The sequence below is a fragment of the Streptococcus sp. NLN64 genome, assembly GCF_015831295.1.
Classification (GTDB): domain Bacteria; phylum Bacillota; class Bacilli; order Lactobacillales; family Streptococcaceae; genus Streptococcus.
Genome location: NZ_JADXDQ010000001.1, coordinates 1 through 52,525, shown reverse-complemented (window position 1 = coordinate 52,525; position 52,525 = coordinate 1). Strand labels below are relative to the sequence as shown.

76 protein-coding genes, 3 tRNA genes, 1 other RNA gene and 1 pseudogene (1 of these 81 cut by a window edge) are annotated in these 52,525 nt (G+C 41.7%); 13 read left to right on the top strand and 68 right to left on the bottom strand.

The window, feature by feature from the left end; genetic code table 11:
- Nucleotides 1–92, top strand: the 3' portion of a protein-coding gene (locus tag I2503_RS00380; RefSeq protein WP_196966650.1) for an integrase. The gene continues 40 nt to the left of window position 1, outside the view; only the last 92 of its 132 coding nucleotides appear in the window; its start codon lies beyond the left edge, outside the window; it ends in the stop codon at nucleotides 90–92.
- Between the two features lie 285 nt (nucleotides 93–377).
- Here I2503_RS00380 and I2503_RS09835 read toward each other — a convergent pair whose 3' ends face one another.
- From I2503_RS09835 to I2503_RS09735, 27 genes are all read right to left on the bottom strand, one after another.
- On the bottom strand, nucleotides 378–557 hold the full coding sequence (locus tag I2503_RS09835) for a hypothetical protein (protein ID WP_348769616.1): 180 nt from the start codon (nucleotides 555–557) through the stop codon (nucleotides 378–380).
- A gap of 152 nt (nucleotides 558–709) precedes the next feature.
- On the bottom strand, nucleotides 710–841 hold the full coding sequence (locus I2503_RS09740) for a hypothetical protein (protein WP_282097714.1): 132 nt from the start codon (nucleotides 839–841) through the stop codon (nucleotides 710–712).
- A 109-nt stretch (nucleotides 842–950) separates the two neighbouring features.
- Nucleotides 951–1,421: a hypothetical protein gene (locus tag I2503_RS00375; protein WP_196966649.1), complete on the bottom strand. Its 471-nt coding sequence runs from the start codon at nucleotides 1,419–1,421 to the stop codon at nucleotides 951–953.
- Between the two features lies 1 nt (nucleotide 1,422).
- The gene (locus I2503_RS00370; RefSeq protein ID WP_196966648.1) at nucleotides 1,423–1,674 is read right to left on the bottom strand and encodes a hypothetical protein; all 252 of its coding nucleotides are present in this window, start codon (nucleotides 1,672–1,674) and stop codon (nucleotides 1,423–1,425) included.
- 216 nt (nucleotides 1,675–1,890) lie between these two features.
- Nucleotides 1,891–2,394, bottom strand: coding sequence for a hypothetical protein (locus I2503_RS00365; protein ID WP_196966647.1), 504 nt, complete (start codon nucleotides 2,392–2,394; stop codon nucleotides 1,891–1,893).
- A gap of 3 nt (nucleotides 2,395–2,397) precedes the next feature.
- Nucleotides 2,398–2,724 (bottom strand): hypothetical protein, encoded by a 327-nt coding sequence (locus I2503_RS00360; RefSeq protein WP_196966646.1) that lies wholly within the window; start codon nucleotides 2,722–2,724, stop codon nucleotides 2,398–2,400.
- A gap of 4 nt (nucleotides 2,725–2,728) precedes the next feature.
- Entirely contained in the window at nucleotides 2,729–3,166 is a 438-nt protein-coding gene (locus I2503_RS00355) for a hypothetical protein (RefSeq protein WP_196966645.1), read from the bottom strand.
- A 43-nt stretch (nucleotides 3,167–3,209) separates the two neighbouring features.
- The gene (locus I2503_RS00350; RefSeq protein ID WP_196966644.1) at nucleotides 3,210–3,947 is read right to left on the bottom strand and encodes a CHAP domain-containing protein; all 738 of its coding nucleotides are present in this window, start codon (nucleotides 3,945–3,947) and stop codon (nucleotides 3,210–3,212) included.
- Nucleotides 3,931–4,392, bottom strand: a complete 462-nt coding sequence (locus tag I2503_RS00345; protein WP_247644651.1) for a phage holin family protein — start codon at nucleotides 4,390–4,392, stop codon at nucleotides 3,931–3,933. The genes I2503_RS00350 and I2503_RS00345 overlap by 17 nt, the downstream gene beginning before the upstream one ends.
- Nucleotide 4,393: 1 nt before the next feature.
- Nucleotides 4,394–4,540, bottom strand: coding sequence for a CD1375 family protein (locus I2503_RS00340; protein WP_247644650.1), 147 nt, complete (start codon nucleotides 4,538–4,540; stop codon nucleotides 4,394–4,396).
- Nucleotides 4,541–4,559: 19 nt separating this feature from the next.
- On the bottom strand, nucleotides 4,560–4,928 hold the full coding sequence (locus tag I2503_RS00335; protein ID WP_196966642.1) for a DUF1366 domain-containing protein: 369 nt from the start codon (nucleotides 4,926–4,928) through the stop codon (nucleotides 4,560–4,562).
- Between the two features lie 13 nt (nucleotides 4,929–4,941).
- Complete coding sequence (locus I2503_RS00330) at nucleotides 4,942–6,948, bottom strand: DUF859 family phage minor structural protein (protein ID WP_196966641.1); 2,007 nt, start codon at nucleotides 6,946–6,948, stop codon at nucleotides 4,942–4,944.
- Nucleotide 6,949: 1 nt separating this feature from the next.
- Entirely contained in the window at nucleotides 6,950–12,448 is a 5,499-nt protein-coding gene (locus I2503_RS00325; RefSeq protein ID WP_196966640.1) for a peptidoglycan amidohydrolase family protein, read from the bottom strand.
- A gap of 165 nt (nucleotides 12,449–12,613) precedes the next feature.
- A complete protein-coding gene (locus I2503_RS00320; RefSeq protein WP_196966639.1) occupies nucleotides 12,614–14,632 on the bottom strand; it encodes a distal tail protein Dit in 2,019 nt (672 codons plus the stop codon).
- Nucleotides 14,629–18,294, bottom strand: a complete 3,666-nt coding sequence (locus I2503_RS00315) for a tape measure protein (protein ID WP_196966638.1) — start codon at nucleotides 18,292–18,294, stop codon at nucleotides 14,629–14,631. Before I2503_RS00315 ends, I2503_RS00320 begins: the two co-directional genes overlap by 4 nt.
- Entirely contained in the window at nucleotides 18,295–18,624 is a 330-nt protein-coding gene (locus I2503_RS00310; protein ID WP_196966636.1) for a hypothetical protein, read from the bottom strand.
- A 50-nt stretch (nucleotides 18,625–18,674) separates the two neighbouring features.
- A complete protein-coding gene (locus tag I2503_RS00305) occupies nucleotides 18,675–19,025 on the bottom strand; it encodes a tail assembly chaperone (RefSeq protein ID WP_196966635.1) in 351 nt (116 codons plus the stop codon).
- A 48-nt stretch (nucleotides 19,026–19,073) separates the two neighbouring features.
- Complete coding sequence (locus I2503_RS00300) at nucleotides 19,074–19,559, bottom strand: phage major tail protein, TP901-1 family (protein ID WP_196966633.1); 486 nt, start codon at nucleotides 19,557–19,559, stop codon at nucleotides 19,074–19,076.
- A 13-nt stretch (nucleotides 19,560–19,572) separates the two neighbouring features.
- Nucleotides 19,573–19,962: a hypothetical protein gene (locus I2503_RS00295; RefSeq protein WP_196966631.1), complete on the bottom strand. Its 390-nt coding sequence runs from the start codon at nucleotides 19,960–19,962 to the stop codon at nucleotides 19,573–19,575.
- Complete coding sequence (locus I2503_RS00290; protein WP_196966629.1) at nucleotides 19,952–20,326, bottom strand: HK97-gp10 family putative phage morphogenesis protein; 375 nt, start codon at nucleotides 20,324–20,326, stop codon at nucleotides 19,952–19,954. Before I2503_RS00290 ends, I2503_RS00295 begins: the two co-directional genes overlap by 11 nt.
- Before the next feature lie 297 nt (nucleotides 20,327–20,623).
- Complete coding sequence (locus I2503_RS00285; protein ID WP_196966627.1) at nucleotides 20,624–20,977, bottom strand: phage head-tail connector protein; 354 nt, start codon at nucleotides 20,975–20,977, stop codon at nucleotides 20,624–20,626.
- 9 nt (nucleotides 20,978–20,986) lie between these two features.
- Nucleotides 20,987–21,223: a hypothetical protein gene (locus I2503_RS00280; protein WP_196966626.1), complete on the bottom strand. Its 237-nt coding sequence runs from the start codon at nucleotides 21,221–21,223 to the stop codon at nucleotides 20,987–20,989.
- Nucleotides 21,224–21,234: 11 nt separating this feature from the next.
- Nucleotides 21,235–22,284, bottom strand: coding sequence for a major capsid protein (locus I2503_RS00275; protein WP_196966624.1), 1,050 nt, complete (start codon nucleotides 22,282–22,284; stop codon nucleotides 21,235–21,237).
- A gap of 3 nt (nucleotides 22,285–22,287) precedes the next feature.
- Nucleotides 22,288–22,653, bottom strand: a complete 366-nt coding sequence (locus tag I2503_RS00270; protein ID WP_196966622.1) for a hypothetical protein — start codon at nucleotides 22,651–22,653, stop codon at nucleotides 22,288–22,290.
- Nucleotides 22,654–22,663: 10 nt separating this feature from the next.
- Nucleotides 22,664–23,224, bottom strand: coding sequence for a DUF4355 domain-containing protein (locus I2503_RS00265; RefSeq protein ID WP_247644649.1), 561 nt, complete (start codon nucleotides 23,222–23,224; stop codon nucleotides 22,664–22,666).
- Between the two features lie 107 nt (nucleotides 23,225–23,331).
- Entirely contained in the window at nucleotides 23,332–23,541 is a 210-nt protein-coding gene (locus I2503_RS00260; protein WP_196966618.1) for a hypothetical protein, read from the bottom strand.
- A 2-nt stretch (nucleotides 23,542–23,543) separates the two neighbouring features.
- The gene (locus I2503_RS09735) at nucleotides 23,544–23,672 is read right to left on the bottom strand and encodes a hypothetical protein (protein WP_282097713.1); all 129 of its coding nucleotides are present in this window, start codon (nucleotides 23,670–23,672) and stop codon (nucleotides 23,544–23,546) included.
- A gap of 65 nt (nucleotides 23,673–23,737) precedes the next feature.
- Here I2503_RS09735 and I2503_RS00255 point away from each other — a divergent pair, with 65 nt between their 5' ends.
- Nucleotides 23,738–23,929, top strand: a complete 192-nt coding sequence (locus I2503_RS00255; RefSeq protein WP_196966617.1) for a hypothetical protein — start codon at nucleotides 23,738–23,740, stop codon at nucleotides 23,927–23,929.
- Here the strand turns inward: I2503_RS00255 and I2503_RS09730 are convergent.
- Genes I2503_RS09730 through I2503_RS00230 form a run of 6 tightly spaced genes read right to left on the bottom strand, consistent with a single transcriptional unit; the run spans nucleotide 23,898 to nucleotide 28,914 of the window.
- Nucleotides 23,898–24,032: a hypothetical protein gene (locus tag I2503_RS09730; protein WP_282097712.1), complete on the bottom strand. Its 135-nt coding sequence runs from the start codon at nucleotides 24,030–24,032 to the stop codon at nucleotides 23,898–23,900. The genes I2503_RS00255 and I2503_RS09730 overlap by 32 nt on opposite strands.
- Nucleotides 24,033–24,081: 49 nt before the next feature.
- A complete protein-coding gene (locus I2503_RS00250) occupies nucleotides 24,082–24,300 on the bottom strand; it encodes a hypothetical protein (RefSeq protein WP_196966615.1) in 219 nt (72 codons plus the stop codon).
- Nucleotides 24,290–25,681 carry a minor capsid protein gene (locus I2503_RS00245; RefSeq protein WP_196966613.1) on the bottom strand — a complete coding sequence of 464 codons (1,392 nt, stop codon included), beginning with the start codon at nucleotides 25,679–25,681 and terminating at the stop codon, nucleotides 24,290–24,292. Before I2503_RS00245 ends, I2503_RS00250 begins: the two co-directional genes overlap by 11 nt.
- Nucleotides 25,671–27,164: a phage portal protein gene (locus I2503_RS00240; protein ID WP_196966612.1), complete on the bottom strand. Its 1,494-nt coding sequence runs from the start codon at nucleotides 27,162–27,164 to the stop codon at nucleotides 25,671–25,673. Before I2503_RS00240 ends, I2503_RS00245 begins: the two co-directional genes overlap by 11 nt.
- A gap of 12 nt (nucleotides 27,165–27,176) precedes the next feature.
- Nucleotides 27,177–28,472, bottom strand: a complete 1,296-nt coding sequence (locus I2503_RS00235; protein ID WP_196966610.1) for a PBSX family phage terminase large subunit — start codon at nucleotides 28,470–28,472, stop codon at nucleotides 27,177–27,179.
- Nucleotides 28,456–28,914, bottom strand: coding sequence for a terminase small subunit (locus I2503_RS00230; RefSeq protein WP_247644648.1), 459 nt, complete (start codon nucleotides 28,912–28,914; stop codon nucleotides 28,456–28,458). Before I2503_RS00230 ends, I2503_RS00235 begins: the two co-directional genes overlap by 17 nt.
- Before the next feature lie 99 nt (nucleotides 28,915–29,013).
- On the opposite strand from I2503_RS00230, the gene I2503_RS00225 reads away from it, so the two are divergent.
- Nucleotides 29,014–29,202, top strand: coding sequence for a type II toxin-antitoxin system HicA family toxin (locus I2503_RS00225; RefSeq protein WP_196966608.1), 189 nt, complete (start codon nucleotides 29,014–29,016; stop codon nucleotides 29,200–29,202).
- Nucleotides 29,203–29,247: 45 nt separating this feature from the next.
- Complete coding sequence (locus tag I2503_RS00220; RefSeq protein WP_196966607.1) at nucleotides 29,248–29,631, top strand: type II toxin-antitoxin system HicB family antitoxin; 384 nt, start codon at nucleotides 29,248–29,250, stop codon at nucleotides 29,629–29,631.
- 39 nt (nucleotides 29,632–29,670) lie between these two features.
- On the opposite strand, the gene I2503_RS00215 is transcribed toward I2503_RS00220, so the two are convergent.
- From I2503_RS00215 to I2503_RS00085, 28 genes and pseudogenes are all read right to left on the bottom strand, one after another.
- The gene (locus tag I2503_RS00215) at nucleotides 29,671–30,771 is read right to left on the bottom strand and encodes an N-6 DNA methylase (RefSeq protein ID WP_196966605.1); all 1,101 of its coding nucleotides are present in this window, start codon (nucleotides 30,769–30,771) and stop codon (nucleotides 29,671–29,673) included.
- 124 nt (nucleotides 30,772–30,895) lie between these two features.
- Nucleotides 30,896–30,968 (bottom strand) — tRNA-Met (locus tag I2503_RS00210).
- Nucleotide 30,969: 1 nt separating this feature from the next.
- Nucleotides 30,970–31,040 (bottom strand) — tRNA-OTHER (locus I2503_RS00205).
- Between the two features lie 162 nt (nucleotides 31,041–31,202).
- The gene (locus I2503_RS00200; RefSeq protein ID WP_196966603.1) at nucleotides 31,203–31,628 is read right to left on the bottom strand and encodes an ArpU family phage packaging/lysis transcriptional regulator; all 426 of its coding nucleotides are present in this window, start codon (nucleotides 31,626–31,628) and stop codon (nucleotides 31,203–31,205) included.
- Nucleotides 31,629–31,696: 68 nt separating this feature from the next.
- Nucleotides 31,697–31,993, bottom strand: a complete 297-nt coding sequence (locus I2503_RS00195; protein ID WP_196966602.1) for a hypothetical protein — start codon at nucleotides 31,991–31,993, stop codon at nucleotides 31,697–31,699.
- Nucleotides 31,980–32,123, bottom strand: coding sequence for a hypothetical protein (locus tag I2503_RS00190; protein WP_196966600.1), 144 nt, complete (start codon nucleotides 32,121–32,123; stop codon nucleotides 31,980–31,982). The genes I2503_RS00195 and I2503_RS00190 overlap by 14 nt, the downstream gene beginning before the upstream one ends.
- Nucleotides 32,120–32,668 carry a DUF1642 domain-containing protein gene (locus I2503_RS00185; protein ID WP_196966598.1) on the bottom strand — a complete coding sequence of 183 codons (549 nt, stop codon included), beginning with the start codon at nucleotides 32,666–32,668 and terminating at the stop codon, nucleotides 32,120–32,122. Before I2503_RS00185 ends, I2503_RS00190 begins: the two co-directional genes overlap by 4 nt.
- A gap of 168 nt (nucleotides 32,669–32,836) precedes the next feature.
- The gene (locus I2503_RS00180) at nucleotides 32,837–33,334 is read right to left on the bottom strand and encodes a hypothetical protein (protein WP_196966596.1); all 498 of its coding nucleotides are present in this window, start codon (nucleotides 33,332–33,334) and stop codon (nucleotides 32,837–32,839) included.
- A complete protein-coding gene (locus I2503_RS00175; RefSeq protein WP_196966595.1) occupies nucleotides 33,313–33,522 on the bottom strand; it encodes a hypothetical protein in 210 nt (69 codons plus the stop codon). The genes I2503_RS00180 and I2503_RS00175 overlap by 22 nt, the downstream gene beginning before the upstream one ends.
- Before the next feature lie 129 nt (nucleotides 33,523–33,651).
- Nucleotides 33,652–33,999, bottom strand: coding sequence for a DUF1372 family protein (locus tag I2503_RS00170; RefSeq protein WP_196966593.1), 348 nt, complete (start codon nucleotides 33,997–33,999; stop codon nucleotides 33,652–33,654).
- 167 nt (nucleotides 34,000–34,166) lie between these two features.
- Nucleotides 34,167–34,351 (bottom strand): annotated as a pseudogene (locus I2503_RS09530) (helix-turn-helix transcriptional regulator); the annotation flags it as partial.
- Entirely contained in the window at nucleotides 34,344–34,847 is a 504-nt protein-coding gene (locus tag I2503_RS00160; protein WP_196966590.1) for a hypothetical protein, read from the bottom strand. The gene I2503_RS00160 and the pseudogene I2503_RS09530, both read right to left, overlap by 8 nt.
- Complete coding sequence (locus tag I2503_RS00155) at nucleotides 34,835–34,990, bottom strand: hypothetical protein (protein ID WP_196966588.1); 156 nt, start codon at nucleotides 34,988–34,990, stop codon at nucleotides 34,835–34,837. Before I2503_RS00155 ends, I2503_RS00160 begins: the two co-directional genes overlap by 13 nt.
- Nucleotides 34,980–35,378, bottom strand: a complete 399-nt coding sequence (locus tag I2503_RS00150) for a hypothetical protein (RefSeq protein ID WP_196966586.1) — start codon at nucleotides 35,376–35,378, stop codon at nucleotides 34,980–34,982. The genes I2503_RS00155 and I2503_RS00150 overlap by 11 nt, the downstream gene beginning before the upstream one ends.
- A complete protein-coding gene (locus I2503_RS00145; RefSeq protein WP_196966585.1) occupies nucleotides 35,368–35,544 on the bottom strand; it encodes a hypothetical protein in 177 nt (58 codons plus the stop codon). Before I2503_RS00145 ends, I2503_RS00150 begins: the two co-directional genes overlap by 11 nt.
- A 138-nt stretch (nucleotides 35,545–35,682) precedes the next feature.
- The gene (locus tag I2503_RS00140; protein ID WP_196966583.1) at nucleotides 35,683–35,826 is read right to left on the bottom strand and encodes a hypothetical protein; all 144 of its coding nucleotides are present in this window, start codon (nucleotides 35,824–35,826) and stop codon (nucleotides 35,683–35,685) included.
- Nucleotides 35,827–36,221: 395 nt separating this feature from the next.
- The gene (locus I2503_RS00135) at nucleotides 36,222–36,398 is read right to left on the bottom strand and encodes a hypothetical protein (protein ID WP_196966582.1); all 177 of its coding nucleotides are present in this window, start codon (nucleotides 36,396–36,398) and stop codon (nucleotides 36,222–36,224) included.
- Between the two features lie 2 nt (nucleotides 36,399–36,400).
- Nucleotides 36,401–37,225 (bottom strand): PD-(D/E)XK nuclease-like domain-containing protein, encoded by an 825-nt coding sequence (locus I2503_RS00130; RefSeq protein WP_196966581.1) that lies wholly within the window; start codon nucleotides 37,223–37,225, stop codon nucleotides 36,401–36,403.
- Between the two features lie 3 nt (nucleotides 37,226–37,228).
- Nucleotides 37,229–38,140, bottom strand: a complete 912-nt coding sequence (locus I2503_RS00125; RefSeq protein ID WP_196966580.1) for a recombinase RecT — start codon at nucleotides 38,138–38,140, stop codon at nucleotides 37,229–37,231.
- 142 nt (nucleotides 38,141–38,282) lie between these two features.
- A complete protein-coding gene (locus I2503_RS00120; RefSeq protein ID WP_196966579.1) occupies nucleotides 38,283–38,600 on the bottom strand; it encodes a hypothetical protein in 318 nt (105 codons plus the stop codon).
- 98 nt (nucleotides 38,601–38,698) lie between these two features.
- On the bottom strand, nucleotides 38,699–39,001 hold the full coding sequence (locus tag I2503_RS00115) for a hypothetical protein (protein WP_196966578.1): 303 nt from the start codon (nucleotides 38,999–39,001) through the stop codon (nucleotides 38,699–38,701).
- A complete protein-coding gene (locus tag I2503_RS00110) occupies nucleotides 39,001–39,345 on the bottom strand; it encodes a hypothetical protein (RefSeq protein ID WP_196966577.1) in 345 nt (114 codons plus the stop codon). Before I2503_RS00110 ends, I2503_RS00115 begins: the two co-directional genes overlap by 1 nt.
- Before the next feature lie 18 nt (nucleotides 39,346–39,363).
- Nucleotides 39,364–39,540 (bottom strand): hypothetical protein, encoded by a 177-nt coding sequence (locus I2503_RS00105; RefSeq protein ID WP_196966576.1) that lies wholly within the window; start codon nucleotides 39,538–39,540, stop codon nucleotides 39,364–39,366.
- 9 nt (nucleotides 39,541–39,549) lie between these two features.
- Nucleotides 39,550–40,323, bottom strand: a complete 774-nt coding sequence (locus tag I2503_RS00100) for an ATP-binding protein (protein ID WP_196966574.1) — start codon at nucleotides 40,321–40,323, stop codon at nucleotides 39,550–39,552.
- Nucleotides 40,324–40,332: 9 nt separating this feature from the next.
- A complete protein-coding gene (locus I2503_RS00095) occupies nucleotides 40,333–41,199 on the bottom strand; it encodes a replication initiator protein A (RefSeq protein ID WP_196966572.1) in 867 nt (288 codons plus the stop codon).
- On the bottom strand, nucleotides 41,159–41,281 hold the full coding sequence (locus I2503_RS09725; RefSeq protein ID WP_282097711.1) for a hypothetical protein: 123 nt from the start codon (nucleotides 41,279–41,281) through the stop codon (nucleotides 41,159–41,161). Before I2503_RS09725 ends, I2503_RS00095 begins: the two co-directional genes overlap by 41 nt.
- Before the next feature lie 2 nt (nucleotides 41,282–41,283).
- Nucleotides 41,284–41,574, bottom strand: coding sequence for a hypothetical protein (locus I2503_RS00090; RefSeq protein ID WP_196966570.1), 291 nt, complete (start codon nucleotides 41,572–41,574; stop codon nucleotides 41,284–41,286).
- 88 nt (nucleotides 41,575–41,662) lie between these two features.
- Nucleotides 41,663–41,827 carry a helix-turn-helix transcriptional regulator gene (locus I2503_RS00085; protein WP_348769617.1) on the bottom strand — a complete coding sequence of 55 codons (165 nt, stop codon included), beginning with the start codon at nucleotides 41,825–41,827 and terminating at the stop codon, nucleotides 41,663–41,665.
- Between the two features lie 182 nt (nucleotides 41,828–42,009).
- Between I2503_RS00085 and I2503_RS00080 the strand changes: the two genes are divergently transcribed.
- Nucleotides 42,010–42,213 (top strand): hypothetical protein, encoded by a 204-nt coding sequence (locus I2503_RS00080; RefSeq protein ID WP_196966568.1) that lies wholly within the window; start codon nucleotides 42,010–42,012, stop codon nucleotides 42,211–42,213.
- Nucleotides 42,214–42,342: 129 nt separating this feature from the next.
- Here the strand turns inward: I2503_RS00080 and I2503_RS00075 are convergent, their stop codons facing one another.
- Nucleotides 42,343–42,582 (bottom strand): hypothetical protein, encoded by a 240-nt coding sequence (locus tag I2503_RS00075; RefSeq protein WP_196966673.1) that lies wholly within the window; start codon nucleotides 42,580–42,582, stop codon nucleotides 42,343–42,345.
- Between the two features lie 72 nt (nucleotides 42,583–42,654).
- On the opposite strand from I2503_RS00075, the gene I2503_RS00070 reads away from it, so the two are divergent.
- Complete coding sequence (locus tag I2503_RS00070; protein ID WP_196966567.1) at nucleotides 42,655–42,840, top strand: hypothetical protein; 186 nt, start codon at nucleotides 42,655–42,657, stop codon at nucleotides 42,838–42,840.
- Here I2503_RS00070 and I2503_RS00065 read toward each other — a convergent pair.
- On the bottom strand, nucleotides 42,830–43,030 hold the full coding sequence (locus tag I2503_RS00065) for a hypothetical protein (protein WP_196966565.1): 201 nt from the start codon (nucleotides 43,028–43,030) through the stop codon (nucleotides 42,830–42,832). The two genes, I2503_RS00070 and I2503_RS00065, sit on opposite strands and share 11 nt — an antisense overlap.
- A gap of 39 nt (nucleotides 43,031–43,069) precedes the next feature.
- Complete coding sequence (locus I2503_RS00060) at nucleotides 43,070–43,270, bottom strand: helix-turn-helix transcriptional regulator (protein ID WP_196966564.1); 201 nt, start codon at nucleotides 43,268–43,270, stop codon at nucleotides 43,070–43,072.
- A 134-nt stretch (nucleotides 43,271–43,404) separates the two neighbouring features.
- Between I2503_RS00060 and I2503_RS00055 the strand changes: the two genes are divergently transcribed.
- Nucleotides 43,405–44,127 carry a hypothetical protein gene (locus I2503_RS00055; protein WP_196966562.1) on the top strand — a complete coding sequence of 241 codons (723 nt, stop codon included), beginning with the start codon at nucleotides 43,405–43,407 and terminating at the stop codon, nucleotides 44,125–44,127.
- Here the strand turns inward: I2503_RS00055 and I2503_RS00050 are convergent.
- Complete coding sequence (locus tag I2503_RS00050; protein WP_196966672.1) at nucleotides 44,120–44,353, bottom strand: hypothetical protein; 234 nt, start codon at nucleotides 44,351–44,353, stop codon at nucleotides 44,120–44,122. The two genes, I2503_RS00055 and I2503_RS00050, sit on opposite strands and share 8 nt — an antisense overlap.
- Before the next feature lie 65 nt (nucleotides 44,354–44,418).
- Here I2503_RS00050 and I2503_RS00045 point away from each other — a divergent pair, with 65 nt between their 5' ends.
- From I2503_RS00045 to I2503_RS00025, 5 genes are all read left to right on the top strand, one after another.
- On the top strand, nucleotides 44,419–44,850 hold the full coding sequence (locus I2503_RS00045; RefSeq protein WP_196966560.1) for a hypothetical protein: 432 nt from the start codon (nucleotides 44,419–44,421) through the stop codon (nucleotides 44,848–44,850).
- Between the two features lie 518 nt (nucleotides 44,851–45,368).
- On the top strand, nucleotides 45,369–46,187 hold the full coding sequence (locus tag I2503_RS00040) for an XRE family transcriptional regulator (RefSeq protein ID WP_196966558.1): 819 nt from the start codon (nucleotides 45,369–45,371) through the stop codon (nucleotides 46,185–46,187).
- Nucleotides 46,188–46,198: 11 nt separating this feature from the next.
- Nucleotides 46,199–46,993: a type II toxin-antitoxin system PemK/MazF family toxin gene (locus I2503_RS00035; RefSeq protein ID WP_196966556.1), complete on the top strand. Its 795-nt coding sequence runs from the start codon at nucleotides 46,199–46,201 to the stop codon at nucleotides 46,991–46,993.
- Between the two features lie 199 nt (nucleotides 46,994–47,192).
- Nucleotides 47,193–47,651, top strand: coding sequence for an Ltp family lipoprotein (locus I2503_RS00030; RefSeq protein ID WP_196966554.1), 459 nt, complete (start codon nucleotides 47,193–47,195; stop codon nucleotides 47,649–47,651).
- Between the two features lie 134 nt (nucleotides 47,652–47,785).
- On the top strand, nucleotides 47,786–48,871 hold the full coding sequence (locus I2503_RS00025) for a site-specific integrase (RefSeq protein ID WP_196966552.1): 1,086 nt from the start codon (nucleotides 47,786–47,788) through the stop codon (nucleotides 48,869–48,871).
- Nucleotides 48,872–49,014: 143 nt separating this feature from the next.
- On the opposite strand, the gene ssrA is transcribed toward I2503_RS00025, so the two are convergent.
- Nucleotides 49,015–49,362: a transfer-messenger RNA gene (gene ssrA / locus I2503_RS00020) on the bottom strand.
- A 131-nt stretch (nucleotides 49,363–49,493) separates the two neighbouring features.
- Here ssrA and I2503_RS00015 point away from each other — a divergent pair.
- Nucleotides 49,494–49,581, top strand: a tRNA-Ser gene (locus tag I2503_RS00015).
- Nucleotides 49,582–49,652: 71 nt separating this feature from the next.
- Here I2503_RS00015 and nrdG read toward each other — a convergent pair.
- Together nrdG and nrdD are read right to left on the bottom strand one after the other, a co-directional pair.
- A complete protein-coding gene (gene nrdG, locus I2503_RS00010) occupies nucleotides 49,653–50,210 on the bottom strand; it encodes an anaerobic ribonucleoside-triphosphate reductase activating protein (protein ID WP_196966550.1) in 558 nt (185 codons plus the stop codon).
- 13 nt (nucleotides 50,211–50,223) lie between these two features.
- Nucleotides 50,224–52,389: an anaerobic ribonucleoside-triphosphate reductase gene (nrdD, locus tag I2503_RS00005; RefSeq protein WP_196966548.1), complete on the bottom strand. Its 2,166-nt coding sequence runs from the start codon at nucleotides 52,387–52,389 to the stop codon at nucleotides 50,224–50,226.
- Between the last annotated feature and the right edge of the window lie 136 nt (nucleotides 52,390–52,525).

Genomic DNA, 52,525 nt, shown 5'->3' with positions numbered 1-52,525 from the left:
ATATGAAAACCAATAGCAATCTCTTTACCCATATCAGCATGCAGGCAAAAGATGAAATCGGAGAGATGTTTTCTTCCTACGTAGATTTTTAGTTTTTAGGTCGGAAATTGGGTCGGACTTTTTCAAAAATATACAAGAACAAATAAGAATGTTTTAGAAAAGAAAAATAAAAACCTTGATAAATCAAGATTTCTAGTAATATATAGAAAGTTTTAAAAATTTATAAAAACCTATAATGGAGCCGGTGGGAGTTTCTAAAACAGCGGTATAATCATCTATTTTACAATAAGGGTCTGTTTTGGGGACTGAATCGAAAAACCACCCCTGCTCGGAGTGGCTGGCGTTAGAAAATCAATGGTCCTTTCCATTAATTTTATTCATTGTAACATATTTCTGCGCTCTTGGATAAGTTGAGTGAGTTCGTCCAGGTCTTCAAGGGTGGCCTTGTTCCGGATGAAACTCCGAGCGCTGGAGCGGGAACTGAGGTAGGAACGACGCTCCTTATTGTTCTCTGCCCATTTCTGATTTGCTTTTTGTTGAGATTCTGATACTGGCACTAATTCTTACCTCCAAACTTCTTCTTTAAATATAGTTTATAGCAGTTTCTAACAACAAAAGAAACGATGATAAGTAAAAATAAATAAATCATATTATTGTCAAGTAAATGTGATATACTAAAAATAAGAGGTGGGGCTTCCGCCCCTTTCTCTTACTTCTTATTGAGTTCCCGCTTGTGTTCAAGCACTTGTTTGTGCCATAAGCGAGCTTCTCTGACCAAACCTAGCACGATGATTGGAATTGCGAGTTCTTCATCTGCTAGGTTTTTTAGTAGTTCTAACATTTACTTTTCCTCCTTTCTTTAATTATATTATACTAAACGTAGTAGATACTGTCAAGCGATATTTGGGAAAAATTGCAATAAAAAAGCCCTCCGCGCGGGAGGGGAGAGGTTAGGCTATGCATAACCCTTCGCTTATAACTTTATCGTACTGATTCTTGGAAATTTTTCTAGATTTATCGCTGATTTCAGCAAGACTCTCTTTTGACTTGTTGGATTTAACAATTACACAAGCCATAATATACCAATTAGCCACTCTCGCAGCAGAAACATCTTCTTTGTCAAGTATAGTTTTTAGTTCTGACTTGAGCATTTCTGTTTGAGTTCTGTCTATTGGCTTTGCGTTTTCCATGGTTTCTTTTGAAGTGAAAGATACCTCGGTATCAGCAAATGATAAGGCGACCATTGATAAAACAGGGTATTTATCGGCAATAGCCATCGCTTCCTCTCTTATCAAGTATCTCTCATGACTATGTATATCTATCACCGCTTCAGCCATGACTTCCTTATCTATTTGTGATTCTCTCCTATACATTACAAAAATCAATGCCAAAAAGAAAGCGGTAAAAATAAATGTTACCATATCATTTCCTCCTTGTTTTCTTGGATTCTTGTCCCAATCTCGGATCTAGCATCGACTCCAAACGTTTTATCCGTTTGTCCTTTTCTTGAAATTGCTTTTCTAAGTGACTCATAATATCTTTGAATGCTTCTTTAGCGAGTTTGAAATCCTCTCTTTGTTCTATATGTAACTTTAAAAAAGCTCCTCCTAAACATCCTAGAACTAACAAAACAGCTCCAATTGGGACGGAAATCCCAAAAAAGTCTGTAAACAACTTCAAATATTCTATAAAGCACCACTCCTAATCACTTAATCTATTCGCTAACTCTAGAAAAATTATATCGCTTTGCTAGAATTTTTTCTAGCTTTTTGATAATTTTTTTCTACTTTTTCGATAATTTCTTTCACATAAATGCGGTTTAAACTTACGCAAAAAAACCTCCGGATTTCTCCAGAGGGGTGTTCGTATACTCAAAAACGTTTATTTTAGTTATTTCTTCACCGCACCAAAACTCAAAATATCTTCTTCTGTGAAGATACCGAGTTCATAGTAACAGCGAATCAAAATGTGTTGACTGCGACGAGATGGTCCACTCCCATCTCCAGCATTGTACATGGCTTTAGAGAAATCCCAGCCAGATGCATCCCGAACTGGATTTGTTACCTTAGCCAAATTCCAGAAACGGGCCACGTAACCAGCCTCACGCAAGTCAGCCACAGTCACCGAGCCGTTGGCCACCCGCATAAGAGTCAGAATCACCCGATATTCAGATGTTTTCTTTTCTGTAACCGGCGAACCATCTGGATAGATGTAGGCTCGCTGGTCTACATTCCCAAGAGTCAAGCTAGCACCATTATCAAATCGAAACTGCCATGGATCAACAGAGCGATCCAGGAACCAACCTGTAGGGCCGTATCTCTCAGGCGAAGCGCTGGCTTTCAGTTCTTTGACATCCTGACCAACCGCCTTTATAAAATCAAGTAGATTTTTCATAGTTTAGGCCTTTGCTTGATTGTAGACTGAAACCAAATCTAGCGCTTCGATATCGTCTAGTTTTTGGCCGAGTTCTGCCAATTTAGCGACCACTCCTGCTTCTGTTCCACCGCTCATATTTGTAATAGCGTCTGCGATTTCTTTCAGTGTATCGAATTGTTCTGGAACTCCTTCACCTAGCAATTCGGATTTGACAGCGGTTTTGGCTTGCTCGATAGCTGTGTTTAAGTCTGAAGTGCTGACTTTGTCGCCAAGCATCTGCTTCAATTCTTTGTAATCGACACCGACCGCCTGTGCGAATGCGGTTAGTTTCCCTGTATTTAGTGACATATCTTTAAACCTTTCCTAAATTATAAAATAAAAGCAAATCAGGGGTTTCTTCATCCTTGGTTTCCTCTACGTACTTTTTAACAATCTCTCTCAAAGAATAGAGTTCGATCCCCTTATCAGAAACAAACTCACCCAAGTTCTCGTTGACTTGGATGGTTTCAGAATTTGAAGATGGAAAAACATATCCGCCGTGTTCGACTTCGACTGTGTAAGTTCCAATCGGTAAAGCTTTTTCTAGCTTGAACTCTACGACGTTATCCACAACCTCCGTTTCAATCTCAAGCATGCCCTTGTCAGTATGGATTAATTGCACCCTAGCAGGTCCAGAAAGGGCTTTTTCGTCATGGGTGGATAGTTGGTAGCGGAAGACGGAAGAGGTATCCCCTTGCTTGATTTTACGTCCCGATTGACGCTCTAATTTCGTTTGGTTGGATGTTTTCATAAATCCCTCCATAAAAAAAGGAGTCGAATCCGACCCCTTTCATCTATTCAAAAGAACCGAAACTAGTTACACGGCGGCCATTTTCGGATTGGCCAACTGCAACATAGCGACGATTGCCAGACTGGGCGATATAAGTGATCCAGATGTAGCCATCAAGGTCACAATAACCATCATAGGAGATTTTTTGTCCTGGTGTGTAAACTGCAACCACTTCTGCACTAAGTCCGGCTGCTGCGCGCACATTCAAAGCTGAAACTTCTACAGTGAAAGTTCCTGTCTCTTCGTGAATTGTACCGTCTCCTGTCGCACTTGGAGTCACTGGCGCTGGTGAGTCTGAGATTGGATAATAGAACCATCCCACAACTCCATCAAACCCCCGGGTAGTGTAGCGAGCTGGACCTCCTACAATTAAGCTGTCCGCATTACCATCAATGTTTTGTTCAATAGTCTGCATGGTATAACCATCAGAATCTGCAATAACTAAACCTGTATGACCGTAGGGGTGTCCCCAAATATAGGTTGTATCCATGACAAAAACCGCACCAGCTCGTGGCTTGGAATTGACATTTCCAACCTCATTGTACTCCACTTCCCATCCAAGGCCTGCTGCTGCATTGAGTAGATCAATCGCATTTCCCCAAAGGGTTTTACCAAAGAACTGACTAGCAATTCCGTTCGGCAAGTCCACGCATTGCGTACCGAAATAACCATCCTGGTCCCAACCAATTCCATTGTCTGCAAGATTTCTCCCAAATCCAATTACATCATTTAGTGTTGCCATCTGTATTTTCTCCTTTATCTTCAATATTCAAGTTGGCTTCAACCAAAGACTGCGCCAGTTGATTGGCCTTTTTCTTTTTCTGGTTGATGTAGGGTTTTAGGAATTCTGGGAAACCTAGACCGATAACTTCCCAATTCTCAACTATCGAACCTAAATAGTTAAAATTGAAAAACATAACCCAAGCAATTCCAAAAGGCCGAACCCCCAAAGCCCTTGAATAAGTCGCAACGATAATGATTGTCGCAAAGACTAGGATATGCCGAAGCATACCCAAAGTCCCTGTCTTGCTATCAAAAGTTTTTGTTTTCATCGCCTTAACATAACCCGTGATAATATCAGTCCACATCAACCACCAAAAGGCGTGAATATAGGGGCTGTTGACCAGCCCCCTTAAATGTAGGAATAAATCACTGGCTACTAAGTCAGGCAGAATCGGTTGGTACATCCTATTCCACTCCCCCCTCTGCTTTTGTTTCAGATTCGATTCCAGATAGTTCTAAAAGTTCTTTCACCTTAGCACGATACCGCTTTGGTACTTGCTCAATAGTAATCCATCCACGTTCAATCTGCATTGCAAAAAAGTTAATCATCATCGCTATTCCTCCGCTAAACCTATTCTTCAATCTCTGTAGTATCTTCATCATTATTAAAAATAATTTCATTGACGGTCATGCTGACAGTTTGAATCATCTTCTCAGATTCATCTAGTGCTTTTTGCATTTTATCCATCATCTCATCAAACTGGGCGATTTTTTCACCCATGATATTGAACTTCTCATTCTCAGCCCGTTGCGGGAAGTTCTGGTTGTAGATTTCATCCAGTGCCAACTCGTAGAGTTCGCTATCAGACTTCTCAATCACATCTGGACTAAGAAAGACTGGATAGACCGCACCTTCCGCATTACCAAGATTGATTTGAGCCTTGGATGGTTGTCCATCCGCTCCGTAACGTAAAGATTTTGATTGGTATTCAAGTTTCATAGTGTGTTCCTTTCTAAACTGTAAATGTGATTTGGGCATTGACGACGTAATTGTTTCTGATTGTCCCACCTAAGAACGACCAATCGCCTGTTTCCTGGATTTGAAGTTTCGCAATCTCATTGTTGACTGTCCACATTGCAATATTTTCCATAATCCGGTATGGGGGTCTATATTCTTCAGGAAGGGGTGTAAACCTCATATCAGTTCCTTTAGCCAACTTAATTTCTACCAGCTTGATAGTGACAATCTCACCAATTCGTTTTACACTGACACCCTCCTGGAGTTCCACCCATTGAGGTTTTGGGGGTTCTGGTTTCTCTGCCCCAATCTCTCTCCAGCTTTTCCAGATGCCAGAGTTGTTGCAGTTTCTGACAAAGACCCTTAAATCCGTGGAGGTGAATTGTTGTGTAGTCTCCCACTTATCACTACCCCTTTGGGTACGAAATGCTTGTAAGAGTCCCCAAGAAGAAATTGGCAAATTTTTAGCTGAATTGGTACACCAGTAGAATCCTGTTGTCGTGACCAAGTTAAGGTCCGTCACCCAAGGATTGTTTGGATTTCCAGTTATTCGCCCTTTCTCGAATAAAGTTCCGTCTTTATCCGTTAATGCTGTCATTTGGATCATTCTATTATTTACAAACACATCACCAGCAACATCTACCGCTCCACGTTCCCATGGTTTTTTGATTCCAACGCCATCCGGTGTATAAGACAGAACTACTTGTTCTGGCGGAACTTGATAGACAAATTCTGTAGAGGTGAAGGAATCCTCCAAAACCCCTTTAATCGTCCAGGAACTGGTTCCGGAGTAGCTACCAGTGAGCTGAGCCTCCGCGTTGATAAATTCAAAAGTAGAGGTCCATTCGCCAGCGGCGGAGCCATTTGCTGCACTGAAGTTGGATGATAGACCTTTCGCCGCAAAGAACCTCAACTTCATGCGGTTTTTGTTTCCAAGGCTTGCGACCTTGGCGTTCCTATTAATATTCAGGACATCTTGCAAGGCTCCGGTCCGTTTAACACTGAAAGACAGAATCGGAGCATGGTATGGCTCAAATCGAACTTTTTTATCGACTGGAGCGGATTCACGGCCACGACTATCAATAACAGTGGCCCGAATCGTCACCTCACCGCTGCGATCGATAACTCCAAAAGTTCCGTTGTTTTCTGTGACAGTTTGGTTGCTGCCTAAAACAACTGCTTTATAACCGGTAATGGTTGACCCTCGGACACCATGAGCTACGCCAAAGTTAACCTTGACCTTAGATAGGATTTGAACAAATGGTCCATCGGGTAGCTTACGTTTTACCACGTCGCTCCCTTCAGACAGACTGAAATTGCTAAGTGTTGGTTTGACAGAATCTGGAATTGTAACATTAGTAGCAAAAGACCGAGTCCCTAACTTCCTGCCACCACTATAGGTATCAACATGGATTTGACCCGTTCCTGTTGTTGCGTTTGGGTAGAGGTCACAGAGATCCATGGGTGGTGTCCAGTTAGCTGAAGTTGCCACATTGGATGCAATCGTTCCAGATTTACTCCCAAACTCATAGCGAACGGTGTGGGTGTATCCAGCTTTTACCGGTTGAATGGTAATGGTCATTTGCGAGCCAATAACCCCACTTGGAACTGTCGCTGAACTCGCTCTCGCAATATCTGCCAACTTGTAGCCCTGCTGGCCAATAGTCAAGGTGTTAGGGGAGTAACCTCCCCCACCTTGCAAACGTGCGGTCATATTAGCTGTCTTAGAACCATCGTCATTGTGAGTGACTGTGATGGTCTTGTCTATCAGCTGGATACTAGAGTTATTTGAAAGCATAGCGGGTGAACCAGAGTAAGACACCGTTTGCCCATCTACCGTTACACTCGCATTGATTTGATAACCCGTGAAAGTCCAGCCTCTATTCAAGAGATGCGCCCGTACACGAATTTGACTGGTATTAGCTTCTACATCTTGGGAGGTGGTATCCAACCATACCCTAAGACGAAAGCCACGGTCATCATTTGACCAAAATTCTGCCATACTATAAACCTCCTACATATCTGATGACATTCATATCAAGATTAGACTGGTGTTGTTCCAAGCGAAAACGCCCGACTTGGAGACTTTTTACAAAGACCCCGTTGTCAATCTGGAGCACACCTTGTGAGATGAAGGCCACCTCTTTACCTGCGGACACGAAAGAAATCCGGTCATTAGTTACTCGAACCGCCGAAGAACCATCTTTCCGACCTAGAATCAAGCCGTCATTGCTTTGACTGAAAAAAGTATCCATGAAGTCAGTTCGGATTTTCATATCTCCAATATTCTGTTGAAGAGCAATGATCCTCTGACTATCCGAGATAAGAGCTTGCTCAGTTTCCTGTTGTCCTCGCTTTACACTGTCAAATTGATTTTTAACTGTCTCCATCCACTGGGCCATAACGTCGGCCGATGCCTTTGCTTCCAACTCCGCAATCAGGATACCTGCTTGCTCGTTGAGTCGGTTGATTTGTTCGGTGGTCAGTTCTGCGTCGGCTTTAGCTGACATCGCTTCCCACAAATCTTCTGGAGCTTCTGTAAAGTCTGTAGAAACCAATCCGAGTTCTACTTTAGGAAGCGCAATCCAAACGGTAGCCTGTGACCAAACATGCATGATAACTTCATTAGTGGCATTAGAATTAAGATTTTCTGTAAGTTGGAAACTGTAGTAGGTCCATTCTGTTGACAACCTTAGTTCTTTTGTAGGACTTCTAAAACCGGAACGACATGCAAAAATAGTGTTAGCTACAGAAGCTTTAGCCCAAAAGCTAATCATAACGCTTTGATTCTTCATCTCATCTTCAGTTGAAAGACGAGTATCGCCTCCGGTTGCAAAAGTTATCTTTTGATTGTTACGCCTTCCATTGAAAGTTGAAACAATTTTCAAGGTGTTTACCCCTCTAAACCTAGTTTCTTTATCAATGGAAACTACTAATTGCCCTTGGGTTTGTAAAGAATCGTCGGCAAGACTATAAGTTGAATAACGCTTCTTTAAATCAAAATTAAATCTTGAATTCAAGAAAAGATTGCGTCCGCCAATATCCAAATCCCCCGCTATCAATGTCCATTTGTAAGCAGATGGATTTGTAGGGTCCGCTTGATTAAAGTCTGTAACAGTGCCGATATATCGACGACCGGACGCAATATCTACAGAAAAATCTTTTCGACCATCCTCGCTATTGGCGTAAGCAACGTGGAAATACGGTGTCCTACCATCAGAACCTCTAGGACCAGGAACACCTTGGTCTCCTTTAATTCCTTGGGCGCCACGGTCTCCCTTGTCTCCTTTATCGCCTTTAATTTTTGTCCAGCGATAGCGAGACGGATTTGGACTATCCGCTTCCTCGAAGTCCACATACATTCCGATGTAGGCTTTGGAGCCATTGGTGGTCTGGGAGAATCCACCGCCAAGATTGGTGTCGGCGTAGGCGATGTGAGTGTACTGTGTCTTCCCATCGATTCCTTTCTGTCCAGGAATCCCTTGTTCACCCTTTGGACCTTGAAGACCTTGGAGCCCTCGTTCACCTCGTGGGCCAACTGCTCCTTGGTCCCCTTTATCACCCTTGTCACCTTTCGGACCTTGGACGCCGTCTTTACCATCTCGCCCGTCTTTTCCTGGTGCACCGTCAGCTCCATCGCGGCCATTTTTACCATCTTTACCGTTTCGACCGTTTCGACCATCTTGACCTTTCTCGCCATGAACCGCAAGTAGAATAGGCTCTGTCGTCTTGACGGAACCATCTGAGTATTGTTCCATGCGGTAATACCACAGGAATCGTTTTTCAGGAGTGACTGCCAAAACATCAGGCACCCAACCAAGTTCTTTGTCGGATTTAACAGGTTCTTTTAGAGGAATTGTTCCTTCAACCAGGGTGGCATAATTAACAGACTGGACAATACTTGCATTTGTATCATTCTGGTCTTTGCTAGATTCTGAACCGTGTCTCAATATACGAATAAAATGCTCATCTCTGTTAAAGTTTTGTCGCTGTTCCTCACTCATAGTCTCAAGGCTAGGAACTGTGAACGTAGCATATCGTCCTCCAGGTTCAAACTTGAAATGAGAAGGAGAGTTCTGCATATTATTTGTATTAACTGGTGCTACTAGTTGAATCAAGTCACCGTTTAGGTAAGCCATCGGAGTATAGTTTTTACGACTTGTCGCCTTAGCATCCCTAAACCAGAAAATACAGAGAGTGTACGTTTTACCAGGAACGAGTCTTTCAGAAAGTACATAATCTGGGATAGCGTGATTAGTAGTCTCACGTTTCACGTCACTCTCAAGCAAAAGGTTCCCTTTCGGGACACTTACTGCATCTGCGCTCTCGGACAATGCATAGTAGTTCTTATAGCTAACAACCCCTCGGCCATCCTGACCGTCATCACCACGAACCTTGACCCACTTGTACATGCCAGGATCCGTAGAATCTTCTGGTGTGTAGTCTGTGTAGGTCCCCATAAATTCCTTATTTGCGGAATCCTCAACCGTGAAATTCAAGCGACCATCTTCAGTATCTGCCCAAGCGGTGTGGAAGTACGGGGTTCGTCCGTCTGCGCCTTTTGGACCTGCTTTCCCGACAGTTCCGTCTCTGGTATTGGTGAAACTGATGTCGGTTGTTGCGACCAAGACATTGTTCACATAGGCTTCGACAACCACATTCAAGACATTTTTAATGTCTTCTGCTTTAACTTCCAACTGTTGATTGGTTCCAAGGAAATTATCCTCCAGGTCCTTGAAGATAAAGACTGCCTGACGCTCACTTCTTCCTTTAAACAATTGAGCAGTAAGTAACGACGACCCATTGCTGTTTTTAAAGGAAACTCCGTTATCCGTTGTTAAGCGAATTTCGTAAGGACGTGCATCTTCCACCATCTTTTCAAGTTCGGCCATTAGGTTTTTAGAAACCTTGTTTTCTAGGGCTACGAAGTTTGAAAAGACCGTTTTGTTATTGGCTGGATTGGTGAAGGAAATAGTTTGTTCAGAAACTCGGGCTTGCAAGATAAGCGTTGGTGTGAAACCTTCGTCTCGAATCTTGACAGTATCCCCGATTTCAAGGTCCACATATCCGTCTACTTCATAAGTAATCTTTGGATAAGCGTGCTTACGGAGTTCCCGAAGAGCACTTGAAATCAAGACATCTTGAGAGTCTGTCTCAATCTTCATGTCTTTACGAATCCAGTTATCACTGGTTTCCTTACCAGTCAGAACAGACGGGTAAAGATCCCGAGATAAAGGTGCATAGAGGACACCATTCTTGAGATAGAACTCCACTTGGCCCTTCTCATTCTTCCACTCTTGATAGCGTTTCGGGTCCACTTTGACTTCTACGACTTCGGTGCCTGTACTTGCTGCAGCTTTAGCTTCTTCTTTCTTAGGTTCAGCAGGTTTTGGCGCTTCATTGATGTTGGCACCACCTGCTAATTCTGGAGGGTATACAACAGCTTTTGTGAAACCTTTGAAGGTTGCCATATTATAGGTGTTCTGAACAACGTAGCGCTTGCCGCCGTAGTTCTGTTCAAGAACTGTGACTTTATCGCCGGATACAGACTTAATGACCCCAACGTGACCCCAAATATTGGTTCCAGCAGCGGCGTTATTAGCGTGTACGGTATAGAGACCTCCAGCTCGAATATCACCACTGCCTCGAACAACTTTCCAACCGAACTTGGCCCAGTTATACCCTTCAGCTATATTTGCAGCCGCCATAGTATCGCCAATCACATCGTGCATTGGGAATCCAGCTCCAAGACCTGGGCCACCGAGTTCTTTTGCGTACCAAGCAGCGAAACCGTAACACTCGCCGTTTCCGACGCTCCGATTTTTCAAACCGTCCGCTTTTCGGAGCGCCGCTTGCACCTTAGGAGCAACTTCTCCTGCCCCTTTTTGGTTCGGCAAACGGTAAACATAAGTATAGATAGCTCGTCCCATACCACGAAGATAAGCTTCATAGTTGTTGGTGGAAATTCCATTGTGGCGGAAATTACAGTGAATAATATCGCTGTTATTCTTCATGACCATTGTATGCCCATCAGCCCCTGCACTGAATCCACGTTTTCCCCATATAATGATGTCGCCACGTTGAAGTGGGATTGAACGATTCTCAGCAACCAACTGGAATCCGGCACGTTTTAAGGCATCATGTTCCGTCTCTGTAGAGAAGGCCCAAGTACCAATACCCGTAAATCCAGCGTGTTGCATAGCAAAGTAAATAGCCGATGAACAGTCGTAGTAATTTGGTCCACCACGGAGACCTACGTCCATTGAATATTGGACTTTCCCCTGCCGTGCTTCAAACCACTGAATCATCTTATCGATTCGTGGGTCAGAAGTAGCTGAATGTTTATCGGGTGTGCTGGTGATATTACCGACTAACTCCCCACGGTCTAGCTTATCTAAAACACCATTGTTAGCAGAGTTGACTCCACTACGAATTGAACGCATAAGACCGATATAATGACCGTAACCAGCGGCTGCGTAGTCATACTTGGCGCCACCGGAACGAAAAAGCCCGCTGGTATAACCTTCAATGTCTTTCTTCCCTTTGACAGCATAAATCCCTTGGTGAGCCAAAAGATAGGTGTAGTCCTTGAAGAAGTCATCAAGGTTGGCATAGTGCATATAAGTCCCACCTTCATTGGCAGGACGCCAGGACCCCGTTGTAACAACTACTCCAGAAGGGCGAGTCTGCGCTCCACCGCTCATACCGGACCAGTTGTTGTCCATCTTTGCAACGTTTGAGTTCCCCCAGTTACTCTCAAGGTAAAGCTGGCAGATAACCCCTGAGATCAACAAGTCGTTTTTACGACAGTAGTCCACAATCTTAGACAGATTTTCTTTAGACAAGGTTTTCCCGCCATACTTGATTTCAGAACCAGTGTAAGTTGCCTTGCCACCGCTCGCTTGTTTGGCTGCGGTTGTTTTCTTGGCATCGTCGGTGGATTGACTTGAAGTACCGATGGGCATAACCGCATTGAAAATCTCAGTCTTGTCAATTGTCCTAGTAATGTCTTTTACATTCCGACCATACTGCAAAAGAATATCAGAGCGCCGTTTTCCGACACCCTGAATATCTTTGCCATTGTTTGCTTTGTAAATATTTAAGACAAATGAATCAAGCGAGGAATCAGGTTTAAGCTTAGTGACCAATTCTACTTCCGCATCGAACTTATTGGCAATTGAAAGCAATCGATTCAGCGCGGTGTCTTCACCTTCCCACTCCAGTTTGCGTTGTTGATCCTTTACCTCGTTAATCCCGATTGTGATGGCGTTATTTTCAACCATCCCCCAGAGATTCATGTAATCGATGAAACTCATCGCCTTTTCCGCTTTATAAGCACCCATGTACTCATTCGTCAATTCAAGGGATAAGTACTCACAATAACATTCAATAACCTCGCTAGACTCTTTCACACTCATCACATTAAAGAGATAGGTGCGACCTTTGTAATGAAAAGAGACAAAAGACCGTTCATTCAAAACGTTATAAGTCTTTGAGATCATCGTGTCGTACTGCAAGGATTTTTTAAAGACTGAGAAAGTAAAGACAGACGATGTTGATTCAAGGTATCTAATCCAAGAGTCTCCGAAAAAATTAAGAGTTCCGGATTTGTCATTCTCAACAAATGCTACTTTTTTCAAATTTGCGTCATGGATTGTTAATAACAACTATAACCACCTCTCTTCAAATCTTATCCGTACTTTCGGCATTTTCTTGGTCCATTTGGACGCATAGAACTGCAATTCTGATTCTCCTGGAGGGATTCGAATGAATCCAGCGCCATCAACCAATAGATTGGCATTCATAACCCCATCCAACTGGATCGTGTCGTCTTCTGAATTGATAACCACTTCTGATTGTTTTCCAAACGGGTTGGTAGGTTTTTGATTGAACTTATTCCCGAAGTCCATACGGACATAGAGTTCATCTAGGTACATATGATTGGGCCACTCTTTGCCTTCAAATCCAGCCCAAACTACATGCACCTTACCAGCTTTCTTCCCTTTGATGTTCGGTACACTTACGCGATGTCTGGAGCCAAACCAATAAACATCGACTTGGTCGTCCTTGCGTTCCAAGTCAGACCAACCGCGGTCCTTATTAAATGGATTGTGTTCATTTTTATGGTCGGGCTCAAATTCCCAACTCTTAAGAATGTCATAACCACCCTTGCCATCCGTCGCAAAAAAGTTGTACTTGGTTTTAAAGTCGTCTCCGATTTTTATGGTCTCGACTCCGTAAAGGAAGTTATTACTGTCATCCGTCACGATCAGTTTAATCCATCCTTGTTGGTTCGTTTTGCCTAGCCAAAAAATTTGACGCCACCAAATGTATTCACTTGTAGAGCGTTCGCTTCCAGGTAGCGCCCAAGTTAGACTTGCTGAACTTGCGGATGTATTTTGTCCTGTAGCCCCAATCGAACTCAGCGTGATGTGATTTCGCCCCCAAACATTTTCGATTCTTAGGGAACCTGTCGGTGCTCCAAGTTTGAGCAAAGCTGAATCGTTCGTAGGTGCAACGTTTTTTTGCGCCAAGTTCGGGCCAACTGCCTGAGTATAACCTGGTTGAGACGAAGATGTCGCCATCCGTGGTAGGCGGAAGGTCTTCGCCCCAACCGTTAAACGATTAGGAGACCAGCCTCCTCCCCCTTGGAGATAACCCGACACACTCACAGAATCACCACTTACAGTGATTGTTTTATCAATCAAATCCAATCTTGAGTTATTTTGTAACATTGGCGGTCTACCTGAATAGCTGAAAGTCTGACCAGCGATTGTTACGCTTGCTCGAATATCATAAAGGGCAAAGGTCCAACCTTTATTTGTTAGATAACCTCGTACACGGACTTGACTAGTCCGTGATCCAGTATTTTGACTGACAACTTCTACACTGATATTGAAGATATAGCCACGATCATTATTCGATTGGTAAGTAGATATAGCACCACTTCCTGCTGATGAACCACCACCGTAGACACTGGTTGGAAGTGACACACTATTGAACAACCTACCTGATTTGAAATCTAGCAAAGGTTCAGAAGGACGAACCCAATTTGCTGCGTCATCTGCCGCCTCATTTCCAAAGGCGCTAATACCTTCCTTGTTTACGAAAGCTAGATAGCCATTTTCTTCTTCGTGCTCCACCTCGATAATTGGGAAAGCCTCTACTGTCCCTTGATTTTCAACAGTGTAAACAATTCGGTCGCTTTCCACTCGGTGAGTTGTGACTTCTTTGTAAGTGGTTGAATGTGAAACTCCATCTGGAACTAAGAAAGTAATTGTCCCCTCGTCATACCAAGTTGTGATTGATCCGAGTGTAATATCCCCATCAGGTAAAGCCCAATAGTAGCGATCTGGTTCATCAGAGAATTCCAATTTTAAAGGGACTGCCGTATGTAGCAGCCCCGCAATCTTTTCTCTTAGTTTGTTCAAGTTTTGATAGCGTGGTTCAACTTCTTGTGTTGTATCCACAAATTGAATACTGGAAAGTTTCACCGAAGCTAAAGAAAATCGGACTCGAATTTCCTTCATTCCGAATTTTACACGATTAACCGTAGCACCTAAAGTTAGGGCTGAGTTAGTGGCGACATCTCGCTTGTTTCCGATGTCTCTTTCAACTGAGATGATGTCAATCAAATCACTAAAGTTCACATCGTTGTAAGTCATAATGATTTTTTCGTCTATCATCGTCTACCTTCCCTCAATAGTTTATTGATCCGTGATTCATTAGCTTGGTACAAAGTCATGTCACGGCCAGTTGCTCTTGCAAATTCTTGACCGTTGATATTAAGAACGGTATCACGTTCAAGTGAAGCTTGAATCACTTCAAGAGCCTCACTTAATGCATCAAATCGACGTTCCTCACGTCTATTGACAAGTTGATGGGTAATATCGCCTTTGATTTCCCCAAGATTAGCTCGATAATTCAATCGGTTGTCAAACAAGTCATCCAAACGCAAATCGATTTGACTAGCCTCATCGACAAGGCCGTCAATTGCTCCAGTGACGTACTTGGCACTCTTTTCAATACCGACTGCCATACCTTGGCCAATAAAGATACCAACCTCATCACGGAATAATCGAGACGGAGAGTGAATTTTGGCTTTAGCTTGAGCTGCACGCTCTGCTTGAGCGACAAGTGCATCAGCAGCAGCCGTAACTGCACCCAAAGCTGAAAGCATACCTTGAGCCAAACCTTGGCCAATCATAGCCCCTGCGTTTCGCATAGCACCGACTCCAGCCTGCGCTCTCGATACAGCAGCTTGTACCAGTGAACTCATAGCACTAGAAACCTGCCCAGAACCGCTTCTAATTCCCTGTGCGAGGTTTTGAGCAGTCTGTTGACCAATCTGACGCCCTTGAGTTTTCATACGGTTTCCGACTGAAATAACGGCCTGTAAGGCACGGTTCATGGCTGACTGCACTTGACTACTCATGGAATTAAATGCAGAGGCAACTGCTTGGGTTGCTCCTGGAATTCCGTTCAACTGCCCAACTACTTGAGTTGCGCTTGAACCAATCTGTAGCATGCTAGCAGTAACCATGGTTAAAGCCATGCTCAAAGCGGTAAATCCTGCTGTAACAGTACCAACAGAAGCGCCGACAAGAGTTAGCTGGGTGGCAAATAAGGTAATGCCTGCTCCCGCCAACAGCAAAGCTGGACCAATCGAAGTAATCTGTGTTTTAAACAGAGTGATTGGCGCATTGATAGCAGACAATCCTGCCATTCCTGCTACTGCTTGAGATGAAAATGTAGCAAAAGCAGTAGCCGCCGTTGTCATCGTTACAGGAAGTGTTTCAAAGCTAGATTTTAATGTTGAAATTGCAGTTCCAAATGCCGTCATAGCAGCTACTGAACTAGTAGCGCCAGCGGAAAATGTCGTCATAGCAGTTCCAACCTGAGTCATTGCAGTGCCAAGAGTAGTCATACTGCTAGCATGTTTGGCAATGCTGCCGATCCCTGTCGCAACTGCTGCAAGAGACGCTGCCATATCACCTAATTTAGTGTTAGTTATCTTAACAACTCCATCAGCAAGTTGATTGAAGCCCTTTCCGGCATTCAACGCAGCTTTGCCTACCGATTCAATAACTCCAGCGATTGAATCCAAGATGCTTGACAAACCACCACTAATTGCATCAACGACTTTCTTAACAGCATTAGCAAATGTATCCAATCCCGGACCGGCTGCCTTAAGACCAGCTCCAAAGACTGCTACACCAGCCCCTGCAACCACCAATCCAGCTCCTAATGCAATTGCTCCGGCTGCAGCAACAAGAGCTCCAGCTCCAACAACAGTCAAGCCGACTCCTGCAACTATTGCTCCCGCACCAACTACCAGTAATCCAGCTCCGAGAGCAACCAAAGCTGCTCCTGCTGCCGCTCCATGAGCAGCAATAGGTGGCAAAGTAGTTGTCATCAACAATAAACCTGCAGCAGCAACTGCAATACCGACTCCTAAAACTACCGCAGCCGCTCCGAGTGCCAACACTCCAACTGCTGCAACTACTGCCGCAATACCAAGGGCAACAACTCCAACTGCTGCAATGGTTAGTCCGACTCCAGCGACAAGCGCCCCTGCACCCAATATAAGCATCCCTGCACCTAATTGCATGAAGGCGACTGCTGCTTGGGCTCCAAAAATTGCGATTGTAGGAAGTTGAGTCGCTAATAAAGCAATACCGGCCGTCGCTACACCAATTCCAATACCTATCATCATGATCGCAGCACCAAAAGCAAGCATCCCTACAGCCCCTGCAGTAAGAGCTGGTCCAATTAAAGCTGCTCCTGCTGCTAATAGAGCGATTCCTCCGACTATTGCTAACATTGCAAGTTGCGCTCCAGTTCCTGCGTTAGCCAGTTGAATAGCTGCTTGAACTAATACATAGACTCCTGCTGCCGCCATCAAAACCCCTGCGCCAATCATAAGTACCGCTGCACCAAGTTTCATTACTGAACCAGCAGACGCCCCTGCGGTAGTTCCGACAGCAGTATTACCTGCAGCCATACCTGCACTTGCTCCAGCGTTAGCAACTTGAGCCCCTGTGAGACCGAATATCTTGCCGATTAGACCACCGATTTTGCTTCCAAAATCAAATGCTTTTGACAATCCTTTGGCTATGGTCAATCCTGTTTTTAAAGCAAGTAGAGCACCGCCTAAAACGACTAACCCACTCGCAAAACCTTGAATCAACCCTGGATCCAACTTAGAAACAAAGTCTCCTATCCCTTTTGCTACTTCAGAAGCAGTTTTTACGATACTCCCAAGTGTTTCGCCTAATGTTTCCATTACACTGACTGCGGTTGCGTTGTCCAATATGTGTCCTAACGCACCTCCCACAGCCTCAACAGCTTGAGAAAAAGCATCTACAGCTCCGGTTTTCTCAAATTCCTTCCATAAGGCTTGGATTTTAGTCACGACATTATCGATTGTAGCGCCGATTCCGTTGATGATACCTTGGATATCGATTCCATTTAAAAAATTACCTAATTGACTAGCAATCTTATCGAAATTGATTTTCTCTAATGCATCAGAAATGGCGTTTACCGCTTTAATCCCAAATTTGTTAAGCTCCTCGAAGGCTGGCATTAACTTATTGGCAAGACTTTCTTTTGCCCCATCAATAGCCTGGTCTACTGTTTTAAACTCCGTAGCCATCTTTTGGAAAGCGTCTGAATTACCCGCTCGCTCCATGGCATCAAAGAATTCTTCAGTGCTAATTTTCCCATCTTGTACAGCAGCAACTAATTCAGCTGTGGACATCCCCATCTCTTTGGCGACTGCCGCCATCCCAGCGGGAGCTTGTTCCATCATGATTTTAAAATCTTGCCATGCTACTTTGGGTTTTGAAGCCATCTGAGTAGCTTGTTGTGATAGAGATTTCATCGCCTGGGCTGGATTCTCAGCTGATGCAGCAAGACCACCGAATGCTTTAACAAGACTACCTACATTTTTAGTACCAACAGCTTCCAATTGCGAATAAGTACTCGCCATATCCGAAGCAGAATAGATGGTCTTGGTGGCAAAGTCCTGCATATCTTTCTTAGCTGAAGCAATTTCTGCACTCGATTTCCCAAAAGCCTGTAAATTTCCCTCAAAGGTTTTCCAGGCTTTTTGAGAACTATTCAATTCAGAAACCATTCCACCAATACCGGATGTAACTGCTCCAATACCAGACGTCAAAGCAGAGCTGACAAGATTTGCCCCCAAGACAGACTTAAAAGCTGACCCAACTTTCCCAGCCATACCCGTTAAACCAGTCACGGACTTCTCAGCTTTCTTGAAAGCACTTGAGAAACCACTATCTCTAGCCTTCAATATCGCTTCAACTGTATAACTTGTAGAGCTCATTTAATACCCTCCTTTCTTGTAGTTTTGCATGCGTTTAGCGATGGCAATCAAATTCTCATTGACTGGAACAGATTGAGTTTTACCAAGTCTCTCGTTCCAACGTTTTTTCTCGTCGTAGAAATCGCCGAACTTCTGAAATGTATATTTTTTGCCGTCCTTGGAAGTGGCTTTCACAGCACGGTTCAGGAAGGCTTGTAGGTAGAGTTCTTTTTCTCGATCTAGTTGTGCCATTATGTGACCACGGTTTCGGATTCGGTATTCAAATAAGGTAATCCGATTCGCTTCCGCCCAATCACTAATCCCGAAAAACGCAAAAACAGAGGCTAACATATCCTCATAAATTTCTTGAGAGTCGTTCGCCACTGTTGTTTTTTTCGGTTCTATGCCTCCATCGCTTCTAGAGTTTTCTTGACTTTTAGTTTGGTCATCGGCGCAGTCTTTAAGTCTGATAAAAAATCGTCAAAAGCCTGCTCAAGGTTATCCCCTTGCTCTTCAATCCACAATTCAATTTCCGAAATTGATGGACGATTACGAAGAGTGATAGTTGCTGCTTGGATAATATCCGCAAGAATGACTGGATTGTAGTCTTGAAGGTAGATAACCGCAGCTTGAATCCCCATACCGAAAGAAACACCGTTGCCATTCACTTCGTGGCGTTTATCCATTTCACGAATAAAGCCGATTCCGTAATGTAAGTCAAAAGATTTTCCGTTGATTTCAATTTGTTTCATTGTTTTTTCTCCTTAAAAGATAAAGAGGAGCGTTTAGCCCCTCTAAAATTATTGAGTTTGAATAGCTGTTGTGTCTTGGAAGGCGTAGCGAATAGCTGCTTCTTGAGCCGCAGTCAAAGTTGCATAACCTTCTTGTGGTACACCGTCGATAGCCATTTCTGTTGTAAAGGTTTCAAGTTCTTCGACATTAGCTGGCACTTCCCAGTTAGAAAGCGACCCCTGTGCATAGAGTGCTGGGTATTTGTTGTCTTTCTTTTCTCCCGCAAGGTCAATTTCCCAAACCTCAAGTTTGAATCCTTTGACAACAGATTCTTTCAACATTTTATTCAAATCATCTCGTGAAGCAACCGCTTCGAGTTCAAGCGTCACTTCTAGACCACCGTCTGAAACAACAGCTCCGTCTTTAGTCTTTGTTGCTTCATTAGATCGTTCGTAATTCCAAGTATGCTCAACTTGGAGAGCCAACTTGGATGCTGCATTTCTATCTCCGAGTTTACGGAATAAAAGCACTTTATCTTTACCATGGTTTGCCATGTATCTTTCTCCTTTATCTAAATTTAAAAGTCAAATCAAGAATGCCGTGATAAAGCATTTCATCAGTTGAATCATCCTTGATAATTTGCGTAGGACTCGACAAGTCCAAAGACCACTCACGGTCATCTAAATGCCGTATCATTGAGTACTCTTCCATCAATCGACCAATCCAATCAGAAACCAACCGCCTATCCTCAATTGTTCCCCATACATCCACTTGGGCGGATACACTCCCCAGAAGGCGTGTTTTTGTAGGGTACGGATTCACCTGTACATAGGATACAACCATAAATGGATAAGGTGTCCCTTCTTTAGGTAAAAATGGATAGGCAGTAAGTCCAAGCTTGTTTGTTCGTTTAATCAACTCATCATGGAGTTGTTGATCTGGTTGTTTACTTAGCAATTCCAGCCCTCCTCAAATCATCAACAAATTTAGGATGCACTTCTTCAAATGCAGGCCGCATGAATGGTTGCGCCGACATTTTCCGAGTCCCTTTTTCAAGATATCCAGAATAATGTGTTCCTGCTGCAACCTTGGCCGCAAAACCTCCGTCAGTGATTTGAAGTTTGATTGAGCGTTTGGTAGCTCCAGTGGGTTTGATAAATTTCTTGCCCTGGTAGTGTCCTCGGAAAGTTGCTCGCCGTTGAGCCCCTTTTTGGAGGTTGCTGCCGTGCTTTCTGACAACTTCTTTATGAGCTTTTAAGCTTGCAGCGGTCTGTAGATACTTGAGCAATGGTTCATCGCCTTTAATTTCTAGAATCGCCATTCAACACCTCGCTAACATAAAAGATTGTCTTGCCATTCCTGTGGATTGGTTTTTGGACTATAGTAAAAGGCCGACCTTCCAATTCGAGTGAGTCGACCTTTTCCCTATATTCTCTGATATGTACAACCAAGCTAGACTGATTCAATTTGCTTCCAAACGCATTCAACAATTCAACCCTAACGGGAGAAGTAAAGCACGGTACTTCTGCAATAACTTTTTTCTCCGAGACCATCCGCCCCAAATTGCTATCATAGCGCTTTTTCTCGTCTCTACAGAGCCGTACACGCTGATTGTATCTCATAGGATATAAATACCCCCTTTGCGCTCTTTTGTCTCTAAGAGGCTCAATTTGGAGCGAATCAAGTCGTCGTATGGTTCAAACTCTGACGCAGTGTCATCGTAAGTAACAGAATGCCCTTCGATCGATTCCGCCTTTGCTCCTTCAGAACCTCTGCGATTGAATCGCTTGATAACGCAATCTTCAACAACAAACGAAAAGGTTGCTTCAACGGCACTCACTGAGTAAGCCAGCTTAAAATGGTCTGTTACCTTTCGGATGAGCAACAAAATCAAGTCGTCTTGGAGATCATCATTGATGTCCAAGTCGATTTTTACGCTTTCAAGCACATCATAATTATCTAACTCGGCCATATCACACCTCTATTTCAGAAGTTCTAGCAACTCTTGTTTTTTAGCTTTTGGATCGTACTCAATTCCTAGCTCATCCAATTTTGCTTTGACTTCACTAAGTTTCAAATCGCTAAGATCATCTTTTTTCTTGTCAGCCAAGAAACCAAGAGCGGTTAGTTCTTCTACTCGCTCTCCGGTGTAATCTTGACCGATGTAATAAATGATACCTGTCACTTTATCTTCAAATGCTTTGATTACATTTCCCATATTTTACCCTCCTAAGCTTGAGGAACAGTTGAAAGCATGTACACTTCGTCCAAGCGTTCGAATGATGGCAAGGCAATCATGGAAACCTTGGTTTCAACGTTAACTGGATCAGCGTGTTTGATTGTTGTAACTGCGATACCAGTATCAACAATGGAAACTTTCGCAGCATCTGAATTACCACCAAGCAAATCAGATTCCTCCGGAGTTGTACCAAACACAGTTTTACCAAGAGCGCCATTTGGGGCAAGTGTTACACGTCCATCTGGATAGAATTTCTTGGTTACGCCATCATCATCTTTGTAGGTTCCATTTTCAATTGCAACTGCAAGTCCGTATTCTGACTCAAGATAAGCAGTCAATTCACGGTTTGTCACCCCTGCTGCATCAGGAGCAGTTGGTTTGATTGCATAAAGTGTAGATTTAGCAGCTTTGATTTCTGCAAAAGTCTTAGAGTTCAGAATCAATACCTCTGCTTTAGCACCGGTTGCTGCAAGTGCATCCATAGCTTTAGAAATATCCTCTAGAGGTTTCGCATTCGCTGCATCAGACCAAGCAGTCGTTACCGCTCCTTTATTGGCATCTGCCACACCGTAATCGATGTCACGAGCCACACCGTTGGAGATGATACCGATTTTACCAGTTGCCAATACTTGGAAACGCATTGCCTGCAAGCGAGCATGAGCGCCGCTCAAGAGACGAGATTCATCATCGAAGATACCTTCAATAATTGTGTCAATCAACGCTTGATTACCTGTTTGTGCAATCAAATTGAGTTGCTGACGATCTGACTCCTTAACGACAATCCCTTCTTTGAAGTAAGGCATTTCTTCTTCGTTAAGCGTCACGTTCATACGCTCACGAAGTGTTGCTTCTGTATCAAAAGCTGATGCACGAAGAACAACTGGAAGACCTGCCGCCCCTTTAATGAACGCCAGCTTCAAGCCAAGTTGTTTCTTAGCTGGGAAAGCACGCTCTCCAAGCGTTGTCTCCACATTAGCTTGAGATGTATTCCAATACCCTGCCAAGTTTGGGGCAGTTACCATGTCATAAATTAAAGCCATCTATTAAGCTCCTTTCACAAATTGAATATGAGGGAGTTTCCCTTGGATTGCGTCTGATACAGTTCCACCGTTCACTTTATCGGCACGGAGTGTGCCACGGTAAACAAGAGATGCAACTGCATTGCCATCTGTCACGTCTGCATCGTAGAGAAGGACTCCATCTGGCGCAGTAGCATTTGCTTTTACCTTCTTGCTGCGGTCTTCAAAGATAGATGCCCCATCGCCAGCCAAAAGAGTGCCAGCTTTTAGGATTTTTCGACCATTTTCAGTCACTGTGCCAGTAGTTTCTTTGTCAATTGTTACGGAAATCGCTTCATAAGTCATGTTATGTAGGATTTCAGCAACACCAAAAAGTGTTTTTTCTGCCATGTTGGCCTCCTTATACTAATTTTCCGCCAGTATTCTTGTTTTTAGCAAGACTAGCGCCATAATTGGTTTTTTTAGACACCTCAGAACCAACTCCCGGAGGATCTTGTCGAATAGTTTTCTTGACTTCCTCAGATACTGCTGTGTTAAAAGCTGAAACAAAGTCTGTCACAGCTTTCTTGGTATCCTCAGCGTCCAACGTAACCAATCGACCTAAAAGCTCATCAGAGAGCGTGATGTTTGATTCCAAAAGCATATCCCGAGCAATATTTTTCATCTCATTAAGAGTTTTTTCATCTTTCAATGATTGCAACTCAGCGAGAAGTTTATCATGCTCATAGTCAGCTTTTTCTTTCTCGTTCATCTTCGCTAACTTTTCAGCTTCATCTTGTTCTGCCTTGAATTTCTCCTCGGCATCTTTATGCGCTTTAGCAACTGCACGATTCACATTTTCTTGAATCATTTCAGTTACTTCCGCTTGAGTATATGTCTTTTCAGCAGCTCCCTCGCTTTCATGAGTGCTAGCTTGCTCTTGCGCTTCGGTTTCTACTGATTCTTTGTTTTCTTCTGCCATGTCGGCCTCCTTGTTTTGAGTCATGTCTGACTATATTCTCTTGCACAGTTTAGAGCCTTGAGCATGTTTTGGGCACAATAAAAACCGTATGGAATTTCAGACGGTTGCTATCTACGTTTAAAGAGCGATTTCTTTGCTTGTTTGTTGAACTTGAGAAGTTCTTGACCTAACTTCTTAAATTCCTTGTTTGTGGATCTTGCGTTCTGTTCGATAACACTCCAGAGCTGCTTGTTCTGGTCGAGCAGATAGCCAATGTGCATTTCTGCAGCAAGCAACCGGTCTTCAAACTCACGTTTCTTTTTGATTCGTTTATTCATGCCTACTCCTTCCAAGTTTTCTTCAGCTCTCTAACCAAAAATACAAAGTATGCGACCATAATAGACACTACAAAAAGCCCGACAGATAAACCGACCAGGGCGCTTATAATATTCCAAAATAATTGTAACATTACTCCTCCTTGCTACCTTCTTAGTGCTATACTAAAAATACCAATATAGAAAGGAGGAAAATTATATGAAATCATTCGATGATTTTCGGAATTCATTGACCAAAGAAGATATGATTCAGATAGCCAACGAGGCCAATGAACTAACTAAAGGAATCAATCATTCAGATGGTTTGCAAATCGGTACAGTAAGCGCTCTTGTCGCATACTCCACCACAATGGAACTGCTTAAAAAGTACCATGATTGGCTCCAAGAGTGATTTTGGCAAATTCCTCAGCATCAACTATAACTTTCCCGTCAGCATCTAACAAGATGCTGGCTTTTTCATTTTTTGCAACTGTTGTTTCTTCTGATTCCATCATTACTCCTCCTTTCAGGGTACGAAAAAAGCACTTAGATCGCTCTATGTGCTTAATTGATACTTACAAATTTAACGGTTTGTCCTATAGAAAAATCATCAGTTTTATCGATTAAAATATCTGTCCAAACATTCGACGGTGTCCCTTTGACCTTATGAAATACCACATCATCTGCAGTTAGTAACTTGCCAATGACCCCATCAGATGGGACGTTTTCATCAAAACTAATTATTGTACCAAATGGAGCTTGGAAAATTTCTTTAATCTTCATACTTTTTCAACTCCTCTTCCCAATATTTTAGATTCTGTATCGTTTGCCTTGTCTCGCTTTTAGGTATATTATACCTCTTTTCCACAGAAAGTAAATAGTGTTGAGCCTCAATCTCCGCACGAATTTTAACTAAAGGATTCTCGGACAATCTTTCGTCCAGCCATTGCTCTGCGTGATACAGTTCTTCTAAAATTTCAGAAATAGTAGGTTTTTTCTGGAGCACAATTGTATAAGCGTCATAATTCATAGCTGCCGCTTTACGTTGCTTTAGTAAGCGTTCTGAATCATCATCTTGCCAAACAACACCGCCCCTCTCTCTGAATTTCTTAGTAAGTTTATTTTGCCGCACTATGTTAACAGGTCTTCGTTTGTTCTTATCTTTGTTTCGGTACATCCGCGACATTTTTTCTTCAGTGTAATAAGGCGGTCTATACTCCACACCCATACTTTCAGCACTCTCTCGGATAATGCGTTCATACTCCTTATCGCTAAGCGAGTAATGTGCTGCAGTAGAGCAACGGCAATAAGGGTGCATAGGGGCAGCATTCTTTCCAGGTTCCATATCCTTAACCTTGAAAATCTTACCATCCAGAGGTTTGCAAATATCGCAGGCTTTCGGTTCTGAAATAAACTCATATTCCGTATAGCCGTTGGCATCAAAAGCTTGTTTTTGAGCCTCTGTTGCCATTCTAGCGCCTTCTGTGACGGCTAGACGTCTTGCCTCGCTAACCGATACATCAAACTCTTTTCTAAGTTTTGGAATCATGTCCGTTGGATTCTTGCCTTTGAGCAACAAATCCTCGGTCATTTTCGCTGCAATATAGCGGAGTTCGTCTTGCCGTTCCCAAATTCGACTGGACCAAGTTGCACCTTTGAATGGTGTATTGAGTGTCGCTTGAGCCATTTGCTTGATGGCACCGTCAGATAGCACTGACCTCCCCAAAAGACCTGCTTGCAACTCCAGCTCCTTCACATATTCCTGATTCAGGAATTTTTCCGTCATCTTATGCTCGGAATCCGCAAGGGCGACCATCTCCAAATCCATTTGGTACTGAAGAAGTTCAAGACGTTTCATCCGCATTTTCAGATTGTAAAGAGAAAGTTCCGAGTTAGCTTTAGCAGAGAAGTCTTTTTCTGCGACGTATCGCTTAGCCTTCTCCTCGAAAGCCTTCACGTCCATCTCAGAGACTCTTTCCTTGACTTGAGCCAAGGTCAAGCCATTTTTGTCAGCATAGCGCTGCTCAAAAGCACGGATTTCCTTTTCGATTTCAGCAAAATGATAGTCGTAAAGACGCTTCATTTCGTCTCCAAGACTAACATCACGCTCAATCTTAGCTTCTTGTTCAGCCTTTATCCGCTCTTTCCAGTAGTCATTGGTCATCAGCAATCACATCCTTATCAGATAAGCGGTCATTCTTGGCCATTTTCTGTGCGAGCAAACTGGATTCCTCATCCTCTTTGCTTATCTTGTCCAATTCAGCTTTTGGATCATCAACAATGTCCGTAATCTGCATAGCGGTTTCTTTCGAAAGTTCACCACCAAGAGCTTGAAAGGCTTCAATTTTCTCCTGCAAGGATTTTGGAAGGTTAGGCGTGAAGGTTACTTTCAACTTAGCAACATCAAAATCTTTGATTTCTTTGAGCAAAGTTGAAACAGTCGCAATTAGTCTGTACCTACGTTTGAGCGAGCGTTCAAAAAGCGCCTGCATATCTACACGCTCTTGATCAAGACCAAAGACCTTCCACTTCATAGCTTCCCCAGATTGGACACCAGAGAAGTTCTCGTCTGTCATGTCCGGAGTATTCGTGAACTTGTGGATGTCATTCACAACACGCTTTTTATAGGCTTCCGTACCATTAACATCGTATTGCTTGTAAAGGTACTTAGCATCCACGCTTCCTTCCTTGCCTTCGTAATCCATCGGAGGTTCAAGGTTCATGAAACGGGCTTTGCGCATTTGTTTCATGAATTCAATTTGTTTCTCCACAGTATCAACATAATCAGGAAAAGAAATACGACCAATAACTGCCAGAATAGCGTCTGACAAGTCCCGCATGTAATTGGCGGTGTCAGATTGAGCGCTATCGTATAGATCAATCAAGGACAACTCTGTTTCATAGTCGCCCATCCCGTTTCCTGTGTTTAGGTATTCGGTAATCGGCACTAAACCAAAAGCGTGAGGTACACTTCCGATTTCTTTCAGGTCTCCGTCGTATTCAAAAGTGATAATACGTTCGCTGGTGTACAATTCGACTATTTTTTTGCTTTCATCAAACTGTGATTTTTGATAATAACGGACCCCAGCCACACTGTGGTTTTCCAGTGTCATGTCGAAAATAACGAATGTTCCCAACGGATCTAGTTTAACAGCCCGTGTGGTGTCGTCCTTGGCACGATAAATCAAATCGTAGGCTCTACCAACTTTAGATAAGTCAAGAATCAAATCACGGTTGAGCTGGTGAAAGTCGTTTAATTGAGATAATTCTTTCAGCGCCTTATCAGTTACGTCATCGTCTTCGTAATCAACACGTATAGGGTTGCCGACCAAGTAGCCTTGCTTAAAACTAGCGATTGCTTTCCCAAAATTATGAACTGCTCTAGCATCTGCCATATCTTCTTCTCTACGTCTACCAACCTTGCTGATTTCGTGGTTGTTACCTTCGGCGTAGTCGTACAACTCTTGAATTCGTGGTCGTTGGATTTCTTCATGGTGAGCAATATAATCACGTAGCAGCGAATAATTGTCCGCTTCAAGGTCTGCTAGGCCTTCCACACGATAGCGCAAACGAGACTCACGATGAAAGCGAAATTCTAGCTGCTTAGTCCTGCCTGTGCTATCGCTAAATGTTTCAATATAGGCCATATTTCTCCTTTCTTACAAACCAAAACCAGCTCGCAAAACATCGAACTGGTTGCCTGTTTTTTTGATTTTCTTCATATCCTCACTAAATGCATAGCGGGTAGCATCTATTGAGTGGTTATCTTTGTCCTCAAGTCGTGGTTTCGGGTTTCCATCTTTATCGACTTGGTAATCGATATTTTCAAACTCTCGAGCAGTTTTCGGAGTACGCTTTGGATCAATGCAAATAAAATCCAAATCATCTAACCAACGCTCCCCAAACTCTACCGAATCAGGTCCTTTTTTTACCCCTCGAATACGAGGAATATTAAACTCTTCTCGAAGCTCTGCAATTGATTTTGGTTCAGCAGAATCAGCAAAGATTTCCTCAGCAGAATACCCACGCTTTTTCAACCACTCCGCTAACTTCCTATTGCTTATTTTCTGACCATAAAACTCATCAACTGCATAGATGCCATTCTTCTTTTTGTCATAGTGCCAGCGTACAAAAGCCAAAGGGTCAGTAGCATAACCAAAGTCAACTCCGTTTCGGATATTGTCAAAATTCGATGCTTCCTCGTCCGTTATTTCTCGGAATTCCAGGTTGTCAAATGGAACTACTCCAGAACCAATTGCTTCACCCAAATACTCCCAACGATAACGACGCTCAGAACGCTCCCTGGTCGCTTCTGCCTCCTCGATAAACTCCTTAGCGATAAACGGGTTATCCTTGTAAGTAGAAGCGTGTACGAAGGTGTTATCAGGCTGAAACTGGCTCTCATACTTTTTGTTCACCCAAGATTGCTTTCTCTTCGGCGGGTTATAAGTGTAGAAAAACTTATAAAAAAGACCTTCATCCAACTCGCCGCGAAGCAGGGAGTTAGTAATAGTCTTTACTTCATCTTCAGTTTTAAACTCAGCCAACTCCTCAATCCAACCGATTGCAAAAGGAAATTGGCTATCTTTGAGAGACTTGATTCGTTCTGGTTGTTGAGCACCACGGAAGACAACATAGTTCCCTCTCGGGAGGTAAGTGATTCGAAGTGGCGACTTGTTGAACTTGAACAAATGCGTCACTCCTTGCTCACTGATTGCCCATTTCAATTGCTCGTATACTGACTGTTCAAGTGTATTATCAACTTTTCGGATACAGACAGCATTAACCGCATATCTCATCATCAACTGAACAATGATATGCGCAATATCTGAAGATTTTCCAGAACCACGCCCGCCCTTGCAAACAACGTGTAAAATGTTTTGATCTAAACTAGCCTTCCAGACTGGATGGAACTTTTTAGGCAAAAGCGAACTTAATTTAACTAATGTCGTCAACGAAAGCCACCTCTCCTTTGTGTTCGATTTCTTTCTTCTCGGTCCACATGCCGTATCGTTTACCAATATCTACCGCAGCACTGCGCCTTGTTGATACATTAGGTTTTGCTTCAATAACCTTTTGATATCCCTCGCCATCAAGGACCAAGAGCGGTTCTGTCACCTCTCCTCGCATAACTGCGGTTAGAAACTCCATGACTTCTTTTTGGTCAGCGATTGTTTCTGATTTCAACTCTGCCAGTCGTTCGTCTTTATAGGCTTTTACCTTAGCATTTGATAGCAAGCGGCTACTATTTGCCTGTGCTGTAGAGTCATTCTTTACATTTGGATACGCTAATTTATACGCTTCTGTTGCATTTCCAGAGATGAGATACTCATCTACAAATTTCTGTTGTTTAATAGTTAGTTTGGCGATGATCATCACCTCCTTTGTTTCTTTCATTCTTTTCCTTCAAAAAAGGATACGCATTTTATACACAAAAGACTTGACTTATTTTGCCTCAATGTGTATAATATAAGTATAGAAAGTGAGGTGAATGATATGCCAAGGACAGCCAAAGAAATTGTGAAGCTACTAAAAAAGAATGGCTTCAATAAAGTTTCTCAAAACGGCAGTCATGCTAAGTTCCACAACCCCAGTACAAAAAGGACGACAATAGTTCCCATGCACAGCGGAGACCTTCCAAAAGGAACTGAAAATGACATCCTAAAGCAAGCGGGGCTGAAATAGCCCTCCTGCTTACTGGGTATATCATTCACCTAGAAAGGACATAACATGCTACTTTATCCAGCTATCTTTACACCTGACACAGAGACCACAAGCGTAAGTGTTCGCTTTCCAGATATTCCAGAAGCTATTACCTTCGGCACTGATATGAATCACGCCTACCAAATGGCAGATGAAGTCCTTGGCTTTGCCCTTGAAGATTATTCTGAATATCCAGAGCCTAGCGACATCTCCGTCTTGCAAGAAACCTATCCAGATTCCACCATTGCTTTAATTGGTGTTGATATGGTTTCATACCTCCGTAAACACCAATCCAAAAAAGTTCGCAAAAATGTAACTGTTCCAGAATGGTTGAACAATCTAGCCGAACAAGAAAATCTGAACTTCTCTCAAATCCTCACTGAAGCGCTTGAACGTAAACTACAAATCTAACCAGGGTCTTATCCCCTGGTTTTTGTTGTGCTATGTTGCTTACAAATACTTAGCAAACACTTTCTGCCACTCTTGCCTGATTTTCCATTTGTCATAAAACGGCATAAACCTGTGAAGCGGAATGTTTCCTATTTCTTCAAACTTCACATTCAATCCCTCTTTGACTCGATGGAACCACCAAGGGACAATAAGCTGGAGATACATAAATACCAGTCTGCTATCCATTCCTTGAAATGGTTGGACAACAACGTATTTGCTAGCTTCAACCCTACCAGGCAATTGGAGCATACCCACTTGGCCATTCGTCGCTGATATCTGAACAACTATCGAATCCTTCGGATAAATCTTCCCATTCTTGGCCCTCTCCAACGTTGCTATCTCTTTTAGTCTCGGGCTCCCGAACCAGTCCGGAGCCCTGTATGCTTTTGGGTCGACTTCAGTGTTCGGTGTAGGTCTACTTGTCCCTTGCATTGGAAGAGCGTATTGGATAACCACCTCACCCGATTCTTTATAGTCAATCTCATCTTCCAACCACTCACGGATACCAAACTCTCTGGCGACTTCTTCCGTGTGTGGCATGACGTTGACATCGGAAAAACCAAGGTAATCATCCTTGCTGTTCTGGATAAAATAAACCTGTTTAACTTCCCTTTCCAAGCTATTACCATGAATCACAATCGCATTCATGCCACGCATGGCAAAGTTATGGATCAGATAAGGAATAGATGTATCTGAAAGCTCCTCAGCTAGATACATGTACCGATGCGGCGCATAAGAAAAAGGACTCTCTTGAATCATATCCTCATACCATTTACTGATAATCATTGCACCAGTCCCAGCTGTCATATCATAGCCAGACCATTCGCCATCTTGTGGATTCCCCACGCTTACCAATCGAGCTAGCATATCAGTAACCGCTTGAGGCGTGTAATCTTGCTGGAACGACTTGCGTTCTGCTGCGTACAATTCGAAATACTCTCGGAAAGTATCCTCACGCATAGAGATACCTAAATCAATTAAACCTTTATAGAACTTCTTTCGCTCATCTGGTTCAAAGATGATGCGTCTTAGATAATCTTCAAACTCTCTATGTTGCTTAACGTTCGCCAAACTATAGAAATCTTCATAAGTTAGTGCCATACATACCTCAAACAAAACAAAAAAGCCACGCTTTCGCATGACTAGTGCATATTAAGAGTTAGAGCGATATGCAATTCTCTAACCTTTCACCTCCAAGGTCCGTAGACTTCTTGAGGTAATCCTATTGCAGAGGTTGGACTCGAACCAACGACCTCTAGGTTATGAACCTAGCGAGCTCCCTACTGCTCTACTCTGCTATTAGGAAGGCAGGAATCGAACCTGCGACTTATTGATAAAAATCAATGGCTCTTCCACTGAGCTACTTCCTAACCTGATTTACAATTGGAGAAAACCCAAAAAATAAATTAGGAGTTACTTATCACCGCTTCCGCTCAATTGGTGATAATACTAGTTTAGCACTTAAAACCGTTACAATCCTCCGAACTTTCTTGGGAAAATCTTGGGTTTTTCTCGGGAAAATCTCCACAAAATCAAAAACCATGAACAATCAGAGAACCCTCTCTATACAATTCCGCAAAAGCTAGCAAAGCAGCACGCTTAAATTCGTAATATTGAGATTCAGATAGAAACAGATTATCATAAATTCTAACATCGGACAAAGGCTTATGATTTAGATAGCGCTCGTACAAAATCCTTCTGTAAGTTGGAACGTGTAGATTGCTAATTGCGTACTCTATCGCATCCAACTCAGCTTCTGCGTCCACTCTGTTGATCGCTAACTTCTCAACCGCTCTATTCGGTGAGCCGCCTGGATTCCGCAAGTCAAAAGTAAAAACTTGAGTGACCTTCTGCGTTCCAGGTTCACCAGCGATGCGCTTCCAACGCGGGTATTCCTTGAGCTTTCGTTTCGCGTTTGCGATTGTTTTCTCTTCGTCAATTTCTGGAAAAAAAGCCATCAGCCACTCCTTTTGGTATAATTATAGTGTCCAAACTATAGCTAGTCACCTAAAGGGGGCTGGCTTTTTTATTTTCCAATCAATCCATATCTGACTAAGGCACCTGCAATCTCACTAGCATAAAGTTCGCAAGTCCTCTCGTTCAAATTACTATGCTTCAAATAGATTTTCTTCAAGAAATCTATGGCTTGCATGTAGCGAGGTAATTTTTTCAGTTTCACAATTACATATTGATAACTAGTCTTAGGACTGCCCATCTCAATGATAATATCTTCTTCTCCGAGCCAGACTGTATCGGTCCATAGATTCAAAATCCTCTTATGGTCTTTGCCTGGAGGATGCTTGCTTTTCTCAACGTTTACCATCCCCCGCCTCTTTATTCGCACACAGCTTGCATTTTTTAAAAGCAGTAAACCAATTAAAGTCGCTGTCAGTTTCATAGATTGGTTTGTTGCAACGGGTGCAGTGGTGTTCACGGTATTCGTTATCTGTCATTGCTCTACCTCCTCCACTTCAAACATAGGGTTATCAAACACACCTTCAAAGCCAGCTTCGGTTAGTTCTTGTTTTGTAAAAGTATCTTCTACATTTGTGTAATCTGGATGGTAATTTCGAAGTTCAAATCCATCTTTAGTTTTAAATAATACTTGTCCTGTATTTTTGAATTTAATAAAATACTTCTTCTCCTTCTCAACCTCAACAGCTTCTGGACCGTAGGTGATGAGTGTTACAAAAGCGTGTTCGTTTTGTAAATCTACAGAAAACCAATCATCAATCTCTTCTGGGGTATGCATAAAATAATTACGAACATTCCAATGACTTCTTTTGTGATGTTCATACCAATCCATCACCGCCTTCGTGACTTTTGGTTTTGGCGGGAAGTCAGTAATAATTGATTTCAAGACCTGTTCTGTCAACCAAGTAGATACTTCTGTATTTTCTGTTTCTATCTCGTAAAGACCATGGGAACCATCAATATCTTCAATAACAAACTTAACTAGAATCTCTTGCCCGACTTTGTATTTTAGTTTTTCTGTCATAGCGTAATCTCCTTTATTGCTCTTCTAACATTCTTTCCAATCGCTTCTACGAAAGCTTGTAGGCCATTCATAGCATTCCGAAGTCTCTGTTGATGGGATTTTTTGTAGTGAATGAATAACCTTTTCCGTGCTTTCTCAATCGCTCTATGTCTTCGTTTAGCTGTCATTTCATCCTGATTTCTTTATAAAAACAACGTCATTATGCTGACGCCAGCTGTGCTGCTTGCTTTGTCCTGTTCGACGCACCTCAATTTTATGATGGCGAGCGAAGTTGCAAACTGCGTGAATAGACTTGTCTAACTCATCAGCTATCTGTCTATAGCTGTAACCTAAATCAGCGAGCTCAATGAACTCCTGTTTATCAATCTTTTTAAGTCCAATTTTCTTCAAACCTAATTTCTGTGCTTTGCGCCACACGGCGTCTGGAGTTCGATTTAAAATCTCAGCGATTTCTGGAGCTGATTTAACTGGATACAATGATTTGAGTTGCATGATTTCCAAATCTGACCAGTTGTTTTTTGAAAGGTCGTAAGTTCTAAAAGCTTTCCACGCTTTCACTTGCACTGCATCCACTGTCCTATCAAGTGCTTTAGCAATCTCTTCCCAACTGCTTTCCTTGTCTTTAAGCGCCAACTCCAAGAAAATCAACTCATCTTCGGTCCACAATCTCCCGCCAGCGATAAGAACTCCCCCCTTTCTTGTGTAGCGTACAAATACGCTTCGCCATTTTTGCGGTTGATGTAATACCGCATTTTTCCATCTGGACTTTCGTAAACATCCTGCACTTCACCAAAATGGATGTTAGGCTTGATATTGATTTTGGTACAGGTTGCGATGATTTCGTTGATGGTCATGTCAAACCTCTTCTAAATCATAATAGTATCCTGCTAAATTATAATCAATAAAATATAATGCTTCATTTTCTGTTTCAAAGAACTCTTCATAGACTTCTAGTTCATAGTCCATCCACCTTAATCTCCAATTCATCCCCCAACTCCCTTCTTCACTTCCACACGCTCCTTGATTTCGTTCGGCATATCCGCACCTAATACAGCCTCCTCATAAGTCTTCTCACTTACCAGGAAATTTCCGTATCCTGCAATCGTCAGCGTGTACTTGCCGTCCTTTTCCTTCTTGTCAATGACCTTGCCAATCGTTAGTCCAGTATAAACTTGTCTAAGCTGTACCTGGCTCATTTCCAAGCGGTTCACTTTCTGCTCTAGTTCATGTAACTGGACCCCAAAACGAAGCATAATCACAAAGATGAATACCGTCATAATCCAGACACCGAAGACCGCTGATTCTATAATTGACTTTTCTCGCTCAGTCATTCATTTCTCCTTTCAGATGATTTTTCAACCGCTTCACGGTTCAACCAAATCGTGTATCCTGTTTCCGTTTGAAAAAGGATAAGAGTTTCGTCAATACTCGCAACTGTGCCTCTGAGATTGATTTTGTCGCCTGCTTTAAAAATTCCAGAGATGACAGGCGAGTTATCTGTGTAGCCTAAAAGATACCCGACAGGAACACCAAAACAGTCAGCAAGCATTTGAGCCTTATCGGGTTTGATTTGGGTTTCATCATTTTCCCGCGTTGATATGTTCGCAACAGGGTATCTAATTCTAAAGCTATCTGTTTTTGGATTAGCTTTTTTTCTTTTCTTAATTCCTTCAATCTATTCATAATCAAACTCATCCTTCCGCTTGTAGCCATCCCTAGAATCACCCTGACTTATCAATCCCGCCGCCTCCAGCTGCCAAACATGCTCCATAAACAATTCCCTACGCTTCTTTTTCTCGAAAGGTGAACGCTGACGCTTGATTTCTAGCTCACGCTCTTCCGACGTTCCATTTAGCACTTTCGATCCAGGTCTTCTACCTGAATAACCTTCGCGAAAAACATTCTCGTATTCTTCTATAACTTTGTTTGTCAACTTCTTCGTAGTCCTTAATTTATGAAGGGCATATCGTTTTAGCTCCTCTTTTGAAAATGTCGATATCATAGCAGCGATTACACAAACGGGCGGCAATACACCTCTTTTTCGTGATTGGTAGTAATTGGCCAAAATATTTGCGTCATAGTCACCTACAAGAAGTGTTTTCCAATCGATTTGATTTTTGTGGTTTCTTGGTGCCAATCGCTCAACTTCCTCATAAAATTGTTTTGTCACTTCGTCCATTGCGGTACCCTCTCAATTTCAGATACCCGCTTTGGATTAAAATTCGCTTTTTCTTGAGCATACTTGGCTGCCTCCTCGAGCGAATCAAAGGCCTTTCTGCCAAGCAGTTGCCCTTCAAAGCGTGTAATAACTTTATATTTCATTTTCACTCGCTTCTCTAACCTCCATTTCTAATCTATATTTTCCTGAAATGCCACTAAGGCCACCGTATCGAAAAGTCATGTACTTAATCACCTCATGATTATCATCCGTCCAAACCTTAGCATCCGTCAGACCATCCACAAGCGCTTTAATCGTCGGATAAAAGTTTGGTGGATCCATCCGTCTTTTGGTTGGCGAAAATACCGTGATAATTAAGCCGCAGGGACGCTTTTTATTGAAGGTGGTAGTTTTACCCTTCCTGCCTTCTACCGCCCCTAAATGGCGAAGTCTGGAGGTGATTTTAGCCTTCTGCGCCCAATGCGGACGGTCGTTGGCATTCAGCATCTCTTTCTGTTTTTTTGTATTTGAGAGAATAAATTCAAATTTCATCTAGTTTTACTAGTCTTCTTGCTTTTTCCGATGTTCTTCTTTTGTAGCCTGGATAACCGTAATAGCGGACAGTTTTAGGTTTGACTCCTAATTCTTCAGCTAGTTCATTGATAGTCCCGACTCCAAGAAGTTCATCGCCTTTGTAAAGTGCGTATTCTCTAGTCATAAATCCTCTAAAAAATAGCGACTGCCTTTGTGAGAATTTAGCTAAATACAGACAGTCGCATTCGTCCAACTGCATGATCGTTTCAGTTGACACGTTTCTAGTGCGCTTTTTACGTGATTCACGGCACGTTATTAAATATCAGTAAATCTTTTTCTCCAGCGCTCTCAATTCAATTTCACGAGTAACTTTTTTAAAAAGCTTTTTCGCCAGAATTTGCGCTTCTCTGTAAGTTTCGCTTTTGCTTAACAGATAATCCGTTACTTCGATGGTCTTATCGTCCATAAAATCCTCATTTCTAGGTCTTGAGACCGATTACAAAACTAAATGATTTTGCTATGTTTAAAATATCTTTGAAAGAAAGGGGAGCTATCATGTTGACCCAATTTTTAAAGGAGACTGTGACTCGATGAATCCGATTAGCCAGGTAACCTACAAATTTTTACTAAGAGTGTTGACACACGGAGCCCGACGCTGACTATAAGAGTGACTGCAGCACTGCCTATAGCGGGACAGTCGGATCACTACCGTGTGACACTCGAAGACTGGATAATCCATGATGAATGCAGTACTGGGGTAGACCAGTGAAGTGCCATCTATGAGATTTCACACTCTCTACGAGTCTTTAAAAACTACCTGCCCTTGCTTACGTGTGAATGAGCAAGGGTTTGTTTTTTGCCCTACTCTTCCACCTCATACTCTAGAACGCCGACAAAACCTCCCGTTGCTCCGATTCCGATAGGGGTCAGCGTATACTTGAAAACTTCAATGTCGTTTTCGTCTATAAAATCATTCACATCACGATCAAGCTCTGCTGGCAACTCTCTCGTAAAATGCTTAACTCTGTATTTGCTCATCTCTACTCTCCAATCAATTCATCCAAGCTAACGATTTTGGTTAGCTTTTTCACGCTCCGGCAATAATCGCACCGCTCGCACTTTTTGGGTTCTTTCTTGCCTTGTATTACATCCCAAATTTCAGTTGCTGCTTCTAACAGTCTTGAAAGGCCATCTTCAAGAAAGTGCTCAGGTATCACCAAAACTTCTTTGTCCGGCACATTTTCCTTGCTGACGGCAACGATAAACTGTCTGTAGTCGTCGCCTGTTCTCTGTTTCAATAGTTCACGATAGAGCGCTAACTGCCCAGCATATCCAAAATTCAAGATGTTGTTAGCTGCTGCTTTGATTCGTGTTCTCATCTCTGAATTCCATTCATCAGCATAGATAGACTTCATTGTCTTTAGGTCCACGAAATAGCCTCGAGTTAGATTTACACTGTCCAGTTTACCCTTGAAAGGGATTCCTTCCAGTTCACCGAATACAATCATCTCTTTTTCTACCCGGTCTCCTCTTTGACCATGGTAAAGTTGATTAAAGCGCTCATCGGTTTCCAGAACTTGGATCATCTTGTCGCCAACCAGAAAATCTTTCTTGAGTTGACCTTTTGTTTTACCTGTTTTAGCAATCATTTTGTCGCCGTTTTCTTCAAGGAATTGCTGGTGCGCCTTCTCACTTTCGAAATAGCTATGAACGTAGTTGCCAACCAGAAGAGCGGTTTCGTCCCGCTCCTCCACCCAATCGCCATCCTCGATGGCCTTAGCTTTAGCTTGGCACTCCATGTATTTTTTGATCCGTGAATTTGTTAGATAGCTTTTATCCTGATAATAATTTTCCTGTGTCAGCATGATCTACACCTCTTTGGGATTTGTGGTCATTCCTTCGAAAAGCGATTCTTGTTCAAAAATCTCTCCAGTTTCTTGGACAACAACTTCACTCTTCTTCTGACGTGTTGTTTTAGGCGGTTTTTCTTGCGTCTGTGGCGCTTCATTTGCTTCTTCGGTAGATTGTTCCATTTCTACCTTATTGTCCTTCTGTGGCAATTCTGACCCTCCGAAAAGGTCATCTAAAGTTTCAGGTTGAACTGGAGTAATGTCTTTTGGTGTTTCAATGGTTTCATTTTCATTGTCGCTAGTGATAGCTTCTTGCATTTCGACTGATAGAGGGCCGTACTTACTGATGATTTGTTTCAAAAGAGTTTTTTGAGCCATTGCGTCAAAGTCTGTTTTCCAAGGCCCTGAATTATACGACTTAGAAAATCGTTTCCCGTGAGCTTCTGCTTGCTCTTTTGTCCAAAAAGTCAATTTCTCAAATCCATTCAAGAGTTTGAAAGCCGCGAAGTATCCAACCACTTCATCAGCCGGTTGAGTGAAATCAACCTCCAACTCTTCAAATAGTGGATTGTAAGAAATCAATTGACTCTTGTAGACGATGCCTGAGTTAATGCTCTTGTACTTACCGCTTCGCTGCGCTAGTTGGATCAAACCTTTGTAACCAAGTTGAAACTGAGCTTGGTTTTTGTAAGGGACTACATATGCATATCCAAGACTTGGTTCAATCGGCAAATCCAAAACCGCTGCTTTCATAGCTGCTTTGTAAACTGTTTCTGGGTTGGCATTTGCTAGACTTCTGTTGTCGCCGATAAGAGATAGCAAACTAGTAATAAAACCTGTTTCTTTCCCTTTCAAAACTTCGGCAAATCTTTCTTTCACCGCTGGCGAATTGAAAAAGTCTTTATGGGTTACTCGTTGTAATTGTGTCATTTTGTAAAACTCCTGATTTTAAATTTTCTATGCTTGTTCATCTTTCCAACTGTCATACTTCTCATCTTCGAGCGGATCGATGTCGTCTCTATTCAACCACTCACGATGCCTGTAATATTCGTCTCTATCTTCGAAATACATATCAGACCTCTTCTGCGTGATTGATAAGCCCGCGATAAACGTGTTGCAGTTTCAAGTGGTATTTTTCCTCGTCTTGGTCCTTCAAAGCCAGCAAGCGATTAATTTGTTCTGAAGTGCCGTGAGCATCAACATACTCCTCCCAAAAGCTGGTTAGGCTCTGGTTTTCTTTGTAGTCATCTTCAATGAACTTCACGTAAGCCTCGTGGTCTCGATTTTGAAGAGCGTCAAGGTTGCGTAAAATGTGCATCGAAAGAGTTGCCCGAACCGATCTCTCCTTATCTTCGAAACTTACGCTTTCGCTTAAGCGTCCAGTTTTCATTTTCTAGCCTCCTGATTTCTTTTCTTAGCTTTTCGTTTGTCTCAACTTCCCTGATGTAGTCCTCCAGCAAGTTCATATAGCGGACCGTCATTTCAGATTCATGGTCGGTATGGCAACTGGATAACATTTCCATAGACCTGTACTTCATCTTCCGCATCCAGCATAGTGTATCTGCGCTTGTAGCTTTCCCGCTCACGTTGCTTCTGGAACGCTTCTTGCGCTTGTTTTTGTTCATGTTCTCGTTTTACCTGCTGGCGAACCCTTGCCTCAATTCGTGCTTCTTGAACCTGTTTTTTCTTGAAACGGCGTGTCCGCTCATGTCGAATCATGAGATGGATGGCGCAAGCTGATCCAGTTCCAAGTGCGACGATTTCAGTTAGTGTCAAAAGTGTGTCTAGCATTAGTCAAGCCCTCCTAGTTTTGAAGCCATAAATTTCGCAAATGCTTTTCCAAACGCTTGATTAAGTTCATCTTCGGTTTCTTTCGTGGTTTCAGGTTCTTCGCCATCGATGGTTCTAACTTCGTATTCAGCTTCAATTTTCACCAATTGCCCGCCGAACATTTTAGCCATGTGTTCGTACTTTTCTTTTTCTTCTTCGTAGTATTCAACAGGTATGGTAAGTGCTAAACTAACATCTTCAACAAGACCTGCTGAAAAAGCCAAAACGGACTCGTTGTTGCTATACCCTCCAATGAAGTATCCGCGCTTGTCCATGATTGTGATAAGTTCTTTTTTGATTTTCATTGTGTTTTCTCCTGTTTCTTAAAAAGTGATAATTGCATTTCCATGAAATTGCTTACGTCTTTCAAGATAGCCATAAGCCACCTCATAACCTGCTTCAACCAAGCGCTCCTTGTAAGTGTCGTCTACTAGGTCGCCTGTTGTTTTCTCAAAATGCTTAATCATTGCGATTGTCAGCATTTCCTCTGTAATTTCCATCTGTAACTCCTAAAAATAAATCGTGCGCTTATTGCTTGCTTCATTAAATTCCAGTTGATTATCTGAACCTTTTGGAATCCCTTTTTTGATTCGAGTAATAATCGCTGGATCGTTGTCATAGTGAGCTGTCAATTCACGATCTGTAAGATTTGTCGTGATAATCGTATTTGATCTTGCGTTCAAGATTGAATAAATCATCAGGCGACCTACATTGCTTTTGTACTCTTTCCCGAGATCGTCAAGAACTAGATAATCTGCTGAACTTAATTGATCGATGTAAAAGTTTTTCTTCTCAAAGTTATTGTCCATCGCCTTATCCATCAAAGTTGGAACGTTCACAAATAAAGCTTTTTTGCCATTGGTTTTACTCAGTGCTTTCACCATCGCAAAGGCTAGATGACTCTTGCCTGTTCCAGCTCGACCTCTTAGAACAATGTTGTTTCTAGCCCCTTTGTACCATTCCCGTGTTTTTGTCTTCGCCCACTCCAGGGCTTTTTTGTCAAAATCATTTGTCGTTTCAAAGTTTTCAAAAGTTGCCTTATCAAGAGTCTCGTCATACATACTTAACTCCTTGATGAAGTAGAGCCGCCGCTGTTCGTCTAACTCCTTCGCTTTCTTGTCCACTTCTTCCTGGTTCTCAGCGTGAATTTTCTCGCTCTCGCATTTTGGGCAAACAGGTTCAGGCAATCTCGGGGATTGAATAAATGCCACGTTGTGCTTTTCACATTTCTCTTTTGCTGGTCGAAAAGCTATCGGCAAACTCCCGAATTTTATCTCTTGCATAGGCCCTCCCTAAAGTCCTAACCAATCTGGAATTTCTGGCAATTGGTCCTCTCTACGCTTTCTCTTGTGTTCGTAAAGATCATCCTCGTTTGCAATTCCTTTCGCTCTCCAATTTCTAAGAACCGTTGAGACATAATTCCAAGAGCTAGCATTATTGTTTCTAGCCTCCTCAATAGCTAGTTTGACTAAATTAAACTCTTGCTCGTTCCCATTAATCGCTTCCCTTACATCGTTCCTAAGCACTTGAAGCTCGTTAGAACTGAAATGCATTTTTTGCAATGCACCCAGCGCTAGGTTATGTAAGGTTTGAAAGTCCCTATCTACGTTATTAGACTGTCTAGGAGCGAGCACTGTTGTCTGATTATAGTCAGTCTGATTATAATTAGTCTGATTAGTGCCCGATTTTGGGACATCATTACGCCCTGTTTCGGGACTCCATTGCGCCCCGTTTTGGTACACTACAGGGGTTGTTATGCCCGATTTTGGGACATCATTACGCCCTGTTTCGGGACTCCAATTTTCGGCTTTGACCAACGCATGAAGGCCGACGTTGCCGGATTCAATTTTCAGTTTTTGAGGATAATATAATGTCGTTCGTGACCCTCGGCCTTTCTCCTCTAAAAGACCGTGATCAATAAGTTCTTTTTTGATTTTGGGAACTTTATTCTTCCCGACCCGCAACAAATCCACAATCTCATCACGAGTCATCACCGTATAGAATTCCCCGTTTTCGTCCTTGAACTTGTCTCCGTTTTTCTTCGAGGACTCCAGTCTATCCATGAGCAAACTATACAGGACAACTGCATTCAAGCTCAGGTTGCTATACCTCTCCTCTTTAAGAAGCTGGACGGGAATTTTGATGAATTGCTCTGTCATCTCCTCCCTCCTCGCTATCGCTCCAATTTTTTTTAAAATCAATGTTGCGTTGAATGGCTGCGATTTTGATTGTCTCTAGCATGGTTAACTCCTTTTATTGTTCGTTTTTTCAAGAAAATTGTTTACACTTTCCAAGTCGTATAGAATTTTTCCTTTTTCTGAATTACGCTTGTAATTGAATCTTTCTTGGTCTCTCCATGTTTCAAGCGTTGAGCGCCCCCAACCTGTAATTTCCTGTAATTCTTTCATGGAAACCCATTGAGTTACTTTCTCAGGTTTTTCTTTCGTCGTAAGAAAAGTGAGAATTTGTTCATTTTGTTGAACTAGATACTCCACTTTCTCAAGAAATGATTTTTCGACTAATACCATTTCCATGATGTTTTATCTCCTCTCCGTTTGTGGTATAATTAACATGAATATTTTTGTGTGGGCGCCAATTGCAGTTGGCGTCTTTTTGCATTTCTTAGCGAAATATATCCAGACTGACATCAAGAGCATCAGCAATCCGGACCATGTACCCCCAACTAAAGGACTTCTGATATCCCCGTTTTAAGGCATAAATCTGAGTTCTTGGGATTCCTGTGATTTTCGCCAACCTATATATAGACATCTCTCGCTCATTAAGCACTTTTTCAATTGAATTCCACAAGTTTTTATCTACATCTTGTGTTGTTTGTACCTCTGTGTTCAATATAGTGTGTTTTTCCTTTCTAGGTGATATAATAAATATGACTAATGAACTCCAATCCAACTTTAGCTACCTAACGATTGATTTCATAGTCGAATCCAAATAGGAAGGAGAAAAAAACTATGGCTAAAAACGGTGTTTCGTTTAATTTTAAATCAAAAGATTTTGAAAAATTTCTGAAAAAACAAACTCAATCTTTTATTGAGGAACAGTCCATCGAGATTGCCTGCCCTAACTGCGATAACAAAATCGCAATTACATCAGGCAAGAATCCTTGTCCTACTTGTGGCCAAGTTATTGATTTCGATACGACGTTGAAATTTTAATTTCAAAATCATTCAGCTGCCGAATTAGTTCTTCTAGTTCGGTAGCTTTTTTTGTTATTTGGCTATTCAATTTTCGGAACTCTTCAATATTTTGAACTTCAAGTCCAATTGATATTTCTCTCTCCATCGTTAACTCCTATTTTTGATTATTTCCCCGACTTTTTTTGAGTCTATGGTAATTGCAACAGGCTCTTTGTTCAGTTCAGTAGATAATAGACCAGCGTTATCTAGGAAGTCGCCTAAAGCCAAGTACCCTTTTGCAAGCTCGCACCTTGCAAGGGGGTCTTTTTCGTTTTTGTATGCTTCTTCAATGTCTTTAAACATTTTTTGAATGTTTGACATAAAAATCAAAGTTTGGTTTTCCATCATTGCGTGCCTCCTTTTTAATTTACTCCTCTCTGCTATAATGAAACTATCATTACGGAAATGAGGTCAGTTAATATGCACGATTTAATAATCAAGCAAATACTAGATGAGTACGAAATTGAGAATTCTGAACAACTCTCCCAAGCACTCGCCAAAGTCTTCAAAGAGTTAGCACGGAATCGCAGTTTCGCAAATGAAATGTCCAAGTCTATCAAAGAAAACGATAAACTCATGGACCGCATGCACGGTATTACTCGCTAATACCTAACACCTTTAGAGCGTTAGCTTTCAATTGTTCGTAATCACTATCATCAAGCGTTACATCTTTTGTCAGCTCGCTCTTTTTCTTGTTTAGGAAATCTATTCGCAAATATTCCAACATTGCCCATTCCTCATCTGTGAATCGTTTCCTGAGCGATAAATAAGTCTCAATGGCTTCCTGTTTGGTCATTGTGTGCGTCTCCTTTGTTTGAAATCTATGTTTAACTTGTTAAACTTTTTGGGTAAAAAAATAATCAACACCAACTTCCAAAGCTTTTGCGAGTTTTTGAAGCGTGCTCAACTTGATTGTGGTAGAGTTGCCGTTCTCTATTAGAGAAATTGTGGTACGTGATACACCTGATTTTTCAGCTAATTCCTCTTGCGAGAGTTGTCGTTCTTCTCGAAGAGTTTTTAGTGCTACTTGAGTCATACACCTTGTCTCCCTTCCTAAAATTTTTATGCGCCCTACTGGGCAATAGCCAGCTGTGGAATCGAACCACGGAAAAGACCAGGACTGGCTTCACGGTTTGGTATAATTAAAGAAAAATGATTGGAGAATGAGATATGAGAAAATACGATGTTCCGAATACAAACTGGAGTATGTTTTACGAAACTACAAATGCCTTACCCAAACCTCTTGAAGATGCCGTATATTCGGCTATTTTTGGTTATCTATTTGAGGTATCACAAAATATCCTACCTAATCTCGTCAATGAAAACTTGGCGATTGTTTTTGCACCATTCATCGAATGTCCTATCTCTTTTCCCGATAAAAATTTGCTTTTCATTCATAAACAAGAGCTCGATGATACTTCACAGACAATCTTTCAACTAGGCCATGAACTACTACATACCTATTATAAGTCAGACCTTACGACTCCTATGTTTTGGTTTGAAGAAGTGTTATGCGAAGTTTCTTCTCACCTTTTTCTAAGGACTTTCGCCAACCGTTGGTCTAAGTCATCCAACCTGTTAATTCAAGGATTTACAGAATTCACATTAGAATACAGTGACGCACGTCTACATGAGGGCAAACCTGTAAATCTTAAATCATTGCCTCTGAATTATCTACAAGCTAATCCGACGGGAGACCGTGACACGAATACTTATATCGCTTCAATCATCTTACCTATTTTTGAGAACAATCCATATTTTCTAGCAGAATGTCGCAGGTTATCTACAATCTACACAGAAACTGATTTAAGGGATTTTTTTGATAAGAGTTATGGACTTATATCCTCTGCCTATCATTCAGAACTAAGAGAATTAGAATCACTTTTTATCTAATACCTTCGATTCCCTTAGATACAGACTTGATTTCCGCTCTTTCAAGACTCGTATCAACTATACCTCGACCATCCGAAAGAGCTGCTCTAATCAAAGACATTACTTCCTTTTTGTCTGTTTCTGTGAAGTTCGGAAACAACTGCTCTTCCAGCTTATCCACCTTCTCAGCAATATATGTTACAGTCCTTAGAATTTCGTTAAGGGCTGTTTTTTCTAGTTCGTTCATATTGACCTCCTTTTTTGTAGTTTATAGATTTGGTATAATTAAAGAAAATGACTGGAGAACAAACGATGAATATTGTAGAAAGATTAAAAGATTTATTTTCTAATTTTCTTGCAAAACTTATTCTCCTGTTCCTTTTTATTACCGGAACCTATGCCGTATTCAGTTGCGTTACCCCACACAGCGGTTCTCCAATTAACGTACTAATGGAAATCCCTTTTCAAAGAACCGCTTTTATTTTTTCCTGTGGCGGTATTCTGTCATGTATGCTTCTACTATTAGTTCACGAAGTATTTAAATTTATTAAAATAGAATCCAAAGGAGATGTGCGTTTTAGCACCATAGTTGCCATTAGCTTCTTCATATTCATCACACTTAGAAATCTATTAATACTACTCTCTGTAGAACAAATAGATTTAGTCTTGATGATTTTCGGAATGCCTTTCTTCGTCTCTCTTCCAAGACTCTATAAGTTTATCCTTGGAATCAACAAACCATAGATAACTCCAACATAGTCCGGCGATAAATCCGCTCACCATTCCAAGCAAGAATGAAAACTCGTCTGCGTTAAACTTCACGAATCCCTCCTTAAAAGAACAAATTCCAAATCACGATTGCCCAGACAACACCGAGCGCAATCCACCCGCCAACTTTACCATCTTTATTTTTATTCATTTGTGTTCACAAAAGCGATATGCTACACTATTAGTAGGTCTGGGGGCTTACGCCCCTCGGCCTACTTCATGTTCGAACTCTTATTTGTATAAGAGTTGAAGTATCACGGCGATTAACCCGATAATCGCTGCAATCACTGTGGCTCTTGGTTGTGTTAACCAAGGGTCTTTTTTGTGCCTGTGCATATCGCTTTCTCCTTTCTTTTTGCTAGGTCATTCCCTGACCTTGATTATAGTTTAACACGTTAAACAAACAATGTCAAGCGGATTAAACAAAAAATGTGGATTTTTTTATTTTTTCATTGTATAATGTATTAAACAATAAAACTTCAAAGGGGAACAGGATGCATTTAGGGGAAATTATAAAAGAATACCGTATTGGACATAAACTATCGATGGATGCTTTTGCAAAAAAATCCGGACTTACAAAAGGGTACATTTCCATGTTGGAAAAGAATGAACACCCTAAATCTAAAAAACCTATTGTTCCTACAGAAGAAACTATCTCAAAGGTTGCAAGAGGAATGGGTGTCGATGTTGGATACATATTAAATAAGTTAAATCCTAATCAAGAAATCCAAATTAACATTTCTCCCGCTGCACTCTCATCTGTTTCACAGGATTCCACTCCTCCCCTTCCCGATTCAGTCAGTAAACTCAATCAAGAACTTAATCAGAAAAATCACATTAAATGGGTTGATTATGGAAATGATCTATTGGATAAACAAAGTGATGTCTCTGAAGAATCAACAGAATACAATTCAGACAAAATCACCAAACTTCATAAACCAGAAGAGGAATATGAATACCTCGTTGTCCACGGTTTGGAATCTGCTGGTGATGGTATCTGGCAAGAAGATGATGCGGATATTGAAGTCAGAATTCCTAAAGATAAAATCCCTGAACAGTTTGACGATCTAGCTATGGTTATTGGTGACTCTATGCGACCGAGGCTACACAATGGAGATATTCTTTTTATCACCTTTACCAAACAAATCGAAAATGGAGAAATTGGGGTTTTCCGAACTAGTAAAGGGAATTTTGTAAAAAGGTTGCAAACAGATAGGCTTGAAAGCTTAAATCCCGACTACGACGATGTTTACTTTACTGAAGATGAGTTCGCTGAAGTTGTCGGTGTAGTGGTTGATGTTTATAGAAAATAAAAGGGGATAGCATGACAGAAGACACAAATTCTCTAAATAATGAACTAAGTTTCTCAAGTTTGGACGATTTCGACAACAAGGAGCTACTAAGGATATCTACTTCAAAAATGGCTACCTTAGTTGATGATTACCCAAATCATTTCAAAACTAGAACTTTGGGGAGATACATGAACAATTATACTACTCGAATGGAACGAGATATAACTGGTCGGCGGCGTAGAAATCGTGTTTTCCCTTATGGGACTTTAGTATTTGTTGATTTTGGCATAAACTTCGGATCAGAGTTTTCTGCTCCACACTATGCTATAACGCTAACAAAAAATGATACTAAAATGAATAACACAATTACAGTCATTCCCCTTACTTCTAAAGAAGGGCGCAGCAACTTCCAACTTGATGAGAGCGTTTCTAAATCATTAGCATTAAAGACGGCTGAATTAGGTCTCACCTTCAGTGAAGAGGTTCAACAGGTTCTAATAGATAAACTAGGAGAATTGATTTTAACCAGTGCTCTCACAAAATCAGAACTGACCAAAGAACTTACCGAAAAAGTTCAAGAACAACTAAAAAATAATCAGCTCGTAATGGAGCAATCTAAGGAACGATTAGCCAAATATATGTCTGACTTAGAGAAAACAACCTATGCCAAAATAGATAGTATAACAACTATTGATAAAGGTAAAATCTTCAAAAGACATAACGCTTTAGACCCTTTGGGAGTAGTGACTATTGACGATGAACAACTCAAAAAAATCAACAAGAAAATCATCGAATATCTATACCTTGACAATATTGATGAAGAATGATAGAATTTAGTTACTTACCTAGACATTGTCTAGTGCAAATTCCAAGTGACACAAGCTGTCGCAGAGAACCGAGTAACTAATCTAGTTGCTCGGTTTTTTTGTTTTACAGAATAAAAATACACGTTTCCAAACTATTTCAGTTTAGAATACCAATGTGCAACGCCTGATCCACGTAAAAAGCCGGCTAGAAAGTTTCATTATGAAAAAGATCACTTTATTCGGAGTCGCACTTCTTGCAAGTTTTGCGCTTGTCGCTTGTTCGCAAAGTAACTCAACGTCTTCTGATGGTTCATCAGATAAAACTGAGCAAACTTCTTCTAGCCAGACAGAAACGACCAATGTTGACAAAAATGCTGTAAACAATGTTTTGGAGATGATGAAGGATGTTCCGTTTTCTGAAAAAGCTTTAATGGACTACATCACAGACCCTAATGAATTAGGGTTGTCAGAAAGCGATGCTAAAGCAGTTATTAAAGATGCCAATATCGACTTTAAGGAAAATGCCTATAAAATGGCAAAACAACTTAATGATTTTGGAATGACCGCTGACAAAATCAAAGAATCTCTTACCTCTGAAGGTGACGGCGGCGGATATACTGAATCTGAAGCTAAATATGCTATCGAGAAATTAGAAAAAGAATTGGCTGAGGAAAAATAAAATTCATTGAACAAAAAATCCCCACACTTCCACCGCCAAGTTTTAGTGTGAGGAGTAACAATCGTATAGTAAAACCCTGCTTCACGCCGGTGGTTTTACTGTACCCATTTTACCATAATTGAAAGGGTATTGATATGGTCCAAATTCAAAAGTATAAAAAAAAGAATGGCGATACTGCTTATAAATTCAGGGTTTACGTCGGCGTTGAAAATGGCAAGCAGAAATATGTCCGTAGAGAAGGTTTCTCTACAATTGGTAAAGCACGACAAGCACTACTCCAGTTGCAATTGGAATTGGAGGAAGAACAAACAAACGGCAAGAAAATAAATATCAGAGACTTATCTAAAATGTGGTTAGATGAATATTATCCAACAGTTCAAGAAAGTACGTATATAAAAACAAATGGGCTTATTAAAAACCACATTATACCAATCTTGGGTGAGACAATAGTTTCAGATATCACACCTATCCAAATGCAAGAGATCGTGAACGATTGGAATAAGAAACTCGTTTACGGAAGAAAATTGAAAGGTGTTATGAACAACATCTTCAAATATGCAATTAGATACGGATATATCCAACAAAATCCATTGGATGGTGTAATCAATACCAAAAGAAAACGAAGTGAGAAAACAGTTGATTTTTACGATAAAGAAGAACTTAAACAGTTTCTGCGAATAGTCAACGAAAAAGGAACCTTGGAGCAACTTGCGTTTTTTAGACTGTTAGCATTCACCGGCTTAAGAAAGCAGGAAGCCCTCGCTTTGGAGTGGTCGGATATTTCAGGAAACACTCTATCTGTCAACAAGGCTATTACCAGGGGTTTTGACGGTGAACAAATTGGATTACCTAAAAATGAAACAAGTAAAAGATTGGTCAGTTTAGATGATGAGACTATAAAAATTTTGAAGACTTACAAGAAAGAAAGTTCGAAGACTACTTTTTTATTTGAATCCCCCTCTGGAAAACCAAGACCAACCACTGTTGCTAGAAAATGGAATCTAAATCTATTAAAAGGCGAATCGCTACGTCCCATTACCATCCATCAATTTAGACACACTCATGCTAGTCTTTGTTTTGAAGCAGGCATGACTTTAAAACAAGTGCAGCACCGACTCGGGCATTCAGACCTAAAAACTACAATGAACATCTACACACATATCACCAAACAAGCACAAGACGATATCGGAAACAAGTTAGCTAGCTTTATTGATTTTTGATTTCACAGTCTGTTTTACAGTCTGACTTATTCAAAAACTTACAAGAAAGAAGTAAGAAGTTACAAGAAGAAAAAAATAAAAAACGCTGATTTCTCAACGTTTTCGATAAGTTTCAAGAAGTTATAGGAACTTACAAGAAGTATAAATGGAGCCGGTGGGAGTCGAACCCACGTCCAAACACCTGCCAACATATTTGTCTACAACCATAGGCTATGTTTTGATTTAACAGTTCCCCCACACATAGCTCAAGTGAAGCAACTGCGAGCCTATCAATCTCTTATGAAAGTACTAGGCTGACTTCCATCGTAGCTTGCTAATAATAAGACCGTAGTTCAACACAAGCAATCAAACCTTGGTCACGCCTGCTGGTTATTAAGCAGCTAGAGCGTAAGAAGTGTTATTTTTTGCAGTTATATTTAACTGGCATTTTTACATCTGCCGATGAGTCGCAAAATATGCCTCATAATGCCTGTCGAATCCGTAACGACCCCTAACATTACTTGATAAGTATATCACTCTTTTATCTGAAAAGCTAGAAAAAACTTTAATCTCATCCAGCATTTTTTTGAAAAAAAGCTTGCACCTGTTTGAAAATGTGGTATACTTATTAAGTCAGTGATTTGGAAGATTACTCAAGAGGCTTAAGAGGCCGTGTTGGAAACGCGGTAGGCGTGTAACAGCGTGCGTGGGTTCGAATCCCATGTCTTCCGTCAGTTTTAGAGGGAGTACCCTCTTTTTTTGTTTGTAAAAGAAGGCCCACAGTTTACCCGTGGGCCTTCTTTTACTGTTTCAAATTTTCCCAAAGAATAACCGTGTTTGCCTTTAACGATTTGGGTACATCAATAATTCGCTGATTTGAGGATCCTCTAAATTGGAGAGTCAAATCACGTTTACTGGCATCATAGCGACCATCCACTAAAATATCGATAGACTCCAAGAGTTCTAACTTGTCAGGTGTTTCAAGGGCTAGCTCTTCCCATGTATAGCCTGTCCAAGACCAGATATCCTTAGTCGGAAGTTCTTTTCGAATTCGTTTGACTAAAGGTAAAAGGATTCCTGTGTTGAGGAAGGGTTCCCCTCCTAAAAGGGTTAGTCCTTGAACATAGGATTGGGAAAGGTCCTGCATTATTTGTTCTTCCAATTCCTGGGTATAAGGAACTCCAGCGGAGAAAGACCAGGTTGCTACATTGTAGCAACCTGGACAATGAAAGAGACAGCCACTCACATAAAGGGAACAGCGAACACCTTCTCCATCTACAAAATTAAAAGCCTTGTAATCCATGATACGACCTTGACTAAGTTCCTCACTTTTCCACTCCTGAGGTATTGGATTGTTCATATGATTCCCCCTCTTACAGACTGGAGCTGTTCATATGCTTCACCCGGGCCGCTATTTCCTTGTGTCGTCCTCTGACCATTGGTCTAGCCTGGGGATTCCCTAAATATCCGCAGGTTCGCTTCACAACGTCTACCATTTTTGGATCGGTCATCCCACAGGCGGGACAACGGAAGCCCTTCTCAGTTGGCTCAAAATCCCCAGCAAAACCACAGGCATAACACCGGTCAATGGGGGTATTGGTTCCCAAATACCCAACACGATCATAGGCGTAATCCCAAACAGCTTCTAGTGCTTTAGGATTTTGTTGAAGAACGGGATATTCACAATAATGAATGAAACCACCTGTCGCCCCAGCTGCTGGATAATCTTTTTCAAACTCTAATTTTTCAAAGGGAGTTGGGTTCTTTCGCACATCGTAATGGAAACTATTGGTGTAGTATTCTTTATCGGTCACATTCTCAATGAGACCGAATTTTTCAGCATCCAAACGGCAAAAGCGATCGGTTAAGCTTTCAGATGGGGTTGAATAAACTGAAAAATGATAACCGTACTCGTCTGACCAGGTTTCGGTCAATGACTTCATCTTTCGAATAATGTCCAGTGTGAAGGTTTTGGCTTCCTCATTCCCCTCCCAGTTCCCACCATAAAAGACACTAGCTACTTCGTAGAGGCCAATATAGCCAAGAGAGACAGTAGCACGACGATTTCGAAAGACCTGATCTACCGAGTCTTCTGGTCTTAAGCGTTGACCGAAAGCACCATATTGATAAAGGATGGGAGCATTTGCCGGCTTCGCCTCTTTAACCCTCTCTATCCGATAAATGAGGGCATCTTTAACAAGTTCCATTCGCTCATCGAAGAGCTTCCAGAAGGCTTCCTTGTCTCCTCGGGACTCCAAAGCAATTCTCGGAAAATTGACAGTCACAACTCCCAAGTTCATCCGTCCAGCATTCACTTCTCTCCCCTGTTCATCTTTCCAACCTTGGAGAAAGGACCGACATCCCATAGGAACTTTGAAGGAACCGGTTAGGTCCACAATCTTATCGTAGGAGAGGATGTCGGGATACATACGCTTTGTAGCACATTCAAGAGCCAACCCTTTGATATCATAGTTGGGGCTTCCTGGCTCAAGATTCAAGCCTCTCTTTAAGGTAAAAATTAACTTCGGAAAAATAGCGGTGCGGCCCTCACGTCCCAAACCTTGTATGCGAATGTGCAAAATAGCTTTTTGAATTTCTCGCTCAAACCAAGATGTCCCCAAGCCAAATCCAAGCGAGGTAAAAGGAGTCTGGCCATTAGAAGTAAAGAGGGTATTGATCTCATATTCCAGGGACTGCATGGCATCGTAAATGTCCTTTTTCGTTTTTTTCAGGGCATAAGCCTCTGCCTTTCCTTCTTTGACCCATTTCTCGGCTTCTTTCAGATGCTTCTGATAATTCAGTTCCGCATAGGGGGCCAGAATTTGATCTATCCGATCAGCAGAACAGCCACCATATTGACTAGAAGAAACATTGGCAATGATTTGGGAAATTTGTGCCGTCGCCGTTTGAATCGATTTCGGACTCTCAACTTCTGCATTTCCGATTTTAAACCCTTGTGCCAACATTCCTTCAAAATCAATTAAACAACAATTGGTCATAGGTGTATAAGGGTTATAATCCAAGTCATGAAAATGGATGTCCCCTTTTTGGTGGGCATTTGCCACATGTGAGGGTAAGAGCTTGAGTCCAATTGCTTTTCCGACAATCCCCGCAGTCAAATCCCGTTGAGTATTAAAAACATCCGCATCTTTGTTGGCATTCTCATTCACCAAACGACTATCTTTTACTAAGAGTTTCTGAATCGCCTGATTGATATCTAGGGCTGCTAAACGCCCCTGCTCTTTTTTCTCAGCATAAGCTTGGTAAAGAGCAACAAGTTCTTCTTGTTTTTCTCTTAAGAGCAATTCTACTACCAATTGTCGTAGCTCTCCTACAGAAATAAAATCCAACTTCAACTGTGAAATCTGCTCTTCCAAAGCTTGCTGGACTTTCGTTAAACCCTTCTGTGATAGAGCGTCCTCTAAGTCATGATTACTCCGTTCGAGGCTTAGAGTTAACTTTTGAAAGTCAAAAGGAACCGATCGACCATCACGTTTTTTCACCATTAAGTTTTGCAATTTGTCTCCACGATTCTTCATCTAAAGATCCTCCTCGTAATATAAGTTTAGAGGGTTATTAAAACCCAGTTTGAACAATAATTGTATAAATACTTGACTATTGCAATGTTTCCCAGAACAATAGAGTTATGGAAAGGACTCATGGTTGTTTCTTATC

Bases quoted from the DNA above. Each gene is read 5' to 3' on its own strand.
- I2503_RS00190 (WP_196966600.1), bottom strand. From the start codon at position 32,123: ATGACAGATAACGAATACCGTGAACACCACTGCACCCGTTGCAACAAA.
- I2503_RS00360 (WP_196966646.1), bottom strand. From the start codon at position 2,724: ATGTCACTAAATACAGGGAAACTAACCGCATTCGCACAGGCGGTCGGT.
- I2503_RS09735 (WP_282097713.1), bottom strand. From the start codon at position 23,672: ATGTTACAATTATTTTGGAATATTATAAGCGCCCTGGTCGGTTTATCT.
- I2503_RS00075 (WP_196966673.1), bottom strand. From the start codon at position 42,582: ATGATGGAAAACCAAACTTTGATTTTTATGTCAAACATTCAAAAAATG.
- I2503_RS00170 (WP_196966593.1), bottom strand. From the start codon at position 33,999: ATGACTGAGCGAGAAAAGTCAATTATAGAATCAGCGGTCTTCGGTGTC.
- I2503_RS00125 (WP_196966580.1), bottom strand. From the start codon at position 38,140: ATGACACAATTACAACGAGTAACCCATAAAGACTTTTTCAATTCGCCA.
- I2503_RS00195 (WP_196966602.1), bottom strand. From the start codon at position 31,993: ATGGTAAACGTTGAGAAAAGCAAGCATCCTCCAGGCAAAGACCATAAG.
- I2503_RS00140 (WP_196966583.1), bottom strand. From the start codon at position 35,826: ATGGACGATAAGACCATCGAAGTAACGGATTATCTGTTAAGCAAAAGC.
- I2503_RS00225 (WP_196966608.1), top strand. From the start codon at position 29,014: ATGCCAAGGACAGCCAAAGAAATTGTGAAGCTACTAAAAAAGAATGGC.
- I2503_RS00090 (WP_196966570.1), bottom strand. From the start codon at position 41,574: ATGGAAATGGTATTAGTCGAAAAATCATTTCTTGAGAAAGTGGAGTAT.
- I2503_RS00115 (WP_196966578.1), bottom strand. From the start codon at position 39,001: ATGCTAGACACACTTTTGACACTAACTGAAATCGTCGCACTTGGAACT.
- I2503_RS00285 (WP_196966627.1), bottom strand. From the start codon at position 20,977: ATGGCCGAGTTAGATAATTATGATGTGCTTGAAAGCGTAAAAATCGAC.
- nrdD (WP_196966548.1), bottom strand. From the start codon at position 52,389: ATGAAGAATCGTGGAGACAAATTGCAAAACTTAATGGTGAAAAAACGT.
- I2503_RS00030 (WP_196966554.1), top strand. From the start codon at position 47,193: ATGAAAAAGATCACTTTATTCGGAGTCGCACTTCTTGCAAGTTTTGCG.
- I2503_RS00135 (WP_196966582.1), bottom strand. From the start codon at position 36,398: ATGAGCAAATACAGAGTTAAGCATTTTACGAGAGAGTTGCCAGCAGAG.
- I2503_RS00320 (WP_196966639.1), bottom strand. From the start codon at position 14,632: ATGATAGACGAAAAAATCATTATGACTTACAACGATGTGAACTTTAGT.
- I2503_RS09725 (WP_282097711.1), bottom strand. From the start codon at position 41,281: ATGCTAGAGACAATCAAAATCGCAGCCATTCAACGCAACATTGATTTT.
- I2503_RS00105 (WP_196966576.1), bottom strand. From the start codon at position 39,540: ATGGAAATTACAGAGGAAATGCTGACAATCGCAATGATTAAGCATTTT.
- nrdG (WP_196966550.1), bottom strand. From the start codon at position 50,210: ATGAACAATCCAATACCTCAGGAGTGGAAAAGTGAGGAACTTAGTCAA.
- I2503_RS00065 (WP_196966565.1), bottom strand. From the start codon at position 43,030: ATGACCAAACAGGAAGCCATTGAGACTTATTTATCGCTCAGGAAACGA.
- I2503_RS00200 (WP_196966603.1), bottom strand. From the start codon at position 31,628: ATGGCTTTTTTTCCAGAAATTGACGAAGAGAAAACAATCGCAAACGCG.
- I2503_RS00315 (WP_196966638.1), bottom strand. From the start codon at position 18,294: ATGAGCTCTACAAGTTATACAGTTGAAGCGATATTGAAGGCTAGAGAT.
- I2503_RS00175 (WP_196966595.1), bottom strand. From the start codon at position 33,522: ATGACCATCAACGAAATCATCGCAACCTGTACCAAAATCAATATCAAG.
- I2503_RS00095 (WP_196966572.1), bottom strand. From the start codon at position 41,199: ATGACAGAGCAATTCATCAAAATTCCCGTCCAGCTTCTTAAAGAGGAG.
- I2503_RS09730 (WP_282097712.1), bottom strand. From the start codon at position 24,032: ATGATGGAATCAGAAGAAACAACAGTTGCAAAAAATGAAAAAGCCAGC.
- I2503_RS00265 (WP_247644649.1), bottom strand. From the start codon at position 23,224: ATGGCAGAAGAAAACAAAGAATCAGTAGAAACCGAAGCGCAAGAGCAA.
- I2503_RS00260 (WP_196966618.1), bottom strand. From the start codon at position 23,541: ATGAATAAACGAATCAAAAAGAAACGTGAGTTTGAAGACCGGTTGCTT.
- I2503_RS00060 (WP_196966564.1), bottom strand. From the start codon at position 43,270: ATGACTCAAGTAGCACTAAAAACTCTTCGAGAAGAACGACAACTCTCG.
- I2503_RS00050 (WP_196966672.1), bottom strand. From the start codon at position 44,353: ATGAACGAACTAGAAAAAACAGCCCTTAACGAAATTCTAAGGACTGTA.
- I2503_RS00160 (WP_196966590.1), bottom strand. From the start codon at position 34,847: ATGGACGAAGTGACAAAACAATTTTATGAGGAAGTTGAGCGATTGGCA.
- I2503_RS00325 (WP_196966640.1), bottom strand. From the start codon at position 12,448: ATGATCTCAAAGACTTATAACGTTTTGAATGAACGGTCTTTTGTCTCT.
- I2503_RS00255 (WP_196966617.1), top strand. From the start codon at position 23,738: ATGAAATCATTCGATGATTTTCGGAATTCATTGACCAAAGAAGATATG.
- I2503_RS00280 (WP_196966626.1), bottom strand. From the start codon at position 21,223: ATGGGAAATGTAATCAAAGCATTTGAAGATAAAGTGACAGGTATCATT.
- I2503_RS00290 (WP_196966629.1), bottom strand. From the start codon at position 20,326: ATGGCGATTCTAGAAATTAAAGGCGATGAACCATTGCTCAAGTATCTA.
- I2503_RS00245 (WP_196966613.1), bottom strand. From the start codon at position 25,681: ATGACCAATGACTACTGGAAAGAGCGGATAAAGGCTGAACAAGAAGCT.
- I2503_RS00240 (WP_196966612.1), bottom strand. From the start codon at position 27,164: ATGGCCTATATTGAAACATTTAGCGATAGCACAGGCAGGACTAAGCAG.
- I2503_RS00275 (WP_196966624.1), bottom strand. From the start codon at position 22,284: ATGGCTTTAATTTATGACATGGTAACTGCCCCAAACTTGGCAGGGTAT.
- I2503_RS00130 (WP_196966581.1), bottom strand. From the start codon at position 37,225: ATGCTGACACAGGAAAATTATTATCAGGATAAAAGCTATCTAACAAAT.
- I2503_RS00365 (WP_196966647.1), bottom strand. From the start codon at position 2,394: ATGAAAAATCTACTTGATTTTATAAAGGCGGTTGGTCAGGATGTCAAA.
- I2503_RS00070 (WP_196966567.1), top strand. From the start codon at position 42,655: ATGCACGATTTAATAATCAAGCAAATACTAGATGAGTACGAAATTGAG.
- I2503_RS00215 (WP_196966605.1), bottom strand. From the start codon at position 30,771: ATGGCACTAACTTATGAAGATTTCTATAGTTTGGCGAACGTTAAGCAA.
- I2503_RS00185 (WP_196966598.1), bottom strand. From the start codon at position 32,668: ATGACAGAAAAACTAAAATACAAAGTCGGGCAAGAGATTCTAGTTAAG.
- I2503_RS00155 (WP_196966588.1), bottom strand. From the start codon at position 34,990: ATGAAATATAAAGTTATTACACGCTTTGAAGGGCAACTGCTTGGCAGA.
- I2503_RS09740 (WP_282097714.1), bottom strand. From the start codon at position 841: ATGTTAGAACTACTAAAAAACCTAGCAGATGAAGAACTCGCAATTCCA.
- I2503_RS00300 (WP_196966633.1), bottom strand. From the start codon at position 19,559: ATGGCAAACCATGGTAAAGATAAAGTGCTTTTATTCCGTAAACTCGGA.
- I2503_RS00100 (WP_196966574.1), bottom strand. From the start codon at position 40,323: ATGCAAGAGATAAAATTCGGGAGTTTGCCGATAGCTTTTCGACCAGCA.
- I2503_RS00305 (WP_196966635.1), bottom strand. From the start codon at position 19,025: ATGAAACAAATTGAAATCAACGGAAAATCTTTTGACTTACATTACGGA.
- I2503_RS00045 (WP_196966560.1), top strand. From the start codon at position 44,419: ATGAATATTGTAGAAAGATTAAAAGATTTATTTTCTAATTTTCTTGCA.
- I2503_RS00025 (WP_196966552.1), top strand. From the start codon at position 47,786: ATGGTCCAAATTCAAAAGTATAAAAAAAAGAATGGCGATACTGCTTAT.
- I2503_RS00120 (WP_196966579.1), bottom strand. From the start codon at position 38,600: ATGAAAACTGGACGCTTAAGCGAAAGCGTAAGTTTCGAAGATAAGGAG.
- I2503_RS00330 (WP_196966641.1), bottom strand. From the start codon at position 6,948: ATGGCAGAATTTTGGTCAAATGATGACCGTGGCTTTCGTCTTAGGGTA.
- I2503_RS00335 (WP_196966642.1), bottom strand. From the start codon at position 4,928: ATGAAACTTGAATACCAATCAAAATCTTTACGTTACGGAGCGGATGGA.
- I2503_RS00110 (WP_196966577.1), bottom strand. From the start codon at position 39,345: ATGAAAATCAAAAAAGAACTTATCACAATCATGGACAAGCGCGGATAC.
- I2503_RS00035 (WP_196966556.1), top strand. From the start codon at position 46,199: ATGACAGAAGACACAAATTCTCTAAATAATGAACTAAGTTTCTCAAGT.
- I2503_RS00230 (WP_247644648.1), bottom strand. From the start codon at position 28,914: ATGAAAGAAACAAAGGAGGTGATGATCATCGCCAAACTAACTATTAAA.
- I2503_RS00345 (WP_247644651.1), bottom strand. From the start codon at position 4,392: ATGTACCAACCGATTCTGCCTGACTTAGTAGCCAGTGATTTATTCCTA.
- I2503_RS00220 (WP_196966607.1), top strand. From the start codon at position 29,248: ATGCTACTTTATCCAGCTATCTTTACACCTGACACAGAGACCACAAGC.
- I2503_RS00055 (WP_196966562.1), top strand. From the start codon at position 43,405: ATGAGAAAATACGATGTTCCGAATACAAACTGGAGTATGTTTTACGAA.
- I2503_RS00145 (WP_196966585.1), bottom strand. From the start codon at position 35,544: ATGACTAGAGAATACGCACTTTACAAAGGCGATGAACTTCTTGGAGTC.
- I2503_RS00250 (WP_196966615.1), bottom strand. From the start codon at position 24,300: ATGAAGATTAAAGAAATTTTCCAAGCTCCATTTGGTACAATAATTAGT.
- I2503_RS00270 (WP_196966622.1), bottom strand. From the start codon at position 22,653: ATGGCAGAAAAAACACTTTTTGGTGTTGCTGAAATCCTACATAACATG.
- I2503_RS00350 (WP_196966644.1), bottom strand. From the start codon at position 3,947: ATGGCAACACTAAATGATGTAATTGGATTTGGGAGAAATCTTGCAGAC.
- I2503_RS00080 (WP_196966568.1), top strand. From the start codon at position 42,010: ATGGCTAAAAACGGTGTTTCGTTTAATTTTAAATCAAAAGATTTTGAA.
- I2503_RS00375 (WP_196966649.1), bottom strand. From the start codon at position 1,421: ATGGTAACATTTATTTTTACCGCTTTCTTTTTGGCATTGATTTTTGTA.
- I2503_RS00040 (WP_196966558.1), top strand. From the start codon at position 45,369: ATGCATTTAGGGGAAATTATAAAAGAATACCGTATTGGACATAAACTA.
- I2503_RS00340 (WP_247644650.1), bottom strand. From the start codon at position 4,540: ATGATGATTAACTTTTTTGCAATGCAGATTGAACGTGGATGGATTACT.
- I2503_RS00310 (WP_196966636.1), bottom strand. From the start codon at position 18,624: ATGTTAGCCTCTGTTTTTGCGTTTTTCGGGATTAGTGATTGGGCGGAA.
- I2503_RS00355 (WP_196966645.1), bottom strand. From the start codon at position 3,166: ATGAAAACATCCAACCAAACGAAATTAGAGCGTCAATCGGGACGTAAA.
- I2503_RS00150 (WP_196966586.1), bottom strand. From the start codon at position 35,378: ATGAAATTTGAATTTATTCTCTCAAATACAAAAAAACAGAAAGAGATG.